The 57,463-nt window shown below is 57.1% G+C and carries 49 protein-coding genes, 2 tRNA genes and 1 pseudogene (2 of these 52 only partly in view); 18 read left to right on the forward strand and 34 right to left on the reverse strand.

Annotation, left to right across the window (positions count from 1 at the left end; all coding sequences use genetic code 11):
* Window positions 1-711: the 5' portion of an SAM-dependent methyltransferase gene (locus BLO49_RS12645; RefSeq protein ID WP_245679016.1), read on the reverse strand. The gene continues 570 nt to the left of window position 1, outside the view; only the first 711 of its 1,281 coding nucleotides appear in the window; its start codon is at window positions 709-711; its stop codon lies off the left edge, out of view.
* 215 nt (window positions 712-926) lie between these two features.
* On the opposite strand from BLO49_RS12645, the gene BLO49_RS12650 reads away from it, so the two are divergent.
* From BLO49_RS12650 to BLO49_RS12660, 3 genes are all read left to right on the forward strand, one after another.
* Window positions 927-1,013: transfer RNA gene (locus tag BLO49_RS12650), tRNA-Leu, on the forward strand.
* 169 nt (window positions 1,014-1,182) lie between these two features.
* Window positions 1,183-2,406 carry a tyrosine-type recombinase/integrase gene (locus BLO49_RS12655; RefSeq protein ID WP_090649195.1) on the forward strand — a complete coding sequence of 408 codons (1,224 nt, stop codon included), beginning with the start codon at window positions 1,183-1,185 and terminating at the stop codon, window positions 2,404-2,406.
* Window positions 2,407-2,456: 50 nt separating this feature from the next.
* Window positions 2,457-2,717, forward strand: coding sequence for a hypothetical protein (locus BLO49_RS12660; protein ID WP_090649198.1), 261 nt, complete (start codon window positions 2,457-2,459; stop codon window positions 2,715-2,717).
* Window positions 2,718-2,827: 110 nt separating this feature from the next.
* Here the strand turns inward: BLO49_RS12660 and BLO49_RS12665 are convergent, their stop codons facing one another.
* The 7 genes from BLO49_RS12665 to BLO49_RS18210 form a co-directional block, all read right to left on the reverse strand.
* Window positions 2,828-3,031 (reverse strand): helix-turn-helix domain-containing protein, encoded by a 204-nt coding sequence (locus tag BLO49_RS12665; protein ID WP_090649201.1) that lies wholly within the window; start codon window positions 3,029-3,031, stop codon window positions 2,828-2,830.
* On the reverse strand, window positions 3,028-3,456 hold the full coding sequence (locus tag BLO49_RS12670; RefSeq protein WP_090649204.1) for a ribbon-helix-helix domain-containing protein: 429 nt from the start codon (window positions 3,454-3,456) through the stop codon (window positions 3,028-3,030). The genes BLO49_RS12665 and BLO49_RS12670 overlap by 4 nt, the downstream gene beginning before the upstream one ends.
* 129 nt (window positions 3,457-3,585) lie before the next feature.
* Window positions 3,586-5,589, reverse strand: coding sequence for a DUF3363 domain-containing protein (locus BLO49_RS12675; RefSeq protein WP_090649207.1), 2,004 nt, complete (start codon window positions 5,587-5,589; stop codon window positions 3,586-3,588).
* 201 nt (window positions 5,590-5,790) lie between these two features.
* Entirely contained in the window at window positions 5,791-6,366 is a 576-nt protein-coding gene (locus BLO49_RS12680; protein WP_090649210.1) for a hypothetical protein, read from the reverse strand.
* The gene (locus BLO49_RS12685; RefSeq protein WP_090649213.1) at window positions 6,366-6,995 is read right to left on the reverse strand and encodes a hypothetical protein; all 630 of its coding nucleotides are present in this window, start codon (window positions 6,993-6,995) and stop codon (window positions 6,366-6,368) included. The genes BLO49_RS12680 and BLO49_RS12685 overlap by 1 nt, the downstream gene beginning before the upstream one ends.
* Entirely contained in the window at window positions 6,988-7,542 is a 555-nt protein-coding gene (locus BLO49_RS12690; RefSeq protein ID WP_090649217.1) for a hypothetical protein, read from the reverse strand. The genes BLO49_RS12685 and BLO49_RS12690 overlap by 8 nt, the downstream gene beginning before the upstream one ends.
* Window positions 7,529-7,834 (reverse strand): helix-turn-helix domain-containing protein, encoded by a 306-nt coding sequence (locus BLO49_RS18210; RefSeq protein WP_139159688.1) that lies wholly within the window; start codon window positions 7,832-7,834, stop codon window positions 7,529-7,531. The genes BLO49_RS12690 and BLO49_RS18210 overlap by 14 nt, the downstream gene beginning before the upstream one ends.
* A 522-nt stretch (window positions 7,835-8,356) precedes the next feature.
* On the opposite strand from BLO49_RS18210, the gene BLO49_RS12700 reads away from it, so the two are divergent.
* From BLO49_RS12700 to BLO49_RS12725, 6 genes are all read left to right on the forward strand, one after another.
* On the forward strand, window positions 8,357-11,623 hold the full coding sequence (locus BLO49_RS12700) for a DrmE family protein (RefSeq protein ID WP_090649223.1): 3,267 nt from the start codon (window positions 8,357-8,359) through the stop codon (window positions 11,621-11,623).
* Between the two features lie 5 nt (window positions 11,624-11,628).
* Window positions 11,629-13,362, forward strand: coding sequence for a nuclease-related domain-containing DEAD/DEAH box helicase (locus BLO49_RS12705; protein ID WP_090649226.1), 1,734 nt, complete (start codon window positions 11,629-11,631; stop codon window positions 13,360-13,362).
* A complete protein-coding gene (locus BLO49_RS12710) occupies window positions 13,346-16,765 on the forward strand; it encodes a helicase-related protein (RefSeq protein ID WP_170828334.1) in 3,420 nt (1,139 codons plus the stop codon). The genes BLO49_RS12705 and BLO49_RS12710 overlap by 17 nt, the downstream gene beginning before the upstream one ends.
* Window positions 16,765-18,669 (forward strand): DUF1998 domain-containing protein, encoded by a 1,905-nt coding sequence (gene drmB / locus BLO49_RS12715; protein WP_090649232.1) that lies wholly within the window; start codon window positions 16,765-16,767, stop codon window positions 18,667-18,669. The genes BLO49_RS12710 and drmB overlap by 1 nt, the downstream gene beginning before the upstream one ends.
* 36 nt (window positions 18,670-18,705) lie before the next feature.
* Window positions 18,706-19,839 (forward strand): DNA cytosine methyltransferase, encoded by a 1,134-nt coding sequence (locus tag BLO49_RS12720; protein ID WP_281187266.1) that lies wholly within the window; start codon window positions 18,706-18,708, stop codon window positions 19,837-19,839.
* A gap of 78 nt (window positions 19,840-19,917) precedes the next feature.
* Window positions 19,918-20,871: an HNH endonuclease gene (locus BLO49_RS12725; RefSeq protein ID WP_090649238.1), complete on the forward strand. Its 954-nt coding sequence runs from the start codon at window positions 19,918-19,920 to the stop codon at window positions 20,869-20,871.
* 437 nt (window positions 20,872-21,308) lie between these two features.
* Here BLO49_RS12725 and BLO49_RS12730 read toward each other — a convergent pair whose 3' ends face one another.
* Window positions 21,309-21,668 carry a hypothetical protein gene (locus BLO49_RS12730; protein WP_090649242.1) on the reverse strand — a complete coding sequence of 120 codons (360 nt, stop codon included), beginning with the start codon at window positions 21,666-21,668 and terminating at the stop codon, window positions 21,309-21,311.
* A 303-nt stretch (window positions 21,669-21,971) separates the two neighbouring features.
* Window positions 21,972-22,771: pseudogene (locus BLO49_RS12735) on the reverse strand (IS3 family transposase); the annotation flags it as partial.
* Between BLO49_RS12735 and BLO49_RS12740 the strand changes: the two are divergent.
* Window positions 22,772-23,119, forward strand: a complete 348-nt coding sequence (locus BLO49_RS12740) for a DUF3732 domain-containing protein (RefSeq protein ID WP_090649245.1) — start codon at window positions 22,772-22,774, stop codon at window positions 23,117-23,119. It abuts the pseudogene before it with no gap.
* Between the two features lie 169 nt (window positions 23,120-23,288).
* Here the strand turns inward: BLO49_RS12740 and BLO49_RS12745 are convergent.
* From BLO49_RS12745 to BLO49_RS12760, 4 genes are all read right to left on the reverse strand, one after another.
* Window positions 23,289-23,362: transfer RNA gene (locus BLO49_RS12745), tRNA-Gly, on the reverse strand.
* 103 nt (window positions 23,363-23,465) lie between these two features.
* Window positions 23,466-24,860: an efflux transporter outer membrane subunit gene (locus BLO49_RS12750; protein ID WP_090649248.1), complete on the reverse strand. Its 1,395-nt coding sequence runs from the start codon at window positions 24,858-24,860 to the stop codon at window positions 23,466-23,468.
* An 88-nt stretch (window positions 24,861-24,948) separates the two neighbouring features.
* The gene (locus BLO49_RS12755; RefSeq protein WP_090649251.1) at window positions 24,949-28,155 is read right to left on the reverse strand and encodes an efflux RND transporter permease subunit; all 3,207 of its coding nucleotides are present in this window, start codon (window positions 28,153-28,155) and stop codon (window positions 24,949-24,951) included.
* Window positions 28,156-28,268: 113 nt separating this feature from the next.
* Window positions 28,269-29,456, reverse strand: a complete 1,188-nt coding sequence (locus BLO49_RS12760) for an efflux RND transporter periplasmic adaptor subunit (RefSeq protein ID WP_090649254.1) — start codon at window positions 29,454-29,456, stop codon at window positions 28,269-28,271.
* A gap of 297 nt (window positions 29,457-29,753) precedes the next feature.
* On the opposite strand from BLO49_RS12760, the gene BLO49_RS12765 reads away from it, so the two are divergent.
* Together BLO49_RS12765 and BLO49_RS12770 are read left to right on the forward strand one after the other, a co-directional pair.
* Entirely contained in the window at window positions 29,754-30,458 is a 705-nt protein-coding gene (locus BLO49_RS12765; protein ID WP_090649259.1) for a TetR/AcrR family transcriptional regulator, read from the forward strand.
* Window positions 30,459-30,808: 350 nt separating this feature from the next.
* Complete coding sequence (locus BLO49_RS12770) at window positions 30,809-31,405, forward strand: hypothetical protein (RefSeq protein ID WP_090649262.1); 597 nt, start codon at window positions 30,809-30,811, stop codon at window positions 31,403-31,405.
* A gap of 220 nt (window positions 31,406-31,625) precedes the next feature.
* On the opposite strand, the gene BLO49_RS12775 is transcribed toward BLO49_RS12770, so the two are convergent.
* Window positions 31,626-31,823 (reverse strand): CsbD family protein, encoded by a 198-nt coding sequence (locus BLO49_RS12775; protein ID WP_090649265.1) that lies wholly within the window; start codon window positions 31,821-31,823, stop codon window positions 31,626-31,628.
* 178 nt (window positions 31,824-32,001) lie between these two features.
* Between BLO49_RS12775 and BLO49_RS12780 the strand changes: the two genes are divergently transcribed.
* On the forward strand, window positions 32,002-33,573 hold the full coding sequence (locus BLO49_RS12780; RefSeq protein ID WP_090649268.1) for a DUF5060 domain-containing protein: 1,572 nt from the start codon (window positions 32,002-32,004) through the stop codon (window positions 33,571-33,573).
* Here the strand turns inward: BLO49_RS12780 and BLO49_RS12785 are convergent.
* The 7 genes from BLO49_RS12785 to BLO49_RS12815 form a co-directional block, all read right to left on the reverse strand.
* The gene (locus tag BLO49_RS12785; RefSeq protein WP_139159689.1) at window positions 33,570-34,322 is read right to left on the reverse strand and encodes a hypothetical protein; all 753 of its coding nucleotides are present in this window, start codon (window positions 34,320-34,322) and stop codon (window positions 33,570-33,572) included. The genes BLO49_RS12780 and BLO49_RS12785 overlap by 4 nt on opposite strands.
* 11 nt (window positions 34,323-34,333) lie before the next feature.
* Window positions 34,334-34,621, reverse strand: coding sequence for an HPr family phosphocarrier protein (locus BLO49_RS12790; RefSeq protein ID WP_281187260.1), 288 nt, complete (start codon window positions 34,619-34,621; stop codon window positions 34,334-34,336).
* 79 nt (window positions 34,622-34,700) lie between these two features.
* Window positions 34,701-35,105 (reverse strand): PTS sugar transporter subunit IIA, encoded by a 405-nt coding sequence (locus tag BLO49_RS12795; RefSeq protein ID WP_090649276.1) that lies wholly within the window; start codon window positions 35,103-35,105, stop codon window positions 34,701-34,703.
* A gap of 207 nt (window positions 35,106-35,312) precedes the next feature.
* Entirely contained in the window at window positions 35,313-35,750 is a 438-nt protein-coding gene (locus tag BLO49_RS12800) for an HPr kinase/phosphorylase (RefSeq protein WP_090649279.1), read from the reverse strand.
* Window positions 35,751-35,841: 91 nt separating this feature from the next.
* A complete protein-coding gene (kdsA, locus tag BLO49_RS12805) occupies window positions 35,842-36,705 on the reverse strand; it encodes a 3-deoxy-8-phosphooctulonate synthase (RefSeq protein WP_245679017.1) in 864 nt (287 codons plus the stop codon).
* Window positions 36,706-36,730: 25 nt separating this feature from the next.
* Window positions 36,731-37,513 carry a 3-deoxy-manno-octulosonate cytidylyltransferase gene (locus BLO49_RS12810; RefSeq protein WP_090649282.1) on the reverse strand — a complete coding sequence of 261 codons (783 nt, stop codon included), beginning with the start codon at window positions 37,511-37,513 and terminating at the stop codon, window positions 36,731-36,733.
* A 15-nt stretch (window positions 37,514-37,528) separates the two neighbouring features.
* Window positions 37,529-38,515, reverse strand: a complete 987-nt coding sequence (locus BLO49_RS12815) for a KpsF/GutQ family sugar-phosphate isomerase (protein ID WP_090649285.1) — start codon at window positions 38,513-38,515, stop codon at window positions 37,529-37,531.
* A gap of 125 nt (window positions 38,516-38,640) precedes the next feature.
* On the opposite strand from BLO49_RS12815, the gene BLO49_RS12820 reads away from it, so the two are divergent.
* Window positions 38,641-39,447, forward strand: coding sequence for a hypothetical protein (locus BLO49_RS12820; protein WP_090649288.1), 807 nt, complete (start codon window positions 38,641-38,643; stop codon window positions 39,445-39,447).
* 56 nt (window positions 39,448-39,503) lie between these two features.
* On the forward strand, window positions 39,504-40,421 hold the full coding sequence (locus BLO49_RS12825; RefSeq protein ID WP_090649291.1) for a DUF817 domain-containing protein: 918 nt from the start codon (window positions 39,504-39,506) through the stop codon (window positions 40,419-40,421).
* On the opposite strand, the gene BLO49_RS12830 is transcribed toward BLO49_RS12825, so the two are convergent.
* From BLO49_RS12830 to BLO49_RS12845, 4 genes are all read right to left on the reverse strand, one after another.
* Window positions 40,398-40,697, reverse strand: a complete 300-nt coding sequence (locus tag BLO49_RS12830; protein WP_090649294.1) for a winged helix-turn-helix domain-containing protein — start codon at window positions 40,695-40,697, stop codon at window positions 40,398-40,400. The two genes, BLO49_RS12825 and BLO49_RS12830, sit on opposite strands and share 24 nt — an antisense overlap.
* 145 nt (window positions 40,698-40,842) lie before the next feature.
* Entirely contained in the window at window positions 40,843-41,445 is a 603-nt protein-coding gene (locus BLO49_RS12835) for a hypothetical protein (RefSeq protein ID WP_090649297.1), read from the reverse strand.
* Window positions 41,442-42,074 (reverse strand): hypothetical protein, encoded by a 633-nt coding sequence (locus tag BLO49_RS12840; protein WP_090649300.1) that lies wholly within the window; start codon window positions 42,072-42,074, stop codon window positions 41,442-41,444. The genes BLO49_RS12835 and BLO49_RS12840 overlap by 4 nt, the downstream gene beginning before the upstream one ends.
* Window positions 42,071-43,306 carry an acyltransferase family protein gene (locus tag BLO49_RS12845; protein WP_245679018.1) on the reverse strand — a complete coding sequence of 412 codons (1,236 nt, stop codon included), beginning with the start codon at window positions 43,304-43,306 and terminating at the stop codon, window positions 42,071-42,073. The genes BLO49_RS12840 and BLO49_RS12845 overlap by 4 nt, the downstream gene beginning before the upstream one ends.
* Before the next feature lie 137 nt (window positions 43,307-43,443).
* Here BLO49_RS12845 and BLO49_RS12850 point away from each other — a divergent pair, with 137 nt between their 5' ends.
* Window positions 43,444-44,334, forward strand: a complete 891-nt coding sequence (locus BLO49_RS12850) for an alpha/beta hydrolase (protein ID WP_139159690.1) — start codon at window positions 43,444-43,446, stop codon at window positions 44,332-44,334.
* On the opposite strand, the gene BLO49_RS12855 is transcribed toward BLO49_RS12850, so the two are convergent.
* The 3 genes from BLO49_RS12855 to BLO49_RS12865 form a co-directional block, all read right to left on the reverse strand.
* Window positions 44,335-45,579 (reverse strand): Yip1 family protein, encoded by a 1,245-nt coding sequence (locus BLO49_RS12855; protein WP_170828335.1) that lies wholly within the window; start codon window positions 45,577-45,579, stop codon window positions 44,335-44,337. It lies immediately after the preceding gene.
* Window positions 45,580-45,728: 149 nt separating this feature from the next.
* Window positions 45,729-47,348, reverse strand: a complete 1,620-nt coding sequence (locus tag BLO49_RS12860) for an MFS transporter (RefSeq protein ID WP_245679019.1) — start codon at window positions 47,346-47,348, stop codon at window positions 45,729-45,731.
* 224 nt (window positions 47,349-47,572) lie between these two features.
* Window positions 47,573-50,233 (reverse strand): M1 family metallopeptidase, encoded by a 2,661-nt coding sequence (locus BLO49_RS12865; protein ID WP_170828336.1) that lies wholly within the window; start codon window positions 50,231-50,233, stop codon window positions 47,573-47,575.
* A 263-nt stretch (window positions 50,234-50,496) separates the two neighbouring features.
* Between BLO49_RS12865 and BLO49_RS12870 the strand changes: the two genes are divergently transcribed.
* Window positions 50,497-51,375 carry a DUF3034 family protein gene (locus BLO49_RS12870; protein ID WP_245679020.1) on the forward strand — a complete coding sequence of 293 codons (879 nt, stop codon included), beginning with the start codon at window positions 50,497-50,499 and terminating at the stop codon, window positions 51,373-51,375.
* 9 nt (window positions 51,376-51,384) lie between these two features.
* Complete coding sequence (locus tag BLO49_RS12875; protein ID WP_245679021.1) at window positions 51,385-51,843, forward strand: group I truncated hemoglobin; 459 nt, start codon at window positions 51,385-51,387, stop codon at window positions 51,841-51,843.
* Window positions 51,844-51,851: 8 nt separating this feature from the next.
* Here BLO49_RS12875 and BLO49_RS12880 read toward each other — a convergent pair whose 3' ends face one another.
* From BLO49_RS12880 to BLO49_RS12900, 5 genes are all read right to left on the reverse strand, one after another.
* A complete protein-coding gene (locus BLO49_RS12880) occupies window positions 51,852-53,642 on the reverse strand; it encodes a bifunctional protein-serine/threonine kinase/phosphatase (protein ID WP_090649311.1) in 1,791 nt (596 codons plus the stop codon).
* 86 nt (window positions 53,643-53,728) lie between these two features.
* On the reverse strand, window positions 53,729-54,949 hold the full coding sequence (locus tag BLO49_RS12885) for a molybdopterin molybdotransferase MoeA (protein WP_090649314.1): 1,221 nt from the start codon (window positions 54,947-54,949) through the stop codon (window positions 53,729-53,731).
* A complete protein-coding gene (gene moaB, locus BLO49_RS12890; RefSeq protein ID WP_090649317.1) occupies window positions 54,949-55,518 on the reverse strand; it encodes a molybdenum cofactor biosynthesis protein B in 570 nt (189 codons plus the stop codon). Before moaB ends, BLO49_RS12885 begins: the two co-directional genes overlap by 1 nt.
* A 45-nt stretch (window positions 55,519-55,563) precedes the next feature.
* Window positions 55,564-56,994 carry a mannitol dehydrogenase family protein gene (locus BLO49_RS12895; protein WP_090649320.1) on the reverse strand — a complete coding sequence of 477 codons (1,431 nt, stop codon included), beginning with the start codon at window positions 56,992-56,994 and terminating at the stop codon, window positions 55,564-55,566.
* Window positions 56,995-57,463, reverse strand: the end of a protein-coding gene (locus BLO49_RS12900) for a UxaA family hydrolase (protein ID WP_090649324.1). The gene runs 1,037 nt beyond the window's last position; only the last 469 of its 1,506 coding nucleotides appear in the window; its start codon lies beyond the right edge, outside the window; the stop codon is at window positions 56,995-56,997.

Raw genomic sequence — 57,463 nt, forward strand, 5'->3', positions numbered from 1 at the left:
GAACAGCCCACTGACCTCGCGGTAATCACACAGTTCAAAACGTACCCGCGCATTGACACTGGGCGCCAGGGCGCGCTGTTCGGCCACGGCCAGTTGTTCAGTCGAAAGGGTCACGCCGGTGACATTGACGCCGGCCTGCTTCGCCAGATGCAGGGCCATGCCGCCCCAGCCGCAGCCAATATCGAGCACGCTCTGGCCCGGCGAGAGGTAAAGCTTGTCCGCAATATGGTCCTTCTTGGCGATCTGCGCCTCTTCCAGCGAGGCCTGTGGCGATTGAAAATAGGCGCAGGAATACTGCATATCCTCATCGAGAAACAGGCGATAGAGCTTTTCCGACAGGTCATAATGGTGCGCCACATTGGCGCGTGAGGCATTGAGCGAATGCGCCGGCAGGAAGCGCTTGATGCCATGCAGCAGGCGTGACAGCCAGCCTCGATCCGGCGCGTTCTGCAGGTTCAGACCAATCAGTTCCATCAGGTTCCACAGACTGCCCTTTTCAACAATCAGATCAGCCTCCATGACCGCCTCACCGAAATAGAGATAAGGGTGAAAGCCGATCTTGAAGGCCGTCCACGGGCTATTGATCCAGATGGCAACATCCAGATCGGGCCTGTCCGGTATTGAATTGCCGAAGGCATAGGTCTTGCCGGGATTGATCCGAACGGTCAGCCTGCCTTGCTGAATAAGGGTGTGAAGATATCTTTGCAGCATGGCGATCTCCAACGGTCCGGGGGCGGTAACAGAAGAAAACTGCGGGCGCAAAAAACCGATAGGGTTCACGGTTTGAGAAATAAGGAATTGGTTAAGACGGAAAGTGTGAAAACTTTTGTGCAAATCGTCATCAAAGGCGTTGACCGGCGAAAAGTTTGCCCCTATAGGTCGCCGCCTTCGCGGAGAAATCGGCGGAGACTACCACCTAAGTAAGTGCCCAGGTGGCGGAATTGGTAGACGCGCTGGCTTCAGGTGCCAGTGGCTTAACGGCCGTGAAGGTTCGAGTCCTTTCCTGGGCACCATTAGGCTATCCGGCAACGTCCGGATTTCCTTGAAAATCCCTTTAAAATGTGCTAGTTATAAGGCGTTGAGTTCATCTCCGTCCGCCGGAGTTCGCCCGCATCCCCGCATTTTGGGGGTCACTTTGGGGGTCACTCTTGACGGTTCGGTCCTTTCAAAGGGACGGGCACAGTGGCACTTTCGGACACGACTTTGCGAAATGCAAAGCCTCGCCAAACTCAGTACAAACTTCATGATGATGGCGGCTTATTCGTCATTGTCAGACCTTCAGGCGGAAAGCTTTGGCGCTTTAAGTACCGCTTCGCCGGTAAAGAGCAGCAGCTATCCTTCGGCACATATCCCGACGTCGGGTTGAAGGCGGCCAGAACGCGGCATGACGAAGCGCGTGCACTCTTGGCAGAAGGCATAGATCCCGGAGCCGAAAGAAAGCGAAAGGCGATCGCCGCTGAGATTGCAGCGTCCAACACCTTTGGGGCGATCGCAGCGGAGTTCGTCGATAAGCGGCAGCGCGACGGCATGGCGGAAGCTACAATGATCAAGCTCCGGTGGTTTGCGTCATTGTTAGAAAAGGACATGGGCACAAGGCCGGTGTCGGACATCGAACCTGTTGAATTATTGAACGCCATTAAGAAGATCGAACGCGCTGGCAACAATGAAACTGCAAAGCGGGTCCGTGCCTTCGCCGCAAGAGTGTTTCGCTACGCTGTCATTACCGGCCGATGCCGCTTCAATCCCGCCGCCGACCTTGGAGAAGCACTTGTCGCCCCAAAGGTAAAGCATCACGCCGCGCTCATCGAGCCGGAAGACGTTGGAGGTTTGCTCAGGGCGATTGAGGGGTACAAGGGTCATGGTTTAAGCCCGCTGGCTTTGAAACTCGCACCGCACGTTTTCGTTCGTCCTGGCGAACTTCGCCACGCGGAATGGAGCGAATTCGATCTCGATAAAGCCGTTTGGCGCATTCCCGCAGAGAAGATGAAAATGCGGGAAGACCATGCCGTGCCCCTATCCAACCAGGCCTTAGAGATTTTACGTGAAGCGAAAGCGTATCCGTTAAAGAGCAAATACGTTTTTCCGTCGGTGAGTTCCGGGTTAAAGCCGATGTCGGAGAATACCCTGAATGTTGCTCTCAGGCGTCTAGGCTATTCGTCGGATGAAATGACCTCGCACGGTTTCCGAAGTACAGCCAGCACGCTTCTCAATGAATCGGGTAAATGGTCTTCCGACGCCATAGAACGTGCCTTGGCTCATAAGGGCGGCGATAATGTGCGCGCAATCTATCATCGCGGAAGGCATTGGGAGGAAAGAGTGCGTATGGCGCAATGGTGGTCAGACTACCTCGACCAACTGAAGTCAGGCGCCAAAGTGCTACCATTCAAAGGTGGTAAAATCGCTTAGCGCAACGGCTCTTCTGTGGTATATTCTGACAAGGAACGGAGTGCTCCAATATGACAGTCCAAGTTGATATAGCTGACCGGCTTTATGATTATACGGATGAAGAAAAGGCGGCGGAAGCTATCGCTGAGTTTCAAGTCCTCGCTGGATTGGATGACCAAGCGATCCTTTCTCTATGGGAAAACGAAAATGACCCGCGCCGGCATGAACTGGAACGTATGATTTACGGAGCGGTCGATGCAAATGGATCAGCCAAGAGAGCCGAAGAAAACATCCCTGATGGAATTTCTCTCGCCATTAGTGAAACTGTTTAAAATGTTAATATTTGCGGGGCGTAAGCCTTCGCCGCCCGAAAGGGAGTCAAATGCTAGGGCCTCGGATTTATCCTGGGCCTTTGGTTTTTCAAGAGCGCGCGAAGCCCGATTCAGTTCAGCATGTAGCCGCTATCGGAGGTCGTTAGAAAGGCAACGAGGTCTGAATGTAGGATCAGCCGCCGGCCGCCGATCTTGATCGATTTCAACTCGCCTAATGCCATCCGCTCATAAAGAAAAGTCCGCCCCAAGCCACTGACCTTGACCGCTTCATCGATACGATAGGCAAGCTTTGTAAGTTCCGTCGGCACAGTCATTTTTGATCTCCTGGACGGTATACATCTTCCTCATTTGCCAGTTGCGCGGGCTCATTCTGCCGGTGTGCCTGCGCCAGACTATTGCCGACCGTGTGTGTGAAGCGATCAAATCGTTCTCGGCCTTTGGCAGCGGAAACCTTGTCTGGCTCAGGCAAATGCGCTGTCAGCATAAAGTCGTATTTGACATAGACAGTCAGGCTCTCAAGGATCACCTCAACATCCCTAGCAAGTCGCTCGTGCGCACGGCTCAGCCGGTCCAGCCGCATACGTATCGCCGCATCGTGCTCACCACTGCCTTTGTGTTTGAAGAACTTTCGCAAGGCCTCGCAGGCAATCGCGGATTTGGTGGTGCCTGGCGCTGCTGCCAGCCGCTCAAGCTCGTCACTCAGGTCTTGGTCGAGGTAAAGGTGGTGCTTTGGCTTCATGGCGCGCTTTCCCAAAAAGAAAGCGCCATGATGCCACTGCACAGCCCACTTCTACATCCCCCTTCTGTACGGTCCTACCGCATCCTGCCGCACTGGGGACGGTCAGGCGTCACTAGACCTCCGCAGTCCCTACCTGCCCATACCTTTGTTTCGGCCCGTTTCCCATTGGATGCCACTGCCGCGATCAATAACGGAAACCTGTTTCCCAATCTCGCGCTCCAGTTCTTTCCGCCATGGGACCAAAGTAAACTCCTTAGAGCGTTCAACGACGGCATACTTCGTGTCGACCGACATTATCATCCGGCTTAATCGGCCTTCAACTCGCTCCGACTGTTGGCTGGGCCTGTACGCCAGCCCCAAGTCCTCCGACAGTTGGACGGCCACTTGGTTCAACTGACGTTGGGCCAGTTTCTGGGTCATATCGCGGCCATAAATCACACTGCCGTCTGGCCCAGATTCAGCCAGGCCTTCCTCGATGAGCCACTGCTGCCTTTGCTTAAGGGCATTGGTAACGGCCGCCCCAAACCCATTTGCGGGTTCCTCTACGGCTTCGCCAGATAGAAGCCGCTTATCAAGCCAGGTCGGGCCGTTGTGGGCAGGTTGTCGATCGAGGGCAATTGAGGTCTCAACGTCTATCCTGGCCGGGGAGTCGCTCACCAGTCTCTTTTCGTAGGCAAGGGCGGCATCGAGATAATCCTTGCCGATCCTGAAGCTTCCCGCCGGCGCCTTCTCGATCTTCTTTGTCACACGTTCAATGGCCTGCAGTCGCCGCCGGTGAGCCTCGGCAAAATCGACACTGGCCGACCTGTCAAAGGCCAGATGGTTGGCCACGTTATAAAAGCCGTCACTGTGTGATGCGACCTTGGCAATTGTGATATCGCTTTGCCGTATCGAGGGCACCCTGGCTTCAATTGTTAGTATCGAGTTCGGCTCGATAAATGACGTTCGATCTCCCCGACCAATATCCACGACGTGAACATGACCGTCCAGACCGTCAATCACCACGTAGTGACGGTCATTGAGTTCGTCACTCAAGCCGCGGCGGATAAGAGCGCCGGTCAGGCGTGGCGGCACATTCTCGTCGGTGCGTTTAGCCGGGTCCTGATCGTGAACCAGAAAGTCGGACAGCACATCGTCGCGGCCCAGTGCCTTCATGTCGTGGGCAAGTTGTTTGATAATATCGCCACGCTCGCCTAGGCGCCTCAGGACCGGTTGCATATCGTCCCTGAGCTGCCATTCGCTCGGTCCCGTTAGCTGGGCCAGGCCAAGGCGACCAAGCATATGCAGGCGACCGGCGAGGAGGGATTGGCGGAACGTGTTACCGTCGACCGGCCGCACCAGGCCCTGCGCATCTTGACGGCCTAGCAGTTCCCTGTCGATGCTGGTGAAACGCTCCTGGGTCACCTCCGCCTGAAGGCTCGCATGTATTTCGCGCTGGGTTCGTGGCCCCAGATCAAGGCTGACTATTTCAATCGCACGCTCCCGCACACCGGATGTGATATATTCAGGCGCAATAACCAGATCCTTGCCCCGGTCATCCTTGCCGCGAATCAGGACATGCGTGTGCGGATGGCCGGTGTTGAAGTGGTCCACTGCGACCCAATCGAGTTTCGTGCCCAAATCCTGTTCCATGCTGCCCAATAGGCGCCGGGTGACGGACTTCAGGTCGTCGTATTGCACACCGTCTTCAGGGGATACGATGAAGCGGAACTGATGGCGGTCGCCCTCACTTCGGGCGAAGAATTCCCGACCGTCGGCGCGATCATCCCGCGCATTGTAAAGCTCGCCTTTCAAGCCTTCCTTCGTGACGCCATCGCGCTGGATATAACGCATGTGTGCTGCGGCCGCTGCGCGCCCCTTTCCGGCAAGCCTGACGATGCGTGATTTTACAACGACGCGCCTCTGTCTGAATGACGCGACGCTGGCCCTGGTCGCCAGCACTGAAGCTACCCCCTTGCCTCTGCTAATGCGGCTGCCAGTGAAGCGCGAAACGACCGGCTTCATCGCACCGCCGCCCCGTGCCAGGTTCGTGGCTTTGATGACCTTGTTCAGATATGCCCGACCATGCGAAATCTCACCTGATCGGGCACGTATACGGCCCAGCTTAGGGGTTACCTCTCTATTTTTCACCATCGAAATTCCTCCGATTGCCTGCAAAATTAGCAAGCAATTCAAAAGGTTTGGCAAGGTGTACAGGTTGGCGCTACGCTCGCCGGTGATGGCGCCACATAGGCGTCCAGAATCCAGAACAAAGACAACGAATTAGCCAGAGCCCGCAGGGATTTGGCGCCATTCCTTTCATCTTGCCTTCAAAATTCACCGCGAAAAAACCCTCTACTGACTTCCGATCACGCCCAGCGCCTCATCATCCGCTCCCGTATCGGCGACGGTCTCTCGTTGAAATACGCAATTGAGGGAGGGAAGCGTTCTGAGTGCTATCGATCTGGTCATTTCCATTCTGGAGAGCACCTGCTCTGTTGCCAGCTCGTATATTGGCTTCCATTTCCACGCCCAGTGCGGCGCCGGCTTTGGTCCAGGCGCCATCCCGGCGTGGTCCTCAGCGGTGAAATACAGGCTGAGCAAGTCTCTATTTGGCAGGCTTCCAGACCGGCTCGCTTCTTCGGCCAAGTCGCACTCCCTAGGGCCGAAGTCGACTTTATATTTTTCCGGACAGAACATCGGGCCAAGCATTCGGAGCAGTATCAGACCGGCACAGAGATGGAGTAACGGCAGCCATATAGCCTCCTGTTCCCGGATCAAAAGGAAGCCGTACAGCCTCAAAAGAAGCCGATCAGGCATATCAGCCCTGAACGTATTTTCCGCATGCTGAAGATCAAGTCGCGCATCTCCGAACACCTCATCATCCGCGTTCGGAAGATGGTCCATCCAGGCATAATCGTCGACTGTCATTACGCATCTCCTGAACCAATTCGCGGCATAGCGGCATCATTCAACCCGGACGATTTTTGATTGAAGACTCCCTGAATATCCGCTCTATGCGCCGCCATCAATGTCAGGATTTTCTCCCCCAGCAAATCGAATATTGCCTCCCAATGAGCGGCGAATACCGCGTCATCATTCCAATCTTCGTCTATCCCCTGATTGATCGAAGCAATGTCATACAGGCTTAAAAGATCGCGGTAAGGGAGGGCGTTTTTGGAAATGGCTTCGACAGCGAGCTGATGATCTTTTGGATCGAAACCCCGCTTGTATTTGGCAGCCCGCTTCTTTGGGCCGCCGGAAAGTCGTGACAAAATCAGGCGCTTGGTTTTGTCACGGATGAGGCTCCAGATACCCGGCTCGTCGTCGCCATGGCTCATGACAAAGAGGTATAGACGAAGCAGTATGTCATCCGGAAGGTGACGACTGAAAAGCGTCTCGGCCAGTCTCAGTTCTTCACGGGCATAGCCCAGTTCACCGCCTTCAATTCTGGCCAGATGCTCGTCATCCCATTCATCTTCCAGCCAGGCTAGATTGTTGATCTCTAACCCCAGTGCGCCTGAATCAAACGCCGGATTGTGTGTAGCAAACTTATCCATAACGCACACACCTGGCCCGCGAAGTTGACGATAACATGGTCGCATCATCGGGGGTGTTGGACACGCTCATAGTGTCAGTATCGATACGGAAGCCTTGCATACGGCGAAGAATTTGCAAGCGGGTGAGATCGAATACAGCTTGCCACGTAGGTCCGTTGTCATCCATGAACCGGAGACATTCCGCGTACAAAAATAGGCCGAGAAGCTCCCTGTTCGGTAGCGTATTGGATATCGCCGCCTCAAGGGCTCTCTTAGCTTCGCCATCCTTTGCGCCAATGAAATCAGATGGCGGATAGCTGTCATCTTTACCGCCTGCCATTCTCTCAAGTAGCAGGTCTTCGGTCTGACGTTTCAAGACGGCGTAACAGGCGTTCTCCATCTCAAAATCCATTGCAAACAGATGCAGATTTAAGAGCAGGTCGTCAGATATCTCCGAGGTAAGCAAGTCTTCAGCCTGCTGCAATCGACGCCGTTCAAATGCGAAGTCAGAAGCATTTTTCTCCTGAGCCTTACGGATATTCAGCCAAAGGGTGTCAGTGTCTTGCATGGCGCGCCACTCCCATCTTCCGAACCAATGGTGTGATAGGGTCTGCGAAGAAGCCGATGCGGACCCTGAGTGCTATGCGCAGCAGGGCCACCATATCCATCCCAAAGTGCAGATGGCCAGCTTCATATTGCCTGACCTCACGTCCGGAGAGACCGAGCTGGGCCGCCAGGCCCTTACGCGAAAGGCCGACGTGCCGGCGGCGGTCTCGCATGAGGGCGCCCAGCCGAGCGTCCACAGGATTTGGTACATTTGAAGAAATTGAGCCGGCATCCCGGCGAACCGTTTTACGCATGTCTAACTCCTTTGCCTGTCGAGATCGCCAAGCGGACAAACCGCCTGGAGAGCTTCGAACCTTTGGTGATCGGGGAGTTAGTAAACCGCTGTAAGACGGTCCCTATGGCCTTTAGCCGGGGCCTATTGCATGCGCCATAGGCTCCCCGACCAAACAGAGGTCAAAGGACTTCGTGCCGGAGATGGCCGGCATCAAACCACTTACAGAACAGGCTTACTACGGCCCCGGAGTCGCATGTGACGGCTCCGCCGACAACTATATGGCGAAACGGTAAAATGATCTAGTTCAAAATTGAATGGTGCTGGCACAAATTTCGCAATCTCACAAAATGATAGCCAGCCGCCTCCGCAGAAGCGAAGCGGCGAACAAACTCATTGTATGGCGATTCAAGATCAGCTTATAGTGGAGAAAATCTAGCGGCGCGGGGGCGAAATAATTTTGACATACTGGTATCCAGCTCAATCCAGGGTCGACGCCATAACACGTGACCTGGGACAACTTGAACAGGTGGCGAGTTATCAAATGCAGCACTTTCGTTCGTTGCTGCCTGATATATCCCGAACACTGGAGCTCGCGAGTTCACTGCCAGAGTTTCCCGTCTATCAGATTGGTCAGTGGGTTTGGCTTGCGTCGCAATTTAGACTGCTTGCTGAGGCGGCCGACCCCATGGCGACAATAATAGGAGCTGCATTAAATTTTCTCGGAAAGATTGTTCAAAAAGGATCGATTGGATCCAGTGAAGTCCAGGATCTAAATTGGGTACTTGCATCAACAGTAACTAAAATCAGCCCAATCGGAGCCTCTCAAATTAACCGTGCTGGGTTAAGCTCTGGGGAGCTGATGGCAATTGAAGCACGCTTACTAAGGCTGGCTGGCGCTCCGTTTGATGTAACATCTGTCCGTCGGCGCGTAGAGTCGCAGATTAGAAATTTGGAGGCATTCAGCTCCAGCGACCGACTAACAGCGGTGCCGAACAAAATCGAAGCATTGTTTGCGGCAACGGGTAAAGCCGACAAAATTGGTGCCGCCGCGCGCTCAGCGTTACTATACCTCGCCGACGAAGATGATATCGTACCAGACGGCTCAGGTGTCCTTGGATTGGTGGACGACGTTTATGTGATCGACTGGGCCTACTCGGTCGTAGAGGGACAAACACAATGTTTGCCGATCCTGGAAGCGCTCACAGCCCGGTGGCCCTATGTGGCAGATTTGGCTATATACGGTAGCCCCAAAATGCCATTGAGCAGATTCGGGCAATATGTCTGTGTAGCAGCACTGTACTCACTCTTTTCACAGAATAAGCGGACTCTCTTAGTGCTCCGAGATGTTTCTGCGTTTGGAACATTGGCCGCCTTTTTTGGTGCAATAGAGTGTGCATCTGATGAGGCACAGACCGTTGAGCAAGATATTGCGTCATGGCCAATTAATCAGAACGTAGTCATTTCTGATGGCGTAAAACAGTTCAAAGCTGTTTTTAAAGGCGTCGAGCTGATTGGGAGCAAAAAAAAATATCGGATTGGTGTTCGAAATAACGGCAGCATCACGGTCGGCTCAGACGTGGCTCCTTACATAGCTGCGGCCAGTGCTTCACACAAAATATTATGTGATGGAGCAGAGTTATCAACCTGGCTGAAGGAACGTCATTTGGACCCGATGGCCACTCTAACCGGATACAGCAGACAACGGGTACAGGAACGTAAGACAGTCCTTTTCCTGGGGCCAAAGTCTAAATTTTTCGATTACTTTACGTGCATTCATCCATTTGGAATGACTGCCTCAAAATTGGTAGGTGTCAAATACGTGGGCGCCGATGGGGTACAACAGGATTTTGATGGAGAACCGTGCGATGCGCCCTTAATCTACGCCTGCAGTGACGTTTCTGCTGCAATAGAATTGCTCACTGCGCGCCCTAAGCACGTTAGTGAATGGAAGGTAGTCATCGATGGCGCTACGGCTGGCAGAAACTTTCTGGCTTCTATGGAAGCGGCTGCGAATAAGATTCAATGCAACATCTGCATTATTGGCGACCTTAGGGATCGTGAAGCTGCCGACGATCTTATTCAGGGTGGTGCTGCAGTGTGGTATTTGGAAGATCAAGATGTCGAGCCCGCACCACTGTCTCCCCCCGATAGTAGTGGAGACGCTTTAACTAGGGCTGTAGGGCGCCAAAATTTGCATTGGCTTCGCTCTACCCGAGTTGATGAAGTGAGGTCTAGCTTCTTGGAAAGGGCTGCGGATTGGCTCTCGCAGAGGAATGAGGGTAGCGACGGAGGCGCCCTACAGCCGCTAGAATTTGAAGTTTCATCGTTTATACAGAAGGCGACCTCATCGCCAATCCGAGATGAAATATTTGATGCTGAGATCGAAGCCAGCGTTCGCCGAATTATCTCACATGCGAGCGTACTTGCGCCCTACGAGGAAAGAGCATCGCATCTTTTTAGCATCTTTCAGTCCTGGCGCCGGGAGACATTGGGTGAAATTGACAAACGGGAATTGCTTGCAAACATCCTACATTCTTATCAAAGCGATCAAAATGTAGCGATAGTTTGCCGATCGGATCGTGTGGCCAGGAGTTGTCAAACTGCCTTTTCGAAGGATGTTAAGTTCCCAAATGTGAACTTCATGAACTTGGAGGGAGTAAGAAAGAACGCTCCATACGATCGGATTATAGTTCCCGGATGGCTGGACAAAATGGGAATGCGCGAGCTCGCACAAACTGGTTACAGTGTTAGCGTTGAGCTGATTTTATTTCCGTTTGAGAAAAAATGGTACAATACTTCGATAAAGGCAGGTAATCGCTGGGAGCGTCAGCTTGAGAAAAAGACTATCTCTAACTTTCGAAGCAATCCTGTTTTTTCCCAAATAATTAATTCTAAGGGCGGGATATGGCAAAAGCAAGTAGTTGATAGGCTGAATAGTTCAGATACATCAGTTGATTACAACGCAGTCGAATTTGGTACTTTGGAATTTGAGGACTATGAAGCAGAGGCTATAGCTTTACTTGAAAAATCGATTTCTCAGGAGCAAGAAAAGTCCAATTTGTCTATTGGCAAGTTAGTTCTGTTTGAGCGAGATTCGTCCTATACCTTCCTCCCTCCTCACGGCAAAGTGATTGTCTTAGCGGACAACGACCGACAACTAAGCGACCAGACCAGCGCTAGCGCAGAGAGTCGCCTTTTCAGACTAGTGTCGTCACTTCAACCCGGCATGGTCTTGGCGTTTCCGCAGGGCGGAGATAGGGATCTGGTTGATAGCCGCGCTGATGAATTTATCAAGAATGCGTCATCTGTTCGTGTGCAGGCTAGTTCGTGGAAAACAGCATTAAAACGTCATTTTGCGCGAACAAACGAAAGCTATTCGGCCTTTTCAAGGCGTTTGGCGAACAGCGGGGAGCCCCGTGATCCTCAGACGGTAAAAGCCTGGGCTAATAACACTCATTCGGTCGCTCCGAAGAACTACAAAACCCTGATACCTCTCCTAGCATTACTAACTGATGACGACGATCTTAAAGGTGGAATTTCTGCAACTGTAAGAGCAATAGACTTAATTTATAAGGCAAGGTCGCTGGCGGCCGAAAGCATCGTACATTCATTGCTTTCTGGTGAGATTGATACCGAGGCCGAAGAGCTCACATTTCAATTAAACGGTCGAAGTGTCGGCTACGCCTTGCATAAAATCAAGAGTCTTGGTCTAGCCCGGCCAGTGCAGACTGAGCGGTTAGGAGTTGTGCAATACTTAATCCGCCCTCACGTCGCCCGCGGCGAAGCATTTAGGGGGCTAAGAAATTGACCACAATGTTACCTGACAGCCTGCCCCGCGACGCGCCTCAGGCGGAAATTGCAATGTTCGAGTTAATTCGGGATGCAAAAGGCTTAGACGATTGCTTTTGTTTGCATTCTCTGGGAATAGCTCGGCACCGGCGAAAAAGTTACGCGGAAGCCGACCTGGTCTTTATCGGCCCGCATGGAGTTTTTTGCCTTGAGGTGAAGGGAGGACATGTCGTTAGGAACGCCGGAACTTGGACAATCGGCTGGCCAAAGGGGAAAACCTATAATTCGAAGGAAGGTCCATTCGTTCAATCTGAAGGAACCAGATGGGCACTGTATGATTATTTGGGGGCGAATTTTGGAACGAAATATAGAAACGAAATCCTTTTAGGTTGGGGAGTTGCATTCCCCGATATTATTTTCACCGAAACTGATCCTGAATGGGATCAAGATCTAATTTTCGATCAACGGGATAAGACACGATCCTTTGGTTTATTCGTAGATCGTCTCGAGCATTATTTTCGACAACGACTAAAAGATACGGGCAAACCTCAGCCTCAAAGGCTAGGTGCCGCCCGTGTGAGAGAAATCGTTGACTCCTTGCGAGGGGATTTCGAAATTATTCCTTCAATCCTTGGCCTAATGGCGGAAAGTCAAGAGGAGCTAATTCGGCTGAGTCGCGACCAATTTGTGGTTTTGGACTATTGTTTAAATGACAAAAACCCACGAATGATTTGCGAAGGGGCTGCGGGAACAGGAAAAACGTTGATTGCCGTCGAAGCTGCGAGGAGATTGGCAAAAAAAGGCAACAAGGTTCTATTCCTTTGCTACAATGACAACTTAGCTCGTTTCCTTTCAGCGGGTAATTTCGACGAAGGTACGAAACCGCAAATTTCGACGATTCACAGATTTATTGGAGAAATAATAAAGAAGGCAGGTTTAGCTGGTGAGCTCTCAACTGCACGGGAAAGCTTGTCAGAAAATGCTTTCTTTCAGACCGCATATCCAAGACTTTTTGAAGATGCTGCTGCCAGCCTGTTTGACTGTGATGAGCTTCCTCAATTCGACGTCGTCATAATCGATGAAGCGCAAGACATACTTACGTTGCCGATACTGAACTGCGTCGACTTAGTACTTGATCGAGGTATCGCTTCCGGCCGCTGGATGTTCTTTCTGGATAGCGGCGTCCAGTCCGATGTGTACGGGAGGTTGGATGTTGGGCTGACAACTGCTCTCGAACAGTATCAGCCATTCACTTTCACTCTCACGGAAAATTTTAGAAATCCAAAAGCCATCGTTGTCGAGATGTGCACTTTGACAGGGTTGGCAGAGCCTATTTGCAGGCGCCAACTGGTGTCTAAAGTTGAATATGCAGTTTGGAGGAACGAGGCGGACCAAGGCGAGAAATTGAAAACCACAATTTCGAATCTGCTGATGGAGGGCGTCGCCCCTAGCGATATTTGTGTTCTTTCTGCAAGAAAGCGCGAGAATGCTTGTATTATCCGCTTTCCCCCTAAGGTTGGGAAACCAATAACTTACCTTGATCCTGAAAATGTTTATCGGGTGCCGGAATCAATATTCTGCTCCTCTGTCTCGGCATTTAAAGGCCTGGAGAGTGAATTCATTATACTGACTGACATGCCATCTCTCGATCTGATGGATGCCTGGGCCAAGTCGATTTTTTACGTCGGCATGACCAGAGCAAGGTCAAAACTGTTCGCGCTAGTTAACCAGGAATTCTATGATGTCCGAACCCGTTGAAGAAGAAGCACCCGGAATATTTGCGAGCAAAACGAGCTTTCGATCTATGCTGGCACAAACATTGCGCCGGCAGGTATTCGGTCCCACGGAAGAAGATGGTGATGCTGAGCTAAAAGAGCTGCTGACCGTTTCCCCCTTACAGCTATACGCTACAGGCGTTCTCTTTCCGCAGCGTATGGTCCAGGAATTTCTCGAGTCTAGCGAGGAGTTGCAGCCTGGCGAAATATCCGAGGGCGTTAGCGGCGACCTCTTGGATATCGGAATCAACGAAATAAAAGGGAATACAGGGCGGCTTTCGGAAGATGAAGATCACTCTACAGAGCGTGAGCCCCTTAATATGGCGAATGAATTCAGCCCATCAGCCTGTGGGATTTCATTTAGAGTCGCCGAACTACGATCACTCAAAATATCCATTACATTCGGAACCTACTCAGCGACGACTATCAAAGACGAACACCCTAGGGCGGGAAAATTGAACGCGGATGGAAGCGCTATTCCAGAGACGAGAGAAATTCCAGCATATCAGAGAAGACACCACTCGATCGAAATTGCTGTCAACTTAATGGGCAAAAGCGGCGCTCTTGAACCGCTAGAGATCGATAGTTCGAATGGCGGATTGAAACTCTACCTAACGGTTAGAAGGCGCTCAGATAATACAGCAGTTATCTCGGCGATGGTGGTTAACTGCCGAACTTCACCGGCTGGCGCCGCTTGCACAAATGATATGGCTTATTTCCAAGTGGCGTTGGCAGTTGTTGAGGAAATAGGCGCGGCAATATTCCTTCCAATTGACCGAGATGCCGGAGACGTAGACGATGATGAACTTCGTTCGTTGGAACTCCTGTATCGTCACCGACGAGCTTTTGCACTGGGCCATGGCGTAGCTGGCGATTGGAATGTCGATGAGACCATGTCCCTAAACGGCAGGACCAATATGGTTCGTACTGCCGCGGTTCCCTCATATGAACTAAAGCCAATATTACCTCGAGAAAAAGGCTTTGAGCATGAGGATTTACAGCTATCAATGAGTTTCTTTTTCGACGCCAATGGTCATTCCCGTGCAGAAGAAGAAATTATTACGGCACTTAATCGGCTTGCCACGGACTATGAAAATTGGATCAAAATTACGATTTCCAGCGCTTCGAAGCTTGAACCGCACTTTCAAACTGCAGCCGAAAAAAACATTAATAAGTGCAAAATTTGTTTATCACGAATCAAAGCTGGCATCGATGTTCTAAAGACTAATGCTTCTGCGATGTTGGCGTTTCGGCTGATGAATAAGGCAATGCTTATTCAACAGTTTCACTCGTCATCAATAACATTTCGAGAGGTCGGGACGCCATATCCTGATATTCCTAAGGATTATAAAAATCTTCCCAGAGAGAGGAAGTGGAGACCATTTCAGCTTGCCTTTATCTTAATGAATATTGCCAGCATGAGTTCGTATACAGAACCCGAGAGGGGACTGGTCGATTTAATTTGGTTTCCGACCGGCGGTGGCAAGACGGAAGCTTACTTAGGTCTTGCGGCTTTCACAATTTGCATTGAACGCATGCGAGGTGCAATTCCCGGCGTTACGGTGTTGATGCGATACACCCTACGCCTTCTGACAGCCCAACAGTTCCAGCGAGCCTCGGCGCTGGTCCTCGCATTGGAGCTTTTGCGTAGAAATGAGGAGCTAGGGGCAAACTTGGGCGACGTGGAAATTTCCATTGGCCTCTGGGTTGGCCAAGGGCTCTCACCGAACAAGCGGACCGATGCAACTGCCGCATTGACTAGATTGCAGAATGATAGGCATGCGCAAAATCCTTTCCAAGTTTTGCAATGTCCGTGGTGCGGGGTTGATTTCCGTTCAAAGCCATCGGGATATCAATCGTTCCGAAGTTTGAATTCCAATGAGCGTACAGTTCGCTTTATCTGCCCCGACGACGCCTGTGCTTTCGGCAAAGAGAGTGGTGGGCTACCAATTTTGGTCATTGACGACGACCTTTATGACAATCCGCCGACAATATTAATTGGAACAGTAGACAAATTCGCTCAAATTGCATGGGACGATCGAGTGGGACGTCTATTCGGTATTGGAAATGGCGCCCCACCTCCCGCGCTAGTTATCCAAGACGAACTCCACCTTATTTCTGGCCCTCTGGGGACTATCGTCGGTTTGTATGAAACGGCCATTGATCGACTATGCCAGCGAGACGGCCACATTCACAAGATCGTGGCATCTACGGCTACGATTCGTCGAGCTGAAGAGCAATGCAGAAACTTGTACGCAAGAGAATCGTTCGAATTTCCGCCTCAGGCAATTCGGGCAGGTGAATCTTATTTCGCTCGCGAAGATAACGAATCCTCAGGCCGTTTATATGTCGGCTTCATGGGCACGGCAGTTAAATCTCACCAGACAGCACTGGTACGTGCTTGTTCACCGCTTTTGCAGGCCGTTTGTGTTCCTACTGGGGACGATGAGAGAAAGAACAGCATCGTAGATCCCTATGGAACAATGGTTTGGTATTTTAATTCACTACGAGAGCTTGGTCATGCCGCAACCCTGTGCATGGGTGACATTCCAGAGTTCTTGAAGGGTTTGCGCCATAGACTTCGAATACCGTTTGACCAAAGCAGATACCTTCGAGAGATTCCCGAGTTGACGAGCCGGCTGAATGCCGAGGAGATTCCAGGCATATTGCAGCAGCTTGCAATCCCCTGGCGGATGAGGGCGCAAGGAAACCCAGTCGACATACTTCTGGCTACCAACATGATTGCGGTTGGCATGGACGTGCCTCGTCTTGGATTAATTGTCATGTCCGGCCAACCCAAAAGCACATCTGAATATATCCAAGCTACAAGTCGTGTGGGCCGATCGCACCCCGGCTTGGTTTTGACTGTCTATACACAGACAAAAAGTAGGGACAGGTCCCACTATGAGCGATTTATGGCTTACCATCAAAGCCTATACCGTCACGTAGAACCTACCAGCGTAACGCCATTCTCCCCGCAGTCACGGGATCGAGGGATGCGCGGAGTGTTGATCGCATTGGCCCGACAACTTGCTGGCGTGGCGCATCCGAACCAGTTGCGAGATCGTCAACAAGAAGTTGAAAACGAGGTCGCGGCCATATTAGACCGGGTCAGTTCGATTGATGAGGGCGAAGCGATTGAAACGGACGATGAATTGTCGGATTGGCTAGAAGATTGGCGGAGATATTCGCCACCAGAATATGGAAGAATGGCAGGCAAGGTTGAGGAATCAACGCTGGCCTATCCATTTGGAGGATACCAAGATCCGGCGTTTCAGCGCGAGGCTTGGCCAGTCATGACTTCAATGCGAAATGTCGACGGAACTTCGGAAGCCAGAGTCTTGAACATCTATTCGATGGCCGGTATGCCACAGGGGGAACAGTAATGGCTGTACGCCAAGAGTTTAGAAAATCCCAAGGGGTGGTTCCCTTTGGCGTGGGCGCCATTATCGATTTTCCAGAGGAGGCCCTGATGTCCGCTGGCCTGGACATGTGGCCGTCCGAACAAGCAGTCGGAGAAACTCGTGTAGCGTTGCTAAATGCTTGCCAAGTTGTAGACTCGAGACTTGCAGCAAGGCTTACTCAGGAACTTGGTCGGAAAATACGCTATTTCCTAACTCCAGCGCAGGCACCTGAAAGGCACGCTTTTGGAGCGCAGGTTAAGCCGGACACTGCATATATGCCGTTTGTTCGCTTTCCAAATTGGTACTTCTGTCCACGCTGCCGGGTTTTAAAACAGATTCCGTGGAACAGCCAGTCAGCAGCAGACTCTATGAAATGCTCGAATTTTGGCCGTCGAGTCGACGGTAGTGGCGAGCCCTGTGGGAACCTAAAAAAAAATCGGCGCCCCTCGATGTCGCCGGTCCGTTTCGTCGCGGCTTGCGAAGCCGGACATATAATGGACTTTCCATGGGACAGATGGGCTCACAAAGCGAACCCTTCTTGTCTGGCCTCAGTTGGGGACCTGTATTTATACTCCACCCCTGCGGCCGGCCTAGCCGGTATCAGAGTTGGCTGCGTAAAATGTGGCAACTCGAATTCAATGGCCGGAGCTTTTCGTCAAGACGTACTCTCTGACATATACAATGGTGCCTGTCCCGGTCACCGGCCGTGGTTGGGGCCTGACGGCAAGGAAACAAACTGTAATCATACACCACAAACAATTCAGAGGGGGGCATCTAACGCGTATTTTGCAAAGGTCGTAAGCTCTATTTTGATCCCGCCTTATTCGGCCAAAATTCAACAGTTATTGGACCGACCCGACGTGTGGGGCGAAATTGAGGTTTCGCCGCTCTTCGATGGAAAGCTCCATGAACCCTGGTTACGCAAGAAGGCAGAGAATCTTGGCGTTGATCCTGAAGCCTTTATTGGTGCCATCTACGAAAGACTTGAAACGCCGCAAGGTAACACTTTAAAAGTCGAAGAAAAGAGCGAAGAAAAATATCGTCATGACGAATACAAAGCGTTCCTCGGGCCGCGTCCACCCAAATCCGAGAGACAGGATTTCGATACCAGCCAACATGCCGCCGGGGAGTACGGTCAAGATTTTGCCGGACTGTTCGACAACGTTGTGCTGGTAAGAAAGCTTAGGGAAACACGCGTTTTAACGGGATTTTCGCGCCTTATGCCGGCTGAGGCATCGAACGCCCCGCCCGCATCGTTGTCCTTGGAGCCGAAGGAGTGGTTGCCAGGATTTTCCGTGCGCGGAGAGGGCATTTTCCTAACTTTGAACCAACTGGCCGTATCCGAATGGTTGAAAAAAAGCGCAGTCCTACAAAGAACCGCTCTTCTCCAAGAAAGGCTTTCCAACTTGGCGCAGCAGCGTGGCACACCCACCAGAGTGCTTACCCCTCAGTCGGTCCTTGTTCATAGTCTTTCTCACCTACTTATTCGACAGATGGCGTTCGAGTCTGGCTACGACTCTTCTAGCATTCGTGAACGCCTTTATGTTTCGTCCGCCGCTGACAATCCTATGGCCGGATTGCTGTTATACACAGCAAGTGGGGATGCAGAAGGTACATTAGGGGGGCTTGTTCGCCAGGGATTGCCCGGCCGATTAGAACTTACAATGAGGGCCGCAATGCACAACGCAGCCATATGTTCATCGGACCCACTGTGCATCGAAAGTAACGGCCAAGGCTTATTTAGCTTAAATTTGGCGTCTTGCCATGCCTGCGGCCTGTTACCTGAAACAAGTTGTGAAGAGGGAAATTTGTTACTCGACAGGGTGATGGCAATTGGAAGTCAAAATGATTCCACTGTTGGATATTTTTCAAAGCTTCTCACGTAATAGAATACATATTACCAATTTCCAGTTTTTTTAAGAATTAACATGTATATCGAACACCTTAATTGCGTTGATTTGTTTTCTGGGGCAGGAGGCTTTTCCCTCGGCGCAATTCAGGCCGGATTTACTGTTAAATTAGCAATCGAATACAATAAAAATGCCGTTCAAACGTACAAGCACAACTTAGGCCGTGACGAGCAATCCCCTATTATTTTCGGTGCGGACATCACTACTCTATCTCCCGAAGCCATAAAAGCGGATGTGTATCAGCCAGACGAAGTCTGCGACCTTTTGCTAGGCGGGCCTCCTTGTCAGGGGTTCTCCACCCATCGGATCAAAGGTGCTGGCGTAAACGATCCGAGAAACAATTTGATACTCACTTATTTTTCGTTCGTCAGGGAATTCAGACCCTCATTCTTTCTAATGGAAAACGTTCCGGGAATGCTTTGGCCAAGGCACTCGGATTACCTTGAGGCATTTTATAAAGAAGGCCAAGACGCAGGATACACCGTTTTCCCCCCCGCGGTCTTAGACGCCTGCGACTTCGGCATCGGGCAGCGACGTAAGCGCGTTTTTATACTTGGTGTCGCGAACGATCTGGACGCAAATTTATCCTGGCCGCCTCTACCAACGCACGGGAACGCTAAGGCTCGATTGACAAACCCTCACTTAAAGCAGTGGGAGAACTGCTCTTATGCATTCTCACCAGCAGACAAGGGCGACGAGAATGACGTGCATATGAAACACGGTCATGACTTAGTAGAAGCGTTCGCCAACACTCCAATTAACGGAGGCAGTAGAAAAGATTCCGGCAGAATGCTTCCTTGCCACAAAGACCACGATGGACATAAGGATGTTTACGGGCGGATCAATCCGTTCGAAGTTGCGCCAACTATGACGACCGCATGCGTCAACCCCTCCAAAGGAAGGTTTGTGCACCCGACTGAAAATCATGGCATTACAGTCCGTCAAGCAGCACGCATTCAAACTTTTCCGGACTCCTTCATTTTTTTAGGTGGACTTATGGCTGCCGGCCAGCAAATCGGCAATGCGGTGCCTGTCGAGCTTGGTCGCTTTCTAATCGACTATCTGAAGCCAGCGATCACATCTGCGCGGGAACAGCGCGTAAAGACACGAAAGTTGGATAGTCTGCGTTCTTTGCTAACAATATGAATATGCAAGAAGCTAGACTGACGAGTATATTTTTAATTTTTGGTGGTCAATTTTCGTGAATCCGAGGTTTGAGCGTCAATGCTGAGATATTGGTGGGTCAATCATAAGCAAACTTTTACCCAAGAACTTGGGGGTGGCTATTTATGGTCACCAAAGCGCGAGAGAGACGGTCGAAGAAGTCAGTTCTACGACAACCTTCGCGAAGCTCGGCCTGGGGATTTTGTCATTTCTTACGCCAACAGAAATATCTCTGGTATTGGTCGCGTCACAGATTTTGCTACTTCATCACCGATCCCGGATGAATTCGGAGCGAAAAGCAATTTGTGGAATGACGACGGTTGGCTTCTCCCCGTTGCCTGGTCCACCAATTTTCAGAGAAAAAATGTAGAGGACTTTATAGGCAAATTGTTACCTCTGTTGCCGTTGAGATACTCGCCATTCGACCGGAATGGACGAGGTGCGCAAAAGGCATATCTTTCGGAAATCAGCGCAGAAGCTTTTGAAGCAGCAGTAAATTTAAGCAACAGCAATGACGCATTAACAAGGTTTGATTTAGACCCTCCACCCATATCAGCGTTAATAAGTGCAGTTGAAGACGGCGTCCAGAGCCGCATCGCCAACGACGGAGGACTCTCTGCAACCGAGAAGTCACAGCTAGTTCTTGCGAGGAAGGGCCAGGGGGTTTTTCGTCGTAACCTCTTGCGCTTCGAAAACGCATGCCGATTAACATCGATTAATAATCAGAGGTTTTTGGTCGCCAGTCATATAAAGCCGTGGCGGCTCTGCAGCACATCCCATGAACGGCTTGATGGCTGCAATGGGCTGCTTTTGACCCCTACTGCTGACCTACTTTTCGACCGCGGCTTCTTGACATTTTCTGACGACGGTCAGCCCATATTTTCAAAAGCCGTGTCCAGCGCCGACATCGCAAAGCTAAATTTTTCGAGTGTTACAGCTCCGAAGGGAAAAGTGTTCTTGAACGATCAGCTTACTTACTTGAACTATCATCGACAGAACATTTTTATGAGTTAAGCAGGAGGCGTAGATCAGTTGCTGACCAGCCTCTAGCATTTATACGAGTGAGCGAACGGGTACGTTTCCAAATCGACTGCGTTGGGGGTCACATTGGGGGTCGTTATTCTCGACACTTTAAATAAATGTATACATTTCAATTAATTATTCGAATTACACGAGTCCTTTCCTGACACTCGAACTTAAAACAGATCAGCAAGACGAAGAATCCAACGATATCAGTGAGGGGCAAAACGGACTCGAACCGGCTCCTCACTCTGCCCCAGGAAAGGACGGCTCCCGTCCTTTCCTGGGCACCATCTGGGTTTGTAACGAGAAATATCCGTTACAAGACAAGACTTTAGAAAAATCCCTCACTATCAGGCTCAACTACCGTAGCAGCACTCTGTTACAGCGGTATCGTCTTCAATCGTCCGCAAACCGTTTCCACACAACGGTTAGACAGCTTCCTGACTGTAGCAGCAGACTGTATCAGCAGACGGTGGAAACCATCGTTTCCGACGATGTGACACGACCATTGCGCATGACCGCCATAAGGTCTCGCTCTGCTTAGTAAGTGCGTCGAGCACTTCAGCTGGAATACCAAGGGCTTCTTCCATTTCGGCGCCAATAGCATTGAAAGCTTCAAGCCGACGCGCACCTTCACCTTCTACCTGTTCGAGAGTGGACTTGTTTTCCGGTGACGGGTTCTTGAAATATTCGGTCCGTGCACGGACGATCTGAGGCAGAAGCTCTCTGACATAAATTTCCGCCGCTTTTGCACGGATCTCAGCTTGCTTAAATTTCTCTTTGTCCATTTGCGTCACAAGTCATGAAGGTTGTCGAGCCGCTGCCCCGCTCATTCGGCGCCCATGGATCAGATCCTCAATCAACGCAGCCTTCAGAACAATCCCTACAGTGCCCACTTTCTTCACCGGATCATACGTCAGAAGCCGGAAAAGATTAGATTTTCCAAAATCGAAATAAACTTCAGTCTTCACCGACGCCCAGTTTTGCAGAAGCCGGCTACGACCATACCATTTTATCCCGTAGGTGAGCGGATCATACTGAATTGGTCCGTGAAGGCTCATATTAAAATAGGCTTCGTCTAGTGCTCCGCGTGTTACCAGTTGCGCTGTCATGTTTGTGCTCATGGACCAGCCTATGACCCGGCGAGAGAACAGGTCGATGACGGCCGCAAAATACAGCCACCCTTCCGCCGTCCAGATATAGGTAAAGTCTGCAACCCACTTCTGGTTCGGCTTATCGGCGGCAAACTGGCGATCAAGAACGTTCGGTGCGGCAGTTGAGCGCTCGCCAGCATCTTTAGGCAACCCGCGCCGGCGTGGGCGAGCCTTCAGCCCCTGCAACTGCATAAGGCGCTCGACACGATGCAAACCACAGGCGATGCCCTCGGCGAGCAGATCATGTCAGACACGGCGGCTGCCGTAGGTCCTGAAGCTGGTTAGAAAGCTGGCCCTGACTTTTGCACCGACAGCTTCATCGCTTATCGAACGCTGGCTGGGAGGCCGGACGAGCCAACCGTGAAAGCCACTGCGCGAGACACCGAGCGCCTCGCAGAGCCAGGAAACCGGCCAGATCCCTCGGTGCTTCGCAATGAATCCGAACTTCATATGGAGTCCCTCGCGAAGTAGGCTGCGGCTTTTTTAAATATGTCACGCTCAGCTTTGAGTTTGGCTACCTCCTTGCGCAGGCGGTCGATCTCAAGCTGCTCCGGCTTCATTTGCCCCTTGCCGGGAAAGGCGTCTTTCGGGTCGACTGAAAATGCCTTCACCCATTTGCGCAGAACCGTCGCGTGAACATCCAGGTCACGGGATGCCTGGGCAACCGATACGCCACGCTCGGTGATTAATCTGACAGCCTCAATCTTAAACTCGCGGCTGAACTTTCTCTTTTCCATATGAACCTCCAGTTCGATGAACACCCTTTTCTCGGTGTCCGTCAAACCGGCAGCAGCTCACCCAGCCAGGTCTATTTCCCGAGCGATACATTTGAAGATGTCATTGATGGAAAGGTCGATCTCGAAGAAAAATCCAAATCTCGACGCGGCCGTCGTCATTTGGATGACCTAGAAAGCACGAAGCAAATATTCAGAACGCTTGTTCGTGGTCAGAAGGCTTTTAAAAATCAATTACAAATCATCGTTCTCGATCACGCCGACAAAAGAGCCTGGAGAGAGAATTTGGCGGAAGCTGGTAATTGGCGAAATGACGAGGACTTCCTTATTCCGCTAGCTTGGGGAGTGTAGGGCGCTGCGAATATCGGATGTCCGCTTTCGCGGAACGCTGATGCGGTTTGATGTCCGAATTGGCCAATAATTGGGCGCACTACTGCGATTTATTTCTGGCAACTCAACGGAACCAAATCGGTCCAATTATTTGCGTCGGAGTCCAGCCTTATGTGTCGGCCGACACGTTTGGAGCGGGTGAAGGGAATCGAACCCTCGTATTCAGCTTGGGAAGCTGCTGCTCTACCATTGAGCTACACCCGCAATCACAAGGTAAGGTGCTAGTGCCATAAGACAGGCGTTAGCGTCAACGGATATCGATGCCTAAAAAAGTCCGGCAGGGGAAACCATGCCGGACTTTTAGAACTCAGCTCGTCCAGCCACCACCCAATGCTCGGATCAGGCCGACCGTGGACTGGTACTGTGCCGCACGGACCTTCAGCGCCTGCCGACGGATGGCGAGCAGTTGCCGCTGGGCATCGAGCACCTCCAACTGCGATGACGAGCCATTGGTATAGCGTGATTGAGACATGGCCAGGGCCCGGCTGGCGGCGGAAACCGCCTGGTCCTGTGCCGTCTGCTGTTGTCTGAGGTAGGTCAGGTCCGAGAGTTGGTCCTCGACATCCGAGAGCGCCACAAGCGTGCTTTGCTGGTAGTCGGCGAAGGCGGCATCGAGGCCGCCTTTCGCATAGTCGATGCCGGCGTTGCGGCGGCCGCCATCGAAGATGGCCTGCGACAGTATGCCGGTCAGCGACCAGTTCTTTGCCGTGTCTTCGAATAGGTTGCCGAGGTCGCCCGAAGCGTAACCGCCGGACGCGGTCAGGCTGAGGGTCGGCAGCCACGCGGCTTTCGCAATGCCGACGCGTTTTTGCGCCGCCAGCAATGAGGCGTAAGATGCGGTGACATCAGGGCGGCGTTGCAGCACATCTGCGGGGATGCCGGCGGGGATCACCGGCACGGCGCTGGCCCAGGGCTCGCTCGACCACGCCACGGTGGCGATATCGAAATCGCTGGCGGGCTCACCGACCAGAACGGCCAAAGCGTGAGCCACCTGTGCGCGCTGCTGATCGAGCGCGGCGGCCTGCGCCTCTGTGGAGGCGACCTCGGCCTGCATCCGCGCCACGTCGATTTCGGCGACATCGCCTTCCTCAAAGCGGCGCTGGGTGACATCGAGGCTGCCGCGATAGGCGGCCAGCGTATCGCGGACGATGGCGCGGTCTTCATCAAGCGCGCGCAGGGCAAAATAGCTTTCGGCGACGCGCGACTGGATGAGAAGTTGCGTATCCTTCAGCAAGGCGTCCTGTGCCTGCGCATCCAGTTTGGCGGCCAAGGCAGCCTTCGACAGGCGGCCCGACAAATCGACCTCATAGCTGAGATCGAGGCCGAGACCATGCGCCGATGCCGGCTTCTGCGAACCGGGACTGAGCGTGGCGGTATTGGCGCCGGTGGTGGCCTGATAGCCGATGCCGGCCTGCGGCCACAGGTCCGCCTTGGACGAGCGGATCAGGGCCTGGGCCTGTTCCAGATGCGCCGCGGCCAGCTTGATGGTGTTGTTGCGGGTCATGGCGCGGGCGGTCAGGTCGTTGAGCACCGCATCATCGAAGACCAGCCACCAGGCCGTGCCCTGAGAAGGCGCGGGTGTGATGGCCGGTGTAGTACCGGCAAAAGCGGCAGGCGTCTCAAAAGATGCCTTTGCCAGCGGGGCGGTGGCGCAGCCGGTCAGAAGGAGAGCGGCCAGACTTAAGGTAGCGAAACGGGGCATGTGTGCCTCCCCAAAGCGCTTTCCTAAGAAAGCGCGTGAAAACAAGGAAACGACGAAAATTTGACGATCATTTTGATCGGATAATTTTCTAGTCGATATATTGAACATGCGGGGCCTCTTCGGGTTCGCCTTCGCCCTCCAGCGTCGAGGTGTGCGACTTCAGGGGACGATTGCCGGACAGGGCACGCAGCAGGACGTAGAAGAAAGGCGTCATGAACAGGCCGATAGCGGTGGCGCCGATCATGCCGGAGAAGACAGCCAGGCCCATGGCGCGGCGCATTTCCGAACCGGCGCCTTGGCTGACGACGAGCGGCAGCACACCCATGATGAAGGCGATCGAGGTCATCAGGATCGGGCGCAGACGCAGGCGACTGGCGCGGATGGCGGCCTCCAGCGGACTTAAGCCGGTCAGTTCGAGTTCGCGGGCGAATTCGACGATCAGGATGGCGTTTTTCGCCGACAACCCCACCAGAACGAACAGGCCGATCTGGGTGAAGATGTTGTTGTCGCCGTGCATGAGGAAGACGCCGATCATGGCCGACATCAGCCCCATCGGCACGATCAGGATGATCGACAGCGGCAGGACGACGCTTTCATACTGGGCGGCCAGAACGAGGAAGACGAGCAGGATGACCAGTCCGAAGACGAGGTTGGACGAGTCACCGGCCAGGATCTGCTGGTAGGTCAGTTCGGTCCATTCGTAGTCGATGCCCTGGGGCAGGGTCTCGGCGGCGATGCGCTTGATGGCGTCCTGTGCCTGGCCAGAAGAATAGCCGGGGGCCGGGCCGCCGGAGATATCGGCGGCGAGGTAGCCATTATAGCGGCTGGCGGTGACCGGGCCGGAGACCGGATCGACCTTCAGCACGGCGGCCAGCGGCACCATTTCGCCAGTCTTCGAGCGGACCTTCAGCGAGCCAATGTCCTCGGCACGGGCGCGGTAAGGCGCGTCGGCCTGGACCCGGACGCTGTAGGTGCGGCCGAAGCGGTTGAAGTCATTGACATATTGCGAGCCGAGATAGATCTGCATGGTCGAGAAGATATCGCTGACCGATACACCCAACTGACGGGCGCGGGTGCGGTCGATATCGGCGAACAGCTGCGGCGTATTGATATTGTAGCCAGAGAACACACCGGCCAGTTCCTTGGTCTGCGCCGCTTTGGCGACGAAGGTCTTGGTGGCTTCGTCGAGCTTCTGGTAGCCGAGGCCGGCGCGATCTTCGAGCTGGAGCTTGAAACCGCCTGTGGTACCTAAGCCGAGAAGCGGCGGTGGCGGGAACATGACAGAGTAGCCTTCCTGGATGCCGGCCAGCTTGCCGTTGAGTTGCATGGCGATGGCGCCAGCGGAGAGGGCCGCGCCATGACGTTCTGCGAAGGGCTTCAGTGGCATGAAGACGACCGCTTCATTGGGGGCGATGGTGAAACCGTTGATCGACAGGCCGGGGAAGGCCAGGGCGTGGGAAACGCCGGGTGTCTGCATGGCGATCTCGGAGACCTTGCGGGCCACGGCCTCGGTGCGGTCCAGGGTGGCGCCATCGGGCAGCTTGACCATACCGATCAGATAGGCCTTGTCCTGTTGCGGGATAAAGCCGCCGGGAACGACCTGGAACATGACGAAGGCCAGGGCCGCCAAGGCGCCATAGACGCCCAGCATCAGCCCCTTGCGGCCAGCGATCTTGCCGACGCTCTTGCCGTAGGACTCAGACGAGCGCTTGAAGGTGCGGTTGAAGACGCTGAAGAAGCCCCCCAGCCATTTATCCATAAAACGGGTCAGGCCGTCTTTCGGGGCGTTGTGCCCCTTCAGCAGCAAAGCGGCCAGGGCGGGGGAAAGGGTCAGGGAGTTGATCGCCGAAATCACGGTCGAGATGGCGATGGTGAGCGAGAACTGGCGGTAGAACTGGCCGCTGAGGCCGGTGATGAAGGCCAGCGGCACGAAGACGGCGACCAGAACGAGGGCAATGGCGATGATCGGGCCGGAGACTTCGCGCATGGCCTGAAGAGTGGCGTCACGCGGGGACTTGCCGGCTTCGATATTGCGCTCGACGTTTTCGACGACGACGATGGCGTCATCGACCACGATCCCGATGGCCAGCACAAGGCCGAACAGGGTGAGCGCATTTATGGTGAAGCCAAAGACGTGCATCACCGCGAAAGTGCCGATGACCGAGACCGGCACGGCCAGTAGCGGGATCAGCGAGGCGCGCCAGGTTTGCAGGAACAGGATGACGACGATGACGACCAGCGCGATGGCTTCCAGCAGGGTGTGGATGACCGAGTCGATCGATTCATGGACGTATTCGGAGGTGTCGTAGGCGATCTCGTAGGAGACGCCTTCCGGCATGGCCTTCTTCAGCTCTTCCATCGTCTCGTGGACGTCCCTGGAGAGCTGGAGCGAATTGGCGCCGGCCGTCTCAAAGATGGGGATGCCGACGGCGTTTTTGTTGTCGAGCAGGGAGCGCAGCGAATAATCAGCGGCGCCCATTTCGACGCGGGCGATATCGCCCAGGCGGGTGACAGCGCCATCAGTGCCGGTCTTGACGATGATGTTGCGGAAGTCTTCCTCGGTGGAGAGGCGGCCCTGGGCATTGACCGACAGTTGCAGGGTCAGGTCGGGGATGCCGGGCGAGCCGCCGATGACGCCGGCCGCGGCCTGGACGTTTTCAGAACGGATGGCGTCGGCGACATCGGACGGCGACAGGCCGCGTTCGGCGACCTTCTGCGGATCGAGCCAGACACGCATGGCGTACTCACCGCCGCCGAACATCTGGATCGGCCCCACGCCCTTGATGGCCTGGAGGCGGTCCTTGACGTGCAGCAGGGCGTAGTTGCGCAGATAGTTGACGTCATAGCGGCCGTTGGGCGAGGTCAGGTGGACGACCAGCGGCAACGAGGACTGCGACTTCTGCGTGGTGATACCAAGCGCGCGCACATCGGCCGGCAGCCGGGCTTCGGCCTGGGAGACGCGGTTCTGCACCATCTGCTGGGCCAGGTCGGCATTGGTGCCAAGCTTGAAGGTGATCGTCAGGGTCATCTGGCCGTCGGCGGTCGCCTGCGAGGACATGTAGAGCATGTTCTCGACGCCGTTGACCGACTCTTCGATGGGCGAGGCGACGGTTTCGGCGATGACGGCGGGCGAGGCGCCGGGATACATGGCGTGGACCACCACCTGCGGCGGCACCACTTCCGGATATTCGGAAACGGGCAGGACGCGTAAGCTAAGCAGGCCTGCCACGAGGAAGAGCAGGGACAGCACGCCGGCGAAGATCGGCCTGTCGATAAAGAATTTGGAGAGGTTCATGAGGGGGCCCTTTGGGCTGAATTTGAAGCAAGAAACCCCACCACCATCGGCTTCGCCAATGGTCCCCCTCCCCGACAAGCGGGGAGGTACGAAAGGGTGATTGCTGACTAAACTTAGGCTTCCGGCTTGGCTTTTGCGTCCATGGCGGCGACGGTTTCGGAAACCACCGAGCCGGGGCCGACATGCTGGATGCCGCTGACGATGATGCGCTCACCATCCTTCAGGCCGGAGGTGACGATGCGCAGGCCATTGGCGGTGCCGCCGAGCGTCACTTCACGATAGGCCACCTTGTGATCCTTATCGACCACATAGACGAAGCGCTTGCTCTGGTCGGTGCCGACCGCCAGTTCCGACACCAGCAGGGCCGGCTTTTCCTGCGCCGCGCCCATATGGACACGGACGAACTGGCCGGGGATCAGCTTGCCTTCCGGGTTCTGAAAGACGGCGCGGGCGCGCAAAGTCCCGCTCGTTCCGTCGAACTGGTTGTCGATCAGTTGCAGGTGGCCGGAGATCGACTCACCGCCATCGGCTTCCACGGTCACCGGAATGGTTTCCAGCGAGGTAGAGCCCAGATCGGAGATAGTGGTATGGATAACCTCTTCGTCGGCATCGAAGCTGGCATAGATCGGGCTGACCGAAACCAGCGTGGTCAGGATCGCCGCCTGCGGGCCGGAGCCGACGAGATTGCCGACGGTCACCTCGATGCGGCCGACACGACCGGAAACCGGTGCCCGCACCTGGGTATAGCTGAGGTTAAGGTTGGCCGATTGCAGCGAGGCACGGGCGGCGTCGAGATTGGCCTGCGCCGCCTTAAGGTCATTGGTGCGGCTTTCCAGTTCGGATTGGGCGATGGCGTGATCGGCCCACAGGCGCTGGGCGCGGGCCTGTTCGGAGGTGGCCAGGGTCAGACGGGCGGAGGCGGCGGAAACCTCGGCCTGCGCACGCGCGGCCTCGGCCTGGAAGGGGGCGGGGTCGATGGTCACCAGCAGATCGCCGGCCTTGACCAGCGCGCCTTCGCGGAAGTGGATGGCCTTGATGGCGCCGGCAACGCGCGGACGGATCTCGACGCGATCGACGGCTTCGAGGTGGCCGGAAAAGTCGGTCCACTGGGCGACGTTTTGCAGACTGACGACGGAAACGGTGACGGGCGTGGGCGCGCTGGCGGCGGGCTGGTTGGCGGCTTGTGTGCTCAGAGCGGTGCCGATACCGACGGCGGCCAGGACGGTCAGCGACACGGCGCCGGCGACGAGCATCTTGCGATAACGCTCAAGCTTCAGGGAGGAGACAACGGGATCGAACATGACGATATCCTTTGGGGAGTAAAGGAATGGGAGGGGGAACGCATACGGTTGGGCAAAAAAATCGGGCTGGCGTTTCTCGGTCGCTTCGGCTAATTTAATGCGGCGTCGCAGTTAAATAGTCCCGCCCCGTCATTTTGTAAACATATTTTTATGCGACATCGCAAATAAATATGTTAATGTGCCGGCAAGCGACCATTTGCCCCAGCGTTTTGGGCTTTGCGCGGCAGGGAAAAATGCTTAGACTGACAGTCTGCCAGAAACTGGCAACTGCCAGATTCTGGTAAGGAGTGCTGTGTCTTGGATGACCTGAAGACGATAGACCTGCCTGACGTGACATGCGGCGGGCAGGCGGCCGATCCGCAAGCCTGCGCCTGCGAGGCGCCGCGCAAGCGTGGCCGTCCGCGCGCCTTTGATCCGGATGCCGTGCTGGAAACGGTGCTGGAAATGTTCTGGATGCGCGGTTTCGCCAATACCTCGCTCGATGATATCTCCGCCGCTACCGGGGTAAGCCGGCCATCTCTGGCCGCCACGTTCGGCGACAAGGAAGCGCTTTATCTCAAGGCGATGGAACGCTACCGCAATGGTATATCGACCAAGCTGGATACGGTGCTGCAATGCACTGGCCGGGACGGCAGTTTGCGGGATATCATCAATCGCTATTTTGATGTGATGATCTCGTCCTATACTGGCGAGACCGAGGCCAGTGAGACGGAAGAATGCCTGGGGTGCGCCTTCATGTGCACGGCGCTTAACGAGGCGCCGCGCCACGAATCGATCATGAGCGTCCTGCAGGGCACGATCGAGGAGTTCGACGCGCGTTTCGAGCGCTTCTTCACGAAGGCGCAGGAACTGGGCCATATCGGTTCCAACCAGGATCCGAAGGTGATGTCGCAGATGATCACCTCGTTGACCTCCAGCCTGGCCGTCCGCGCCCGCGCCGGTGCCAGCCGCGAAGATTTGCAGAAGATTGTAGACGCGACGACGAGCTTCCTGTTTCCGTAATTTATCCTTATCAAGACGGCCGCTGGGTCAAATCATCTGGCTGGCTATTGGCGATTTACCGGCTTCTTATGTTGCCCGGCCTCTCTCACACATCATTCTTACCCATCGCTCCATAAGCTGATCCTAGCCGCTGAAGACCCTATTTCGGGACACCCGGCGGGTTCAAGGCTCAGGCGGGGTGTATGGCGGGTTTATGCCGGCGCCGCGCCTGGGCCCTTTATTCCCCTCGGATCAGGGCCGGCCTTAAGGCGTCGTGACGCACCACCGTCCCATGCCCGGCCGGTCCCTGGTTCTACTTCTGGACAATCCCGGCGAATTGGCGCTGATATGACCCGAACCGGGGAGATATCATGCGCGCACCACTGATCCTGACACTTGGCCTTTTCGCACTGGCTGGCTGCATAGCGCCGCCGCGGCAACCCTCACAGGTCATGAAGGACACCTTCTCGCAATGCACTTGGGGCAAGGTCGAGGGCAAGGCCCTGTCAATCTGGAGCTATGCCTGTCCGCCTGACGCCGGTGCTGTAAAATTGGCGCCTGACGACAAGGTCGGCGGGTTTATGGTCATTTCTAACGATGGCACCAATCATTTGCTGGGATACGATGTGATCCGCACCTTCCCGAAAGCGAAGGGCGCGCCGCTGGAATCGGTTCTGCCGGAGGTGCTGGCCGCCACCGGCAAGCATCAGGCGTCATGTGCGCTGGTCAAAACGGCCTATGGTGACTGGGGCGAGGTGTATGTGCTGGAGCCGACCGACGCCGAAAAAGCCGCCTATGACGCCGCCAACGCCATCGAACCGCAAGCAAATCCGTGTGGCGATCTCGGCATCGGCCCGGCGGGCGATCGCTTCTTCAAGGTGATGGCCGATGATCTGAAAAAGGTCATCTATTACGACATGGGCAGCGAGATTCAGATTTTCGATCCGGGTACGCTCAGGTCGAAATAGGCGGCGGCTAAAAAACGGAGCGGCCCAAAAAATAGAGCGGAAAGACGCATCTGAGGAAACGCCTTTCCGCCCGTTATCGTCGCAACCATCCGGCGGGAAAGAAGCGACAATCTCTTTGATTTATGGCTCCAAACCCTTCAGGGTTTAGCAAGGCCGCCAAGCCTGGTAAAAATGGCTGTCGCCCACGTTTGCGCGAGGCTCCCGGCGCTTGAGTACCTGATTAGTGCCGGCGATTCCACTCGTCGATCTGCTTGTCGGCTTCATCCTGGGCAATGCCGTAGCGTTCCTGAATCTTGCCGGCCAGCAGTTTGCGATCGCCTTCGATCACGTCGAGATCGTCATTGGTGAGCTTGCCCCACATCTTCTGGACATTGCCCTTGACCTGCTCCCAACTGCCCTGCATTCGGTCGTTGTTCATTCGATAATCTCCTGAAATCAATGAGTTATGTTGATTGACTCACTATAGGCAGTGGAAGCCTAAATTTTCGACGCTTGAGCGGCGCTGCAACATAAGGAAGACATAAGGCCGTTTGTCCGGCTTGATTTTGCCATCCTTATAATTGTATGATGACTGACAAATATATTGGGAGGTTTTCATGTCGAAACTGACGCGGCGCGGTGTCATGGTGCTGGGCGGAGCGTTGTCTCTGGCGGGGGCAGCCAAGGCACAAATCGCAGATACCGAACGCTGGGGGTTGTATGAAATCATCCTCGATGGCCCGAAAACCGGCAATCCCTTCACCGAAGTCAGCCTGTCGGCGGAATTCCGCAATGGCGCGCAGACCGTGCGTATGCCGGGGTTTTATGATGGCGACGGCGTCTATCGCATCCGTTTCAGCCCGGAAACCGAAGGCGCCTGGCAATGGCGCACCATGAGCAATGCGAAAGCGCTCGATGGCCGCACCGGCGGCTTTACCGCGCGGCCGGCCAGTGGTGACAATCATGGTCCGGTGCGCGTCACGCCCGATGGCTATCACTTCGCCTACGCCGATGGCACGCCCTTCCGCCAGATCGGCACCACGGCCTATGCCTGGGCGCAGCAGTCGGACGCGCAATGTGCCCTGACACTGCAAACGCTGAAAACCGCGCCATTCAACAAGATCCGCATGTGCGTCTATGCCAATGTGAAGGCCGAGCCGATCGAACCCTTTGCCTATACCGGCACACGCCCGAAGGATTGGGACGCAAAACGGTTCAATCCCGCCTTCTTCCGCCGCTTCGAAGACCGCGTGGCAAAGCTTCAGGCGCTGGGCATAGAGGCCGATATCATCCTCTACCACCCCTATGACAAGGTGCATGGCTATGGCGAAATGGCCCGCCCCGATGATGAGCGTTACCTGCATTATGTCATCGCCCGGCTTGGCGCCTACCGCAATGTCTGGTGGTCCATGGCCAATGAGTTCGATCTGGTGAAGGCGAAAACCCCGGCTGACTGGGACCATATCGGGCAATTCGTGGCCGACAGCGATCCGCATCAGCGCCTGCGCTCAATCCATAACTGCAAGGCGTTTTTTGATAACCGCAAGCCGTGGGTGACGCATTCCAGCATCCAGAACGGTATGTCGGTGAAGGATGATACCCGCGCCGAAATCTACCGCAGTGTCTGGGAAAAGCCGGTGGTCTTCGATGAGATCTGTTATGAGGGCAAGTCAGACCTGCGCTGGGGCAATCTGACCGGCGAGGAGATGGTGTCGCGCTTCTGGCATGGCCTGATCGCCGGCACCTATGTCGGCCATGGCGAGGTGCTGACCGCTGAAAACCTGAGCCCGGATGGCGGCTGGAGCGGTATCGGCGGGCGGCTGCTCGGTACCAGCGCGTCGCGTCTGGCCTTCCTGAAGACGGTGATGGAAGCCGGACCGAAGCCGGGTGTCGATCCGGTCGATAAATGGTGGGACCGCCATATCGGCGGCCAGGCCGGGCAGTATTACCTGCGCTATTTCGGTGATCAGATGCTCTCGGAATGGCCGCTCGAACTGCCGAAACAGGAACTCAGCGGCGGCGAACAGTTCCGTGTCGAGCTGATAGATACCTGGAACATGAAGGTCACGCCGGTCGAGGGTGTTTTCACCATGCAAAAGAAGGATGGCTACAGTTTCCACGATCCAGCGCGGCCGGTCATTGCCCTGCCTGGCCAGCCATGGATGGCGGTCAGGATCGTGCGGGTTTAGAAAAGGGTATCCGGCCGCTTTTGCGGCGTGCAGTAACCGGTTTCGCCGCGGTGCGCGTCCTTGCCGATGCGTTTGTTGTCGATCTCCTCGGCATAGAAGGCGCCGCTGGAGCGATCGAGCGTGATGCGCAGGGCCGAGCCGTGTTTCGTCACGCGGTTGACGAGATAATAGGCCGAGCCGGTGACATCAGCCGGGCACAAGACATCCAGGCAGATCGACTGGCGGATCAGCGATGGATGCGTCGGATCGACGCGCAGGAATTTGAAATCGGCGTGTTCATCCGGGAAAACCGGCGATGGGAAGAGATCGATATAGAAGACGCCCTGCGAGATGAAGCGCTTGCCTTCGGTGACCTGGGTTTCGCATTTCAGGCTGATCTGGTCCGCTGGCGGCAAGGGGCGCGACGATGGTGCCACAACCGGCGCCGGCGGCGGTGGATCGACAATCGGCTGCATGGTGATGGGCGCCGGCGCTATGGCGACCGGCGGCGACAGGGGTTCGAGCGCAGCCGGATGATCCGGTGTCAGGGCTTTCGCCATGTCGGGGCTGAGCGTGGTGGCATAGGGGATGGGGGTGGCCGGCGTCGTCAATACCGGCGCCGGTTTGGCGGCGACTTTTTTGCGCTTGACCACGGGCTTCGGCGCGGGTGCGTTTTCGTCGTAGGGCGTACCTTCGGCATGGGCCAGACCTGAAACACAGAGCGCCGAGGCCGCCATTAGCGCTAGGCAAAGCTTGAGCGCCGGTCTCATGCCTCCCTCCATCAGGCGTCCTCATCGAAACGATTATTGACCAGTTCGGCCAGGGCGGCCACGGCCTCTTCGGCCTGCGGGCCCTCGGCCTCGATGCCGATAACGGTGCCGATGCCGGCACCCAGCATCAGGAGGCCCATGATCGACTGAGCATCGACGCGGGTATCGTCCTTGATGACATAGGTCTGGGCGTCAAACGCCGAAGCCAGCTTGACGAACTTGGCGGAGGCCCGCGCGTGCAGACCCTTCATGTTGCAGATTTCGACCTCAGTACGCACGCCGGGCTCAGTCTCGCTCACTCGCATCCCCCCTTCAGTCAGGGCTTGTCGCGCCGGAGAATGCGGGCGTTCGGGGTTTTAGTCCAGAAAAAAGGAAGGGTCAGTTATCGCCGGAAAGCACGTAAGAGGCGACGGTGACGTATTTGCGGCCGGCTTCCTGGGCATGGCAGACGCAGGCGCCGAGGTCTTCGTTTTTGCGTAAGGAGGCCAGTTTGATCAGCATCGGCAGGTTGAGGCCGGCAATGACCTCGGCCTTGGTCTGTTCCATGACCGAAATGGCGAGATTGGAGGGGGTGCCGCCGAACATATCGGTCAGCAAGATGACGCCATCACCGGAATCGTTGGCAAAGGTGGCCTCCAGAATATCCTTGCGGCGCTGGGCGACATCGTCCTCGGGCCCGATACAGATGGCAGCCACCTGGGTCTGCGGGCCAACCACATGTTCCATCGCCGATACGAACTCGTCAGCCAGCTTGCCGTGAGTCACGATGACCAGTCCGATCATTAAAGCAACATCCTTACTAACGCCTTGGGCTTGTCACCATTAAGCGGGGTAGCCCGTCATACTAGTCCCGATTTCATCGCACTGCAAAACGAGATTATGTGTGTCCAGCAAATTTTGCGCCGCAACAGATCCGGTGTGCCAAATATGCCAGAGGCCGTATTTACAGGGTATGAATGAGCCCGAGAGCTGACCTTTAGGTAAGTCTTTTTAAGCAATTTTCAAGCGGTGAAGGAGTTTGCTGACACTGGAAGCTTCGCGCGGATTGAGGCGGATCGTCGGGATGGCCTGTCCCAGAATGGGCGTAATTTCGTTTTCGGGCAGGCGCTCGATCGGATCGGACTGTGCCAGGACGGCCAGGTGGATGCGCGTCATCTTGCGCGTTTCCGCCGTCATGATGCCCAGTCCGCGAATCTCCATGCGGCCTTCGATGGTTTCCGGCGCGCCGGCATAAAGCTGCCCGCCGGAAGTCCACAGAACGCTGTAATCGTCGCTCACCAGGGCACAGCCGGTATATCCGGCCGCTTCGATCAGGCGCAGGGCCAGGTCGCTCTTGCCGCTGCCGGATGGCCCCATGATCAATACGCCGCGCCACGCCTGACCGATATGCAGGCTTAAGGACGTAGCGTGGATGATCAGTTTGCTCATGCCGGTATCTAGGCACGGATGGCGGACTGTGAAAGTCGTTTCTAGCGCAGGAGGTAAGGAAAATGCTTCATGACGAACTCCTACCTGATCCTTATTTCCCCTTGGCCAGATCATCGAAGGCGCGGAGTGTGGTGATCAGTTCCTGCATCTTGTCGATATAGATCATATTGGGGCCATCGGAAGGCGCATGATCCGGGTCTTCGTGGGTTTCGATAAACACCGCCGAGACCCCGACCGCGCAGGCGGCGCGGGCCAGCACCGGCGCGAACTCACGCTGACCGCCGGAGGTGGTGCCCTGGCCGCCGGGTTGCTGCACGCTGTGGGTGGCGTCGAACATCACCGGATAGCCGGTCTGGGCCATGATCGGCAGGCCGCGGAAATCGCTGACCAGGGTGTTGTAACCAAAAGATGTCCCGCGATCGCACAGCAGGATGCGCTCATTGCCCGTGCTGGCGATCTTGTTGGCGACGTTCTTCATGTCCCACGGCGCCAGGAACTGACCCTTCTTGACATTGATTGTGCGACCAGTGGCGCCGGCGGCCAGCAGCAGATCGGTCTGGCGGCACAGGAAGGCCGGTATCTGGATGACATCGACCTGCTTGCCCACCGGCTCGCACTGGCCGGCATCATGTACGTCGGTCAGCACCGGGCAGCCGAACTTCTCCCGCACGGCGGCCAGGATATCGAGGCCCTCATCCATGCCGATACCCCGCGCCGTCCCGATGCTGGAGCGGTTGGCTTTATCATAGCTCGACTTGTAGATGAACTTGGTGCCGGAAGGCGCGCAGGCTTCGGCGATCTTCTCGGCCATCATCAGGGCGTGATCGAGGCTCTCGATCTGGCAGGGCCCGGCGATCAGGACGAAGGGTTCATCGCCGCCGACCGTGATCTTCGGCTGGCCGAAATCACCGATTTCGAAGGTCTTCGTTTTGACGTGCTGCGGCTGGATCGACATGGGTATGCTTCCTTAAATCACTTGCCTAAATTACTTGTTCAATGCGGGCGACATCGACGGGGTTGTTCAGTTCCCAGAACACGCGGCCACGGCCATCGACCTCGACGCAGCGGATCGACATGCCGTTTTCGAGGAAACGCAGTTGCTCCAGGCCTTCATAGGTTTCCAGCGGGCCGACCGGCCATTTGAGATAGCTGTTCAGCGCCTCGCCGCGATAGGCATAGACGCCGACATGGTGGAAGACCGGGATGGTGTCGCCCTCGCTGAACGTCTTGCCCGTATAGGGAATGACTTCCTTGGAGAAATAAAGGGCGTTCATGTGGCGATCAAACACCGCCGTGGTGCCGCCGACGCGGCCATTCTGACGGTCCTCGACGAAATTGGCATAGGTCTGGGCGTCGCAGCGCAGGACAGGCGTGGCCATCTGGGCGTCGGGATAGGTCTTCATCTCGCGGATCAGGTCTTCGACGAACCAGGCCGGGGTCAGTGGCGCATCCCCTTGCAGGTTGACATAGAGATCAGCCGACTCTTTCAGCTTGTGCATGGCCTCGGCGCAGCGCTCCGTACCGTTGGCGCAGGTTTCCGAGGTCATGATCACCTGCGCGCCGAAGGCCTCGGCGGCATCGCGGATACGGTCATCATCGGTGCAGACATAGACGCTTGCCACGCCTTCGACGGCGCTGGCCGCTTCCCAGGAACGCTGGATCAGCGACTTGGCCACGCCGTCTTTACCAGTCAGCTTGACCAGCGGCTTGCCGGGATAGCGCGTGGAGGCATAGCGCGCGGGAATGAGAATGATGGTCTTCATTTAAGCGACACTTTCTTAGGCTACCCCGGCGCGCAGGCAATCGTGGATATGGATCAGGCCGACCGGCTTGCTGTGGTCATCGACCGCGAACAGGCAGGTGATCTTCCTGTCGTTCATGATGCCCAGCGCCTCAGCGGCCAGGGCATCGGGGCGGATGGTGCGCGGACCGACGTGCATCACCTGCTTGGCGGTCTTGTCCATCAGGCCGGACATATTGCGGCGCAGGTCGCCGTCGGTGATGATGCCGGTCAGCTTGCCGTTGACATCGGTGATCCCGACCACGCCGAAGCTCTTGGCGGTCATGACCAGCAGGGCGTCGCCCATCGGCGTTTGCTCAGCCACCAGCGGCAGGGCGTCACCGGTGTGCATCAGGCCGGAAACCGGCAGCAGTTGCGCACCCAGTTTGCCGCCGGGATGGAAGGTCTTGAAATCGGTCGGCTGGAAACCGCGCTTTTCCATGATCGCCACGGCCAAAGCATCACCGAGCGCCAGGGTCATGGTGGTGGAGGTGGTCGGCGCCATGCCGATCGCGCAGGCTTCCGGCGCATTGGGCAGGACGAGCGCGATATCGGCCGCCTTGAGCAGGGTCGAGTCCGGGCGCGAGGCCACGCCGATCAGCGGGATCTGGAAGCGGCGGGTATGGTGGATAATATCGCTCAGTTCCGAGGTCTCACCGGAATTGCTCAGCACCACGACCACATCATCGGGCGTGATCATGCCGAGATCGCCGTGCGAGGCTTCAGCCGGGTGGACGAACTGCGCCGGCGTGCCGGTGGAGGCGAGCGTCGCGGTGATCTTGGCTGCGATATGGCCCGACTTGCCCATGCCGGAGAGGATCACCCGCCCCTTGACGGCGTACATCACCTCAACCGCCCGCACGAACGATTCCGACAGCGAACCGGCAAACAGCAGCAGGGCCTCGCCCTCGGTGCGCATCACCCGCGCGCCGGTAGCGAGAATCTCGGTGCGGCTGTTGATTTCGGAGGGCGGGCTTAAGGTCATAGTCAATCCATATGGTGCGCGCGCCCCTCTTAGCAAGGTTGGCAAGGGGGGACAATCCAAATGCGCAGATTGCTCCTCACAAGGACTTCACCTAGTATTGCATCATATTTAAAGGGGCAGAATTCATGAAAATCTCAAAAGTCGCCGTGGGCATTGGCGGATTGATCATTGCATTTATTGCCATATTTGGAGCCATTCTAATCTATTTAGGTGTCCGTTTGCTGTGGCAGGATGATGTATTAGCACAAGCTTGCTCTAAAGAAGCCGGCACTAATTCATTCTCTAACTGCCTGACAGCCTTTACAAATGATCTTACTTTCTGGGGAATATCCGTTGCCGTCATACAAGCGGTGCTTTCGACACTAGGACTTGTATTTACCGGTTGGGCAGCTTTAGAAGCCGCGAAAGCGGGGCAAGCAGCCAAAGATTCTATCGACCATTCCCGCAGAGAATATCTAGCCAGCTTTCCACCCGAATTAAACTTCCGAAAACTGGAACTTTTGATTTTCAATCCGCCAGATGCGCCTAAAATTCAATGCGCAGTAAGAAACATTGGCATTTCCAGATGTAAGGTAATTGGCATCGCTCTACGCTGCGAATATGGGGATGGAAGCATTCCTTTGCCGCCGCCGCTTTCTTTAGAGATGCCTTATCTAGACAATGCCGGGCAGCCACAGGTCTTACTGCCCGGCCAAGAACAGAATTTTGTTATGGACGCGGATATCACGCCGGAAGCCATAAGTTTGATCGATACAGCCAGAGCGTATAGAGCTACCGGCAACAAAGACTTCGACAGCACAATGCAAATATACGCTGGATGGCGCATTCGTTATGTGGATGACATCGGCGTCGAGCGCGTAACAGATGGAGTTTCGAAGTACGACCTGAACATGAATCGCTTTGTGGCTTGTGACCCCGATAATAAAAGCTAAAACGAGTGAGCTTTATGCCACTAGCGTGTCAGTCGCTAGCCATAGAAGTATTATCCATGCAACCGTCCGCCTCACCGCCCATTCATCCCCTTGCCCCTTTTCTGCAGCCGGTCCGGCGCTGGATCAGGCGCACCCTGCTTGTCCTGCCGGGGCCAGTGCGCGAGTTCGTGCTGTTCGGGTTGAAGATGGCGTGGTCGTGCCTGTTCGGCGCCGGGATGCTGGGCCTGATGATCGTCACGCACCTGGTCTGGCCAGTTCATAGTCCGATCTATCGTTATGATTTCCTGCTGGCGGCCGCTATCGCCATTCAATGCCTGCTGCTATGGACGCGACTGGAAACCTTCGACGAAGTGAAGGTGATTTTCCTATACCATATCACCGGCACGATCATGGAAATCTTCAAGACCCATATGGGTTCGTGGACCTATCCGGAGCCGTCGATTTTCCATATCGGCGGGGTGCCGCTGTTCACCGGCTTCATGTATGGCAGCGTCGGCTCGTTCATCGCCCGCGCCGTCCGCGTCTTCGACATGCGCTTTTCACACTACCCGAAACCCTGGGTGACCTATGCGCTGGCCCTGGTGATCTATGTGAACTTCTTCACGCATCATTTCCTGTTCGATTTCCGCTACCTGATCTTCGCGGCGATTTTCGTGATCTATTTCCGCTGCTTTGTCTTCTTCCGCATCGACCGGGCCGTCCATTCCATGCCCTATCTGCTGGCCGGCACCCTGACGGCCTTCTTCCTGTGGCTGGCGGAAAACATCGGCACCTTCACTCACACCTGGAGCTACCCCGGCAAGGCGTGGCATCTGGTGTCGATCCAGAAGATGGGCGCCTGGGGGCTTTTGCTGATCATCAGCTTTGTGACAGTGACGCTGATCTTCAAGCCGAAAGCCCCCGATGGTGAAGCGGAAAAATCGGGCGGATATCGCTTCTGGTTTCGTGGATTAGCGCCGCGCGACCAGGTTTGACAGGGCTTCCAGGTAATCAGCAAATGCCTTACGGCCGGCGGGTGTGATATGGACGCGGGTCAGCGGCTTGCGGCCCTGGAAGCTCTTGATGATCTCGACATAGCCAGCCTCCTCCAGCTTGCGCAGATGGACCGACAGATTACCTTGGGTCGCTTCCAGCACCGCCTTTAGCTCATTGAAATCAGCGGCTTCGGCGTCCATCAGATAGGCCATTATGCCCAGACGCAGACGTCCGTGAATGGCATCGTCCAGCTTGTTTATATCAAAGCCGGCCATACTCAGTTCTCCAAATGCTTAGGCATTTGGCAAGCGCGCCATAGAAGCGTGCTAACGCTTCGCTGCTTGAGCACAAATCGCGCCGCCGCTGATGCGGCGAGCCTTCGCGGCGCTTGAGCGAGAAAAATGATGTCGAAACCAGACATTATTTCCGCGCCTGCCGCATCATGTACCAGCCGCCGCCGCCCATAATGACGGACAGGGCCAGACCCAGCACCAGCACATAGTGCGGGCTGCCGATCAGCAGACCCAGGGCGAAGGTGGTGATGAACCAGCCGATGGAGATGATCGCCAGCCAGGCTTCCCGGCGGATCATGTAGGCGGTGAACCACACGGCGCCCTGAAAGGCGCAGACCGTGATCGGATACAGCAGCCAGATCAGAATGCTCTTTTCGGTGATGGCGGTGTAGGCAAACACACCAACCATGAAGAGATTGGCCAGCCCCGCGCTGCTGAAGGCGGCATTGAGCGCCCGCGTCGCCACGCCGTTCTTCGGCACCTTGCGATCGCGCCACAGGATGACGCACATCACCGCTAGAAAGACCACAGTCGGCAATATGCCGGCAATCAAATTGCCCCACATGCCGATATTGACGATACCCGCCAGATGCACCCACTGCACCAGGCATTGCAGGCCATAGCATACGCCGCCGGCCAAATAGAGCGCGCCGCCGGAAATCCGCACCCGCGCGCCTTCGCTGACCAGTGCCTTTACAAAGGCCAGATCGGCCTGAATATCCTTGCTCATGCGTCGCCTCCCTTCTGGCGGCGATCCAGCGCCATCATCATCCAGCCCGAACCACCCATCAGCAGGATCAGGGCGATGCCGAGAATGAGCAGGTAGGTTTGGGTCTGGCGGATTAGCAGCCCCAGCGTCACGGTGGTGACGAACCAGCCGGCGGAAACGCCCACCAGCCACAATTTGCGCCGGATCATATAGGCGACATACCAGACCGCACCCAGAAAGGCGCAGATGACCACCGGATAAAGCAGCCAGATCAGCATGTTTTTCTGCGTGCTGGCGACATAGCCGAAGACGATGGCAATGGCGAGATTGGCGAGGCCCGCGGAGCCATAGGCGGCATTGAGCGCCCGCGTGGCGACGCCTTGTTCTCCGTTCTTTCGGCTTTGCCAGGAGACGTAGATGATAACCGGGACAGACACGACAATGGGGAACAGGATCAGAGTCCAATTTATCAGCGCGCTCTGCGGCCAGCCGAACGCGCCTTGCGCCCAATAGGCCAGGCAATCGAGGCCATAGGCCAGCCCGGCAGTCAGGAAGACGATGCCGGCCGCCCCTTGCGCCTTCGGGCCCTCGCTGACGAGGGCCTTCAGGAAGGCAAGGTCTTTATGGACGTCCTCGCCCGGTTCAGTCATGCCCCATCTCCTAACAAAGCCTCCTGGCCATGGCCTGCGCGTTTCACCTTGCGGCGACGGCCGTTGAGAATCGCCCCGATGAAGGTATAGCGTACCATAATTTGATAGGTGAGAAGCCCGATCATCACGGTGGCCAGCAAAACCCCGCCGAATTTCAGCTCGGCCGGCCCGGGCAGGTTGCGCACCGCCAGTTGCAGGCCCATTACCACCGGAATGTGCAGGATGTAGATCCAGTAGGAGGCATCCGACAGATAGCGTAGCACCGGGTTTTCGCGTTTCAGAAAAGCATGGGCGGCGCCGATCAGGCCAAGCGTCCACGACCAGCCGGTCAGCAGGTAAAGCGCCAGATAGATCGGATGGTCGCTGCCTTTTGCGGGCGTTATAACGGCAGTAATACCGACCATATTCAGGCAGATGACCGTGCCGATCACCGCCGCAGACAGATGCGCCCACCAGCGCCTGGCCAGATGGGCCAGCAGGTCCGGTGAGCGGTGCAGGAACCAACCAAAGGCAAAGGCCGTAGCGAAACCAGAGAGGGCGGACGTATTGATTACCACGCCCGCATCCGGGGTCGGGATGCCGAACCATATCAGCCAGGCCGGATTGGCATAGAGGGCGGCAAAGGCCGGCAGGATCAGCACGGCGCCGATCAGATCGGTGCGGGTCAGGAAACCGACGACGGCGTCCAACATCCGTCCCAGCCCTTTGCCGATATGCAGCACGTCCGTCACAAGCTTGAGAACGACAGCGCCGCCGTAGAGCCACAGCAGGGCATAGAGGAACCACAGATGGGTCAGAGGAAAGGTCTTGGCCGATAATGGCGGCGGCGGGGCGGCGGGGACGGCCGGTGCGCCCGGCGGTGGCGCAAAGGCGATGATCATGATGGCAATGATCGAGGCAAAGACGATCGGCCAGAAGATGGCCAGCGGCGCGCCGACGCGGATCAGCCGGTTTTTGATGAAGCCACCCAGGCCGCGCTTGCTCATCAGCATATGGGCGAAGAACCCGGCCATGACGAAGAAGGTCATCATGCGGAACATGTGGATGACGTAGAACAGCACGGCTAGTCCCGTCGAGGAATTGGCATCCTTGATGAGCCAGACCTGGGGCTCGATAAAGGACATGGTGGTGTGCAGAGCGACGCCGAGCAGAAGCGCGCCGGCCCGCACGGCATCGAGATCGTGAAAACGCTCGGAATGGGTACTCACAGACATATTGGCTGTCTCAGACATAATGACCTCCCGTCAGGGCCGATTGCCCCAATAGCGGCACAGATATATCAACAAGTTTGAAATGTAAACCAGTTTATCAATTTCAAGATTGCCTGTCGTCATCAAAGCTTCGATAAATCATGTGAAAAGGGGCGGGTATGAACGACGCAATCGATAAAAAATCACGCAGCCCGGCCTTCGCCTGGCGGCTTCTGCGCCTTGCCGGCCTTGGTTTGGCCGGTACCTGTCTGGCCGCGTGGCTCCTGGCGGTCGGGTATCTGTATATCGAGCAGCGCCACCTGCTTTTCTTTCCCGAACCGGAGACCGAAGCCCTCGCCATAAAGGGCCTGGCCTTGCAGGATGTGCGCATCCATACGCCCGATGGCGAAACCCTGCAGGCGCTTTATGAAGCGCCCCGGCCGGGCCAGCCGGTCATCCTGTTCCTGCACGGCCAAAGCGGCACCTTGATGATGGGCAAGTGGCGCTATATCCGGATGCACAAACAGGGGGTGGGTTATCTGGCGCTCGCTTATCGCGGCTATTCCGGCTCCACCGGCACGCCATCGGAAAAGGGGCTGCTGATCGATGGCCTGGCCGCCTATGACTGGCTGAAGGCAAAAGGTTTCCGCGATTCCGATATCGTCATCCATGGCCACAGCCTGGGCACCGGCGTCGCTACCTACGTCGCCACCCAGCGGCCTGCGCGCGCTCTTATTCTGGAAGCGCCCTTTACCGCCGCCAGCGATGTCGGGGCCGAGCGCTATCCACTCATTCCGGTATCATTTCTGATGAAGGACAAATTCCTGAACCGCGAGCGCATCAGGGATGTCCATATGCCGGTGCTGATCGCTCATGGCGACAAGGACAGCGTCATTCCCTTCCAGGAGGGCGAACGCCTGTATGCCCTGGCCAATCAGCCGAAGGTATTCGTGCGAATGCACGGGTCAGAGCATAATACCCTGACCCGTGACGGTGTTTATCCTCATTATTGGAAGTTTCTGGGGTTGCCGGAGACAGATATCGATCCGGCGCTGGTGATCAGGAAATAGTTATTGGGTGAGTGCCTTGGCGCGGCCGACATCGACGCTGGCGACCACCGCTTTCAGGGTGCCCATATCGACATTATCGCCTTCTGCCGCCACGCTGATGCGGCCATCGGAAACAATGGCGTATTCACCGTGCTTGGCCGCATTGTCCCATTTCTCCGTGACCATGCGGCCGTTTTCGGTGGTGACCTTCTCATAGCCTGTAGCGCTGCTGCTTGACGAGTTCAGGTTCATCGCCGCCGCCATGGCGCCGATGCCGGCCACCGTGCCCATGTCAGTGACCGTGACATTCACCGTGCCGTCGCCAATATGATAGGTGCCCTTTGCGGTGGAGACAGCGATGCCGCCCGCGCCGCCGGAACTGGTATTGTCATCGGTGCGTGCGGCACCGTTATAGGACGGTGGCAGCAGGGCCAGCAGCGCCGAGGCGTCGGCCAGCTTGACCACCGACTGGCCCGTCTGGGCGGCCGAGGCTTGCGCCGCCATCTGGTTGGCCGCGGCTTCCATCTGATTGGCGGCCTCTTCCATCTTGGAGACATTGGGCGCGACGATCGCGTGATTATTGAACGCGAAGCCACCCATGTGCCCCATCCCGCCAGTGGCCATCATGCCGGCGCTGGTAACGGCACCGGCAACAGCGCCTATGATCATGGCCAGGACGATATAAACAATCGCCACAACGATCATGTAGACCACGGTTTTATCGGCGGGGTTCTTCATCAGTTTCGGCAGGCCGAGATAGAAGAGGTATATGCCGTAGAGTGCGCCAAGCAGGGTCAGTATGCCGAGCATCGGAAACAGGCCGAAGATGGAAGCCACCCAGCCGGCCGTAGACGCATAGGCGGCAAGCTTGAGCGCCTGGATGAAGTTTTTCTGGCCGTTGAAACTGGGCGCCAGCCCATCGATGACGAGCGCCACGACATAGATCATGATCAGCGACAGCACATAGCTCAATATCGCGCCGACAATCGCCATCAGCAGAGGTGTATGGTAGGAAATGCCGAACGCGCCAATGCCAAATACCACGCCACCAATGGCGCTGGCTATCGGGCCTATGGCGGCCAGTGGCATGATATAGCTGGTATAGAGCTGCTGGACCGTCGGTGTTTCGCGCTCGATCACGTCCCAGGTTGGCGAGGGTTTCAGTAGGATGGCCTGCACCCGTTCGATCAGATTGTTCGGGTTTTTCGGATTGGCGTAAGGATTGGGGTCCGGCGCTTGCACGGGGGGAACGGAGTCGTCGGTCATGGTGTGGGATCGCCCTGTCAGTGGATAATAAATACGCTGGCACTGGCGGGGCGCAGTCAGATTTTGCCCCAATAAGGCGAGCATGGCCAAAAAAGAACCCCCGGTCAATCAACCGGAGGCCCTTTCGTTTCAACGTTTTCGTGAAGTCATCATTCCTTGAAATCGATATGCCGGTTGTCCCTGATAGTGAACAGGCCGATCAGGACTGTCAGGGCGGCGATACCCACCGGATACCACAGGCCGTCATAGATGCCGCCGGTCGCTGCCACGATGGTGAAGGTGATGAAGGGCAGCAGCCCGCCGAACCAGCCATTGCCGAAGTGATAGGGCAATGACATGGCGCTGTAGCGGATACGCGCCGGGAACATTTCCACCAGGGCCGCCGCCATCGGCGCATAGACCATAGTCACCAGAACGACCAGCAGGGTCAGGATGCCGATGGTTTTCGGGAAATCGATCTGCGCGGTGTCGGCCTTGGCCGGATAACCGGCGGTTTTCAGGGCCGCGCCCACCTGTTCGGCGAAATCGGCCTGCCCGGCTTTCAGCGCGTCGGCGGCCAGCCCCCGGCCCTCGAAGGCGGGGATGACCGTCTGGCCGATACGCACGCTGGCGACTGTGCCTGCGGGGGCGGCTTCATTGGTGTAGCTGATGCCGCCCTTGGCGAGATACGACTTGGCGATATCGCACGATTGCAGGAACTTCGCCTTGCCGACTGGATCGAACTGCACGGCGCAGGCCGCCTGATCGGCCACGACCACGACCGGCGACGCTTTCTGTGCGTGCTCGAGCGCCGGGCTGACGGCGCCGGTCAGCATCTGGAACAGCGGGAAATAGCCGATCGCCGCCAGAGCCAGGCCGGCCAGGATGATCGGCTTACGGCCGATGCGATCTGACAGCCAGCCGAAGAAGATGAAGAAGGGGGTGGCGATGACCAGGGCCGCGCCGATCAGCCAGTAGGAGGTGGCGAGATCGACATGCAGCATTTTCTGCAGGAAGAACAGGGCGTAAAACTGGCCGGTATACCATACCACACCTTGCCCCATGACGAGGCCGAACAGGGCGATCAGCACGATCTTCAGGTTCGACCATTTCAGGAAGGCTTCGGAAAGCGGCGATTTCGCCGTGCGGCCTTCTTCCTTCATGGCCTGGAAAACCGGGCTTTCATTGAGCTTCATGCGGATCCAGATCGAGACCAGCAGTAGCACGATAGAGAACAGGAACGGTAGCCGCCAGCCCCACTCCTTGAAATCTGCTTCGGAGACATAGTGTTGGGTCACGCCGATAGCGACCAGGGCCAGCAGCAGGCCGAGCGTGGCGGTAGTCTGAATCCAGGCGGTCATCTGGCCGCGCTTGTTATCCGGTGAGTGCTCGGCCACGTAGGTGGCGGCGCCGCCATATTCGCCGCCCATGGCCAGGCCTTGCACCAGCCGCAGGCCGATCAGGATGATGGGGGCGGCTATGCCGATCTGGTGATAGGTGGGCAGGACGCCGACCAGGAAGGTGGAGAGGCCCATGATGATCATGGTGATCAGGAAGGTGTGCTTGCGGCCCACCTTGTCGCCCATGCCGCCGAAGACCATGGCGCCGAAGGGCCGGACGATGAAGCCGGCGGCAAGAGCCAGAAGCGCGAAGATGAAGGAGGTGGTCGGGTTGATGCCCTTCACCTCGAAGAACTGCGCCCCCATGATGGCGGCCAGCGTGCCGAAAATGTAGAAATCGAACCATTCGAAGATGGTGCCGAGCGATGACGCTCCGATCACCAGAGCCATGCTTTGTTTTTTATGCGCCGTTTCGCCCATAACGTCTCAACCCCTTGCTTTGCCTGTGCACCCGATTACCGGATGTGACTTTTGTCTGTTTGAAAACAGAAATGGCACAGGCGCGGCGTATCGGCAAGGGATTAGCCTTGGTCGAGAAAAAACCCTCCGGCGATTTCGCGCCGGAGGGTTTGAATCCCCCTCTCCCCATTGTGATGGGGGGAGGGGACCAGAAATTACTTCGCGTCTTTCAGCGCCGTGACGACTTCCGCGCTCTTGGCGTCTTTCAGAACGCTGCATGAGCGGATGTCTTCCAGCATCCGGTTGAAGGACAGTTCGCCGCGGCCGGCAGCGACGACCTTCGGCCGCATGATACGCTCGATCTCATCCGCCTTGCCGGCATCGCAGTAATTATGCGGGAGCGAAGCGATGCGGCCGGCGGAGAAGATGCCGGCGCCCGCCGAGAAGCTATCATAATTGGCTTTCAGCCAGTCATAGGTCATGTCGCGTGTAGCGGCATTGTTCATCAGGCCGCCGACCAGGGCCAGCTTGTCCGGCACGCGCAGGCGGGGCTCGTTCAGCGCACCCAGAAGCCAGGTCGCCGTAGCGGCGTCGGCGTCGGAGGTAATGGCGCCGCGCACCGCCGAACGGACGACTTCGTCCTGTTCGGTCAGCATCCGGTCGAACAGGGCCTTGGCCGCCGGCTGGTGGCCTTCCTCGACATAGATCTTGAAGCCGCGCGCCAGGAACGCCTGGTCTAGCGCCGTCTTGTCGCCGCCCAGATAGGCATTGGCGGCGTCGAGCAGTTGCTTGCGCACCGCCGGATCACGGCCGGCATCGGAGACCGCGACTACCAGGCGCTGGCGAAGCTTCTGGGTGTCGGGATCGTCGGAGAGATGCGCGCCGGCCTTCGGATTGAAGCCGATGGCGGCCAGTCGCGGCGCATAGATTTCATCCATCACCCGGCGATAGTCTGGCAGGCCGGCTTCGGGGATAATGCCGCGCGTCACCAGTTCGTTGAACTGGTCAGCGCTGCCGGTGGCGACGTTGGAGTCCTTGTTGTTGACGAAGACCTTGGCCGCTTCGATCAGTTGTGGCGCGGCCAGCTTGCCGGCATAGAACTGGCCCCACAGGCTGTCGAGCGCCGCCAGGCCCTCGCCGGCGGGCAGTTTGTCGCCGGTGGCGATCAGGGTTGACCAGTCTTCCGGCGTCAGGGTGAAGCGGTAATAGCCGGTGCCGCCGGCATTTGGCATCAGCGCGCCGGGCGCATCGGCGCCGAGCGTGCCCTGCGGCTGTGCCATCAGGAAGCACTTGCGTTCCTCGCCCTGACGCAGGCAGAGCGGGATGGTCCAACTTTGCGGATCGAGCGTGGTGCCCAGGCGTGCATAGCGCGATTGCGTCGCCACCAGCCAGCCGCCCTGATGGCTGAAATCGACCGTCGGGAAACCCTGCTGGTTGACGAAGCTCTTCATGGCGTCGAGCACACCCGGTTCCTGCGCCGCATCGGCCAGGGCACCGAAAAATTCATCGGAGGTGGCATTGCCATACGGATGACGCGACATATGCAGGCGTACGCCGCGCTTGAAGGTCTCGTCGCCCAGATAGCCGGCTACCATGGCTACGACCTGCCCCCCCTTGCCATAGGTGATGGAGTCGAAGGCGGAATCGATGTCGCCGTTATTGGTGATCTTTTCGTGAATCGGACGGCCCACCTTCAGGGCGTCGGTATCCATGGCACCGAACGCTTCGTCGATGGCGCCGACACCGATATTTAGTTCCGGGCGCCATTCATTGCCGATGCGATAGCCCATCCAGTTGGCGAAGCTCTCATTGAGCCAGATATCATCCCACCACGCCGGGGTGACATAATCGCCGAACCACTGGTGCGACAGCTCGTGAGCCACCACCATGCCGAATTCCTGCTTCTGGACGGTCGAAGCGCCGGAATCGAGCAGCAGGATGTTGTCGCCGTAGATATCGATGCCGGCGTTTTCCATGGCGCCCGGCATGATCGGCGAAGCGACCTGATCCAGCTTCGGGAAGGGGAAGGCCTGGCCGAAATAGTTTTCCAGGTGCGAAACGATCGACGGCGTTTCGTCGAGCGCATATTTCAGCTTGGCGGCGTTCGGCTTGGTAGCGACGATGCGGATCGGCAGGGCGTAGTTGCGGTACTGGTTGGGCGGGGCCACGCCTTCGGCCACGGCGAAGGGCCCGACCGCGAAGGCGACCAGATAGGTGGGCAGCTTTTCCGTGCGATAGAAGGAGTGGGTGATCATCGAGCCCGCCGTGGTCGAGCCATCTTCCGGGCCATTGCTGAGGGCCACCAGACCCTTTTCCGTGGTGATCTGCACCTTGAACGGCGTCTTGAAGCCCGGTTCGTCGAACGACGGGAAGGCGCCGCGGGCATCGATCGATTCGAACTGCGACCAGACATACCACTCGCCGCCGACCTGGACGCGGTAAAGCCCGGCCGCATCATTGGTGAAAGGCGCGTCATAATCGAATACCAGTGTGGTGCGCCCGGCGGGAATAGCCTTGGCGAAATCGAGGCGGGCGACGCCGAGGTCGTCGACCTGGGTATATTTGGCGTTGACCGGCTTGCCGCCCACCATGGCGACGACCTTGGACATCTTCAGATCGCGGCCATGCAGGTAGAGCGATTTCGTTTCGGCCTTCACATTGACATCGATCTCGACATGGCCGGAAAAGCGCGGCTTGGAGGGCACGATCGTCAGGTTGAGACTGTAGGCGAGCGGCGTGGCGGCGTCAGGCAGCTTGCCCTTCGGGGCATTGGCATCGGCGACAATGGCGGTGGCGGCGGGTGCGGCCAGAGCTACCACGGGTGTGAGCGCGGTCGAGGCAAGGAGCAGGCTGGCGGCGAAAAGCAGTGGGCGCATGTGATATCCGGGTTTGTAAACGCGACGCGGAGTTAGGCGACCCCTGGATGCGGCGCGATAATTGAGAATGTAACCAGTCGGCAGGGTTAGCATGGCCTCCGGCGGCTGCACATTAAGTTTTTGTAATGCCTGGGCGTCCCAGACGTGGCAAAAAGGCCGCAATGCGCGCGTTTTCTTCAGAAATGCGGGCTAATAAAGCAAGCCTTAAAGAAGTTGCGGCTGAATGCCTTCATTGAACCGGACCAGAGTTCAAGGGAGTCATTTTGAAGCATCACCTGTCAGGCGCCCTGCTGGCGCTTTCATTGCTTGCCGGTGTCCCGGCCGCCAGGGCTGAGTCGATCTTCACCTATGCCAGCGGGAAACTGCTGCTGACCGGCGGCGTATCGCAGGTGGAAGGCGCGGCCGGCGGCGGTCTGACACCCTGGGCCGTCATTGGCGGTTATGAAACGAAGGATCAGATCGGCGCCAACGCCTTCTATACCTCTGTCGATACACAGGATTATCGCATTACCTCGCAAGGGGCGCTGGTCGGGCTCTATAACCGTGTCGAGTTTTCCTATGCGCGGCAGGATTTTGACACCCAAGGCGTCGGCGCCGCCCTCGACCTGGGTTATGGCTACACGATTTCGCAGGAGACGGTCGGGGTAAAGGTGCGCCTGCTTGGCGATGCCATTCTCGACCAGGATCACTGGTGGCCGCAGGTCTCGGCCGGGGCGCAGGTTAAGCACAACAGGAACGGCGCCCTCGTCAAGGCACTGGGCGCACGGGATGATCAGTCTACGGATTATTATGTCAGCGCCACCAAACTCTATCTGGCGCACGGCCTTCTGCTGAACGGCACATTGCGTGCCACGAAGGCCAACCAGTTCGGCATTCTGGGTTACGGCGGCATCGATAACGATTATCATCTCCAGTTCGAGGGCTCGCTGGCCTATCTGGTCAATCGCCGTCTCGCTGTCGGTGCCGAGGTCCGCACCAAACCGGACAATCTGGCCGTGGCCAAGGAAGGCGCAGGCGTGGATATCTTTGCCGCCTATGCCCTGAACAAGCATCTCTCACTGACCCTTGCCTATGCCGATCTCGGCAATATCGTCACGCGACACCAGAGCGGGCTCTATGGTTCCTTGCAAGTCGGTTTTTAGGAAATGATCATGAAATATCTCGCCTTGGCCGCTCTTCTTATCGCCACGCCGGCCCTTGCCGAAACGCAAACCGCTGATCCGTTCCCGGTGATATCGCCCGATGGCAGCCTCTACCAGGCGTTCGGCGGCCATGAGGGGCTGGTGCGCATCACCGATGACCTGATGGTCAATCTGCTGGCTGATCCGCGCACACATGACTTTTTCGTCGCCGCCAAGCGCGATCAGATCAAGACGGGCCTGATCCAGATTTTCTGCCATGTCATGGGCGGTGGCTGCACCTATACCGGCAAGAACATGACCGAGGCCCATTCGCAGCTTGGCATCCGCGAAGAGGATTTCACGGCCCTGGTCGAAAGCCTGCAAAAGGCCATGGACAAGAACCATGTCCCCTTCCGGGCGCAGAACAGATTGCTGGCCGCCATGGCGCCGCATCACCGCGAGATCGTTACCGGCGCCGGTAAAGGATAAAGCAAGGGCTAGCCGAAGATGCGTTTGGCCAGTTCCGACAGGGCCGTCTGAGCCCACGGCGGCAGAGGAATGCCGGTCTTCGCCGTCATGATGGAAACCGCCAGGCAGCCGGCCAGGAACAGGCTGACGCCACGCCAGATGCCGACCTGATTGCGCGCCAGCCAGGAATGCTTGCGAAAGAAATCAGGCTCGGCGCCGTGGGAGCCGGTCTCCAGCTTGAAGGCCATCTCGAAGCCATCCTGGAAGCGATCGGCCGGATTGGGCGCCAGGGCCTGGAGGATCACGCTGTCGAGCCAGGCGGGCAGGTCGCGGCGCCGGCTGGCGAGGCTTTCCGGCTTGTTGAACCGCGGCGTCTGGCCGCTCTCGATTTCGCCGAAGGGATAGGCGCCGCCGGTGAACATCCGGTATATCGTCACCCCCATGGCGAAAATGTCCGAGCGCTCATCACCCGGTTTGCCGTCAAAAAGCTCCGGCGCCTTGTAGCTGGGCGTGCCCGGCACGAACAGGCTGTCCTTGTCGATGCCGGGAATGCGCGCCACGCCGAGATCGACCAGCTTGAAGCCGCCATCGGCCGTCAGGATGATGTTTTCCGGCTTGACGTCGCGGTGGATGATGCCGGCGCGGTGCAGCGAACCCAGCGCCTTGGCCAGCTTGGTGGCGATGCCGACGCCTTCCTTGAGCGTGATTTTCGGCGCGCGCAGGAGGCGGTGTTCGAGAGTCTCGCCGACATAATAGGGTTGGGCGACATAGAGACAGGTCTGGCGGCCGGGCGCGATATCGAGCACCGAGCCGATCCACATATGCTGGACGCGGCTGGCCACCCAGGCTTCGCGCATGAAGGCCGAGCGCGCCGAGGTTTCCGAACCGATGGTGTGGGGCTTGGGGAATTTCAGCACGACATGGGGGCTGATGCCGGTGCGGAATTCGCGCATGTCACGCGCCCTGAAAACGCGGCTGTAGATGCCGTCGGCCAGTTGCCGCTCCAGTTTGAAGCCGTCGATCAGATCGCCGACATGGGGCGGTTCGATGATCGGCAGCCGGGCGATGGCGAGGTTCAGGTCTTCGATCGTGGCCGGGGGCAGGTCGATGACATCGATCACCAGGGCGGTGGCGTTATCGTCGCCGCCATGGGCGATGGCGGCGCTGACCAGCCGCTGGGCGGTTTCTTCCGGCGCGGTACGGCCATCGAGCAGGCTCAATATCTGTGCCTGGCCGACAAAGCCGTGGACGCCATCGGAACAGAGCATCAGCCGGTCATGCGGGAAGATGTCGTGCGCGCCGTAATCGATGCGGATGGCTTCCTCAGCCCCGACTGCGCGGGTGATGAAGGGGCTGCCATCGGGGCCTTCCGGCTTATGGTCTTGCGTCAGTTGTTCGAGCTGGCCGGCGCGCAGGCGATAGAGGCGGGTATCGCCGGCATGGAAGCTGTGCAGCCGCCGTCCCTTGATGACAATGCCGGTAAAGGCGGCACACATGCCTTTCAGGTTTTCGTTCTTCTGGCCCTCGCGGAAGAGCCAGTAATTGATGCTTTCCAGCGCCCGCGCCGCCGTCTTTTGCGGCGACAGCAGTTCCGACTGGCCAAGATAATCATCGATGAAGGTACGCACGGACAGCTCGGCGGCCACGCGCCCGCCCTTGCGGCCGCCGACGCCATCGGCCAATGCGGCGACGGCGCCGTGATGACGCTGGCCATCCTCCAGGCAGAGGGCGGCGAAATCCTGGTTTTCTTCGCGCTTGCCGATATCGCTGGCGAAACCGGCGGCGATATCGAGCCTGGAGGCATTTTGTGTCGGGGTCATTGGGGGCGTCATGCCCTATGTGTGCATGTGCGAACCGCGTTCGTCCAGAGGGCGGTATATTTAAGCGACGCGGCGTGACTTTTTTCTTACAGCCGGTCGAGCGGCAGAACCTCGACCCGCGCGCCGGCATTTTGCGGCAGGGTGTTGGCGGGCAGCCGGATCAGGGCATCGGCGCGGGCAAACACACTGACCAGCGAGGAATCCTGATCGTCGAAAGCCGTCACCTGCAACTGGCCCTGAAGGGAACTGCCGATCTTTGCCCGCAGATAGGATTCGCGCGGGCCGGCGGCGGAGAGCGGGCCTTGCGTCACGGCGGTGATGAACGGGCTTGTTTCCGGCATCCCCAGTGACGCCTCGATCCAGGCTTTCAGGAACAGTTGCGCCGTCACGAAGGCCGAGGCCGGGTTGCCCGGCAGGCTCAATATCCGCGTGCCATCGGTCAGCCGGCCGAAACTGGTCGGCTTGCCGGGTTTGACCGCAACAGAGGCGAAATCGAGCGCCAGGCCGAGCTTTTCCAGCGCCGGCCGCACGAGGTCGTAATCGCCGACACTGGCCCCGCCGACCGTGACGATCAGGTCGGCCTTTGTCTTTTTCAGCGCCTTGTGCAGGGCCCTGGCGTCGTCGCCTTCTACGCCGAGATAGCTGGCCTTGCCGCCCCACTGTTTGATCAGGGCCATGAGCGCATGAGAGGCCGATTCATAAATCTGGTCCGGCTTCGGCGTCTGGCCGGGCAGCACCAGTTCATCGCCGGTACACAGGACGGCTATCCGTGGCCGCTTGCGTACTGGCACAGTGTCGAGCCCCGCCGCGGCAACCAGAGAGAGCCGCCACGGATCGAGCCGCTGGCCGGGCTCCAGCAGGGTGTCGCCGGCTTTGAAATCCTGGCCGGCCTTGCGAATGTGGGACGGTCCGTCGGGCTTGCAGCCGTCGGGCAGGACATCGATCACGTCCGCCTGACGCACGACATTTTCCTGAATGACGACGGCATCGCAATCGGCGGGCACCGGCGCACCGGTGAAGATACGCACGGCCTCGCCCGCGGCTACCCTACCTGCGTAGGCACGGCCCGCCGCACTTTCGCCGACCACATGCAGGGTGACCTGTTTGGCTTTCGTTTTCAGCGAGTCCCTGCGGACGGCATAGCCATCCATGGCCGAGGCGTTGAAGGGCGGCTGATCGCGCCCGGCCAAAACGGCTTCGGCCAGGACGCGACCCATGGCCTTGGCTAGGGGCACAGGCTCTGCCACCGGGGAAATCGCGCCCTGCCTGACCGCTGCGAGTGCCACATCGACCGCAACGTTTTTCATCATTTTTCCTTAAGTCTGGGCATCAGCTCGACCATGTTGCATGGGCCGTGACGGCTATCGAGCTGCCAGCGGATGACCTTGTCCCAGCCGTCCTTGACCGCCCCATTCGAGCCCGGCAGGCAGAAGATGAACACACCGTCGATGATCCCCGCCAGCGCCCGTGATTGCAGGGTGGAGAGGCCGACCGTCTGGTAGCTCAGCATGTGGAAGATGGTCGAGAAGCCCTCGATGCGCTTGGTCAGCAGCGGCTCAATGGCTTCCGGCGTGACATCGCGGCCGGTAATGCCGGTGCCGCCAGTGGTGACGATGGCGTCGATCTCGCCGGTATTGACCCATTTCATCACCTTGGCGCGGATAGCATCGATATCATCGCGCACAATATTGCGGCGCACGACGCTGTGACCGGCGGCCTCGATGCGTTTGACCAACACATCGCCGGACGTATCGCTTTCCTCGTCGCGCGTGTCGGAAATGGTCAGGACGGCCAGGCTGACCGGCCGGAAGGGCCGCATTTCGTCTATGCGGCCACCACCCAGAAAACTCTTGTCCGTTTCCGTAATCTCGCTCATGCCGGTCTCCGTTTTTCTACGGTTTAGGCTGGCGGCCTTCTGATCTCAAGCGAAAACGGCTTCGCGCCTGAGCAGTTCGGCATAGGCCGCCTCAAGTCCCGCAATCACCGTGGCATCCGTCACCAGTGCTTCCGGAAAAACGGCGCGCAAGGCGAGGAACCGGCCGGTATCCGCCACCGTGTCGTCACAGGTCTTGCCAAGTGCAATGAGATCATCCGCCAGCGGATCGGTGATCGCCTCGCCGGTGATCGCTTTCCGGCGCACAAACCGCATCCACGCCGCCAGAGGCAGGCACAGGCGGCGGATATCCTGGCCGCGATCGAGCGCCTCGCCAAGACTGCTCAGAATACGGATCGGCAGTTTCTGCGACCCGTCCCAGGCAATCTGGGCCAGCTTGTGGACGATGGCCGGATTACGGAAACGGGCGAGGATAGCCTCGCTGTAGGCGACAAGGTCGAGTCCTTCCGGCGCCTCCAGCAGCGGCACCACGTCCTCTATCATCAGCTTACGGACGATATCGGCCAGTTCGGCATCCTTCATGGCTTCGGACACGCTTTCGTAACCGCGATGCAGGCCCATATAGGCCAGGGTCGAATGCGGGCCGTTGAGCAGGCGCAGCTTGGCGCGTTCATAGGCCGGTACATTATCGGTGAGGGTCACGCCGACGCCCTGCCAGTCGGGACCGTCTTCATGTGTGTGCTTTTCGATCACCCACTGGGTGAAGGCTTCGCGCTGGATCGGCCAGGCGTCTTCAAGACCGGTGGTGCCTTTGACGCGGGTCCGCAGGGCATCATCGGTGGCCGGGGTGATGGAATCGACCATGGTCGACGGGCATTGCAGGGTATCGTGTATCCAGCGCGCGAGGTCGTGATCAGACTGTCCGGCGAAAACGGTTACGGCCTCCTTAAGACGTTTGCCGTTCTTGGGCAGGTTATCGCACGGGATCAGCACGAAGGGCTTCAGGCCGGCCTGTCTGCGACGACGCAAGCCTTCCGCGATATAGCCGATAAAGGATTTCGGCGTCCGGGGATTGGCCAGATCATGGACAATGTCCGGGTGCTGAAGATCGAGCGAAAAATCCGGCGCCAGGCAATAGCCCTTTTCCGTCACCGTCGAGGTCACCAGTTCGACCGAAGGCCGCGTCACCCGCTCGAAAACGGCCTCGATATCCTCCGGGCCGACCAGAACCTCGCGCATAGAGCCGATGATGCGGTAGCTGATTTCCGCGTCGAGAATGGCCAAGGTATAAAGGCCGTCCTGCGGCTTCAGGGCGTCGCGCACGCCGGCCGAATGCAGTGACACGCCGCAAATGCCCCAGCGCGGGCCTTTCGCTGCCAGCGCATCAAAATACGCCGCCTGATGGGCGCGATGAAAGGCGCCGGGGCCGAAATGAACCACGCCGATGTCGAGCGCCGCAGTATCATAGGCGGGTTTTGTGGCATTGGCGGTGGCGAGTGTATCAAGTGTAAGGCGCATTTAAAGCGTAACCCCATTTTTCCAGATGGCGATTTCTCGCTCATCGTTTGTTTCATTGCAAGCCGGCCGGCCCGAAGCGGTTTTGATAATCAGATCCATCAGGTCGTCGGCGGTCTGTTCCAGAGTGCGCCCTTCCAGCACCTGACCGGCATTGAAGTCGATCCAGCCAGGCTTGCGGGCCGCCAGGGCCGAATTGGAGGCGATTTTCAGCGTCGGCGCCGGGAAGCCGAGCGGCGTGCCGCGGCCGGTGGTGAAGAGCACGATCACCGCGCCCGCCGCCGTCAGGGCCGTGCTCGATACCGCGTCATTGCCGGGCGCTTCCAGCAGGGAGAGGCCCCGTTCGTGGGCGCGTTCGCCATAACGCATGACGGCGTTGAGGGGGCTGTGACCGCCCTTCTGAACCGCGCCGAGCGATTTTTCTTCAAGCGTGGTAATGCCGCCGGCCTTGTTGCCCGGCGACGGGTTTTCA

The organism is Asticcacaulis taihuensis (genome assembly GCF_900100255.1).
GTDB classification, from domain to species: Bacteria; Pseudomonadota; Alphaproteobacteria; order Caulobacterales; family Caulobacteraceae; genus Asticcacaulis; species Asticcacaulis taihuensis.

Bases quoted from the DNA above. Each gene is read 5' to 3' on its own strand.
- BLO49_RS12860 (WP_245679019.1), bottom strand. From the start codon at position 47,348: ATGGCTCTGGTGATCGGAGCGTCATCGCTCGGCACCATCTTCGAATGG.
- BLO49_RS12785 (WP_139159689.1), bottom strand. From the start codon at position 34,322: ATGAGACCGGCGCTCAAGCTTTGCCTAGCGCTAATGGCGGCCTCGGCG.
- BLO49_RS12880 (WP_090649311.1), bottom strand. From the start codon at position 53,642: ATGACCCCGACACAAAATGCCTCCAGGCTCGATATCGCCGCCGGTTTC.
- BLO49_RS12850 (WP_139159690.1), top strand. From the start codon at position 43,444: ATGAACGACGCAATCGATAAAAAATCACGCAGCCCGGCCTTCGCCTGG.
- BLO49_RS12755 (WP_090649251.1), bottom strand. From the start codon at position 28,155: ATGAACCTCTCCAAATTCTTTATCGACAGGCCGATCTTCGCCGGCGTG.
- BLO49_RS12875 (WP_245679021.1), top strand. From the start codon at position 51,385: ATGAAATATCTCGCCTTGGCCGCTCTTCTTATCGCCACGCCGGCCCTT.
- BLO49_RS12670 (WP_090649204.1), bottom strand. From the start codon at position 3,456: ATGAAGCCAAAGCACCACCTTTACCTCGACCAAGACCTGAGTGACGAG.
- BLO49_RS12855 (WP_170828335.1), bottom strand. From the start codon at position 45,579: ATGACCGACGACTCCGTTCCCCCCGTGCAAGCGCCGGACCCCAATCCT.
- BLO49_RS12830 (WP_090649294.1), bottom strand. From the start codon at position 40,697: ATGGCCGGCTTTGATATAAACAAGCTGGACGATGCCATTCACGGACGT.
- BLO49_RS12665 (WP_090649201.1), bottom strand. From the start codon at position 3,031: ATGACTGTGCCGACGGAACTTACAAAGCTTGCCTATCGTATCGATGAA.
- BLO49_RS12750 (WP_090649248.1), bottom strand. From the start codon at position 24,860: ATGCCCCGTTTCGCTACCTTAAGTCTGGCCGCTCTCCTTCTGACCGGC.
- BLO49_RS12690 (WP_090649217.1), bottom strand. From the start codon at position 7,542: ATGCAAGACACTGACACCCTTTGGCTGAATATCCGTAAGGCTCAGGAG.
- BLO49_RS12705 (WP_090649226.1), top strand. From the start codon at position 11,629: ATGTTACCTGACAGCCTGCCCCGCGACGCGCCTCAGGCGGAAATTGCA.
- BLO49_RS12840 (WP_090649300.1), bottom strand. From the start codon at position 42,074: ATGACTGAACCGGGCGAGGACGTCCATAAAGACCTTGCCTTCCTGAAG.
- BLO49_RS12760 (WP_090649254.1), bottom strand. From the start codon at position 29,456: ATGTTCGATCCCGTTGTCTCCTCCCTGAAGCTTGAGCGTTATCGCAAG.
- BLO49_RS12865 (WP_170828336.1), bottom strand. From the start codon at position 50,233: ATGCGCCCACTGCTTTTCGCCGCCAGCCTGCTCCTTGCCTCGACCGCG.
- BLO49_RS12700 (WP_090649223.1), top strand. From the start codon at position 8,357: ATGCAGCACTTTCGTTCGTTGCTGCCTGATATATCCCGAACACTGGAG.
- BLO49_RS12725 (WP_090649238.1), top strand. From the start codon at position 19,918: ATGCTGAGATATTGGTGGGTCAATCATAAGCAAACTTTTACCCAAGAA.
- BLO49_RS12660 (WP_090649198.1), top strand. From the start codon at position 2,457: ATGACAGTCCAAGTTGATATAGCTGACCGGCTTTATGATTATACGGAT.
- BLO49_RS12815 (WP_090649285.1), bottom strand. From the start codon at position 38,515: ATGACCTTAAGCCCGCCCTCCGAAATCAACAGCCGCACCGAGATTCTC.
- BLO49_RS12795 (WP_090649276.1), bottom strand. From the start codon at position 35,105: ATGATCGGACTGGTCATCGTGACTCACGGCAAGCTGGCTGACGAGTTC.
- BLO49_RS12820 (WP_090649288.1), top strand. From the start codon at position 38,641: ATGAAAATCTCAAAAGTCGCCGTGGGCATTGGCGGATTGATCATTGCA.
- BLO49_RS12680 (WP_090649210.1), bottom strand. From the start codon at position 6,366: ATGACAGTCGACGATTATGCCTGGATGGACCATCTTCCGAACGCGGAT.
- BLO49_RS12810 (WP_090649282.1), bottom strand. From the start codon at position 37,513: ATGAAGACCATCATTCTCATTCCCGCGCGCTATGCCTCCACGCGCTAT.
- BLO49_RS12675 (WP_090649207.1), bottom strand. From the start codon at position 5,589: ATGGTGAAAAATAGAGAGGTAACCCCTAAGCTGGGCCGTATACGTGCC.
- BLO49_RS12885 (WP_090649314.1), bottom strand. From the start codon at position 54,949: ATGAAAAACGTTGCGGTCGATGTGGCACTCGCAGCGGTCAGGCAGGGC.
- BLO49_RS18210 (WP_139159688.1), bottom strand. From the start codon at position 7,834: ATGCGTAAAACGGTTCGCCGGGATGCCGGCTCAATTTCTTCAAATGTA.
- BLO49_RS12710 (WP_170828334.1), top strand. From the start codon at position 13,346: ATGTCCGAACCCGTTGAAGAAGAAGCACCCGGAATATTTGCGAGCAAA.
- BLO49_RS12845 (WP_245679018.1), bottom strand. From the start codon at position 43,306: ATGTCTGAGACAGCCAATATGTCTGTGAGTACCCATTCCGAGCGTTTT.
- BLO49_RS12740 (WP_090649245.1), top strand. From the start codon at position 22,772: ATGAACCTCCAGTTCGATGAACACCCTTTTCTCGGTGTCCGTCAAACC.
- BLO49_RS12895 (WP_090649320.1), bottom strand. From the start codon at position 56,994: ATGCGCCTTACACTTGATACACTCGCCACCGCCAATGCCACAAAACCC.
- BLO49_RS12770 (WP_090649262.1), top strand. From the start codon at position 30,809: ATGCGCGCACCACTGATCCTGACACTTGGCCTTTTCGCACTGGCTGGC.
- BLO49_RS12780 (WP_090649268.1), top strand. From the start codon at position 32,002: ATGTCGAAACTGACGCGGCGCGGTGTCATGGTGCTGGGCGGAGCGTTG.
- BLO49_RS12730 (WP_090649242.1), bottom strand. From the start codon at position 21,668: ATGGACAAAGAGAAATTTAAGCAAGCTGAGATCCGTGCAAAAGCGGCG.
- drmB (WP_090649232.1), top strand. From the start codon at position 16,765: ATGGCTGTACGCCAAGAGTTTAGAAAATCCCAAGGGGTGGTTCCCTTT.
- BLO49_RS12825 (WP_090649291.1), top strand. From the start codon at position 39,504: ATGCAACCGTCCGCCTCACCGCCCATTCATCCCCTTGCCCCTTTTCTG.
- BLO49_RS12775 (WP_090649265.1), bottom strand. From the start codon at position 31,823: ATGAACAACGACCGAATGCAGGGCAGTTGGGAGCAGGTCAAGGGCAAT.
- BLO49_RS12685 (WP_090649213.1), bottom strand. From the start codon at position 6,995: ATGGATAAGTTTGCTACACACAATCCGGCGTTTGATTCAGGCGCACTG.
- BLO49_RS12835 (WP_090649297.1), bottom strand. From the start codon at position 41,445: ATGAGCAAGGATATTCAGGCCGATCTGGCCTTTGTAAAGGCACTGGTC.
- kdsA (WP_245679017.1), bottom strand. From the start codon at position 36,705: ATGTCGATCCAGCCGCAGCACGTCAAAACGAAGACCTTCGAAATCGGT.
- BLO49_RS12800 (WP_090649279.1), bottom strand. From the start codon at position 35,750: ATGAGCAAACTGATCATCCACGCTACGTCCTTAAGCCTGCATATCGGT.
- moaB (WP_090649317.1), bottom strand. From the start codon at position 55,518: ATGAGCGAGATTACGGAAACGGACAAGAGTTTTCTGGGTGGTGGCCGC.